We start from the raw sequence: 57,671 nt of genomic DNA, 5'->3' as shown, positions 1-57,671 counted from the left end.
TGTTCCAAACCCATCCTCAAACCTTTTTATAAATGAAATTTCCTACATTTCTACTCTTTGGCTTTTTATTGACAATGGCAGAATCCCGCGCGCAAAACCCTTACTTAGCAACAAAAAACGGGCAGTTGGAGCTTACCCCAGCGGGTGCGTCCTTTTTGGCAAAATTGCCGCTTCACTGCATCAACACTGAATATCCCAACAAAACGGGACACACACTGGAAGCTGAAAAGGATGCTCGGCTGAGTCCCAAAGAATTGCATCCTTCATTTTATGGGTGTCTGGATTGGCACTCGTCGGTGCATGGGCATTGGATGCTGGTGCGATTGCTGAAAACGTTTAAAAACCTGCCCGAAGAAGCGCAAATTCGTCATATTTTGAACGACAGCTTCGCTCCAGATAAGCTAAAGACAGAAGCGGATTATTTTACAAAATATCCCTTAGCCAAAACCTTTGAGCGCACCTACGGCTGGGCTTGGCTGTTGAAGTTGGACGAAGAACTTTCGACTTGGGATGACCCGCAAGCGCGGCAATGGCACCAACACCTGCGTCCTTTGACGCAACAGGTGGTGGGGCTTTGGACTGCTTTTTTGCCCAAACAAACCTACCCAAACCGGACGGGAGTGCATCCCAACACGGCGTTTGGGTTGGTGTTTGCGCTTGATTATGCCCGAACCGTAAAAAACACCGTTTTTGAAGCGCAAATCATTCAGAAAGCCAAGGAGTTTTACTTGAAAAACACTAATTCTCCCGCTTTTCAAGAACCAGATGGGTCTGACTTCTTGTCGCCGAGTTTAGAGGTGGCGGATTTGATGCGGCGTATTTTGCCCCAAGCGGCATTTTTGAAGTGGTTCAACGCCTTTTTGCCCGCCGCAGGGCTTCAAAATGTCATGAAAATGCCCATTGTGAGCGACCGAAATGACATGCAGATTGTGCATTTGGATGGTCTTTCTTTGAGCCGGGCGTGGTGTATGTTGGGTATTGCGCGGGCGTTGCCCAAAACTGACCCGCGTCGCGCGTTGTTGCTCAAAAGTGCCCATACTTTTATTAACACTACGTTGCCGCAAATTACCAATGGCAGCTATGGTGGCGAGCATTGGTTAGCGTCTTTTGCCGTGTATGCTTTGGGGCAAGAATGACTCAATACACCGCCGCGTAGTCGATGATGATGTCTATTTTTTTCCATTTTCCTTTTCTGACTTGCACGGGATTGATGTTCATCGCGTCGTCGAATAGGTTGGCATAAAGGCCTTTGTCTTCTTTGATGAAAAGTGAGTAATAGCCAGCAGGCAAGGTCACTTTAAACCGACCAGCCTTGTTGGTAGTTATCTTTTGGATGAATTTGGAATTGATTTTTCGGTAAAAACCCGCGTCGTCCGCTGGTTCGGTTTGATTGGAGGAAGTGAGCTCGTAAATCAGGATTTCACGCGCAATGGGCGAGCCTTTTGGGTTAGTTACCTTAACATCGGGCGTAGGCATCAGATTGCCCGAACGCCAAAGCACCGTTCCTGAGATGCCTTGACTCCCTTTTTTCGTTTGAGCCGTGCAACCCGATGAAGTGAAAAGTAAGCCAATAAAAGCGACGCTGAACACTTGCAACACATGACAAATCGTTGATTTTGGCATACAATTTGGGTTTTAATAATGGAAGTGCTTATCAATCAAGAATCGCTTAAGCGACCATTCATGGAATCTTTTGTTTTTGCAAAAAATTAGGCTAATTCTGGTACATAGGTCTCCGTGACTTCTTCCAAAATGTCGTTGATTTCTTGATAAGACATGGTTTCTACCAATCTCATCCGGAAAGGTTTGAAGTTGTCTAAGCCTTTGAAGTAAGAAGCATAGTGCCGACGCATTTCCACGATTCCCGTGCGGTCGCCTTTCCAACGGATAGAAAAATCTAGGTGTTTGCGACAGGCTCGTACGCGCTCGGCAGTAGTTGGGGGCGCCAGGTGCTCACCTGTACGCATGAAATGTTTGATTTCGTTGAAAATCCACGGATACCCAATGCTCGCCCGGCCAATCATGATGCCGTCTACGCCAAAACGATTGCGGTAGTCAAGGGCTTTTTCGGGGCTGTCGATGTCCCCGTTTCCGAAAATCGGAATATTTATGCGTGAATTTTCTTTGATTTGGCCAATCAGCGTCCAATCGGCATCGCCTTTGTACATCTGTACCCGCGTCCGTCCGTGAACCGTAAGTGCCTTGATACCAATGTCTTGCAGGCGCTCGGCTACTTCTTGTATATTTTTCGTAGACTCATCCCAGCCCAAACGCGTTTTAACCGTAACGGGCAGGTGCGTGGCTTTGACTACGGCTTCGGTCATTTTGACCATTTTAGGAATATCCTGCAATAATGCCGCACCAGCTCCTCGGCAAGCCACTTGTTTGACGGGACAACCGTAGTTGATGTCAATCAAATCGGGGTTTACTTTGGTAGCAATGCGGGCGCACTCGCCCATGGTTTCGATGTCGCTGCCGAACAACTGAATGCCGATGGGGCGTTCGTACTCAAAAATGTCCAATTTTTGTACACTTTTTGCCGCATCCCGAATCAACCCTTCCGATGACACAAATTCTGTGTACATCAAATCTGCTCCGCCTTCTTTGCAAACGGCCCGAAAGGGAGGATCAGAGACATCCTCCATCGGAGCCAATAACAGCGGGAACTCGCCTAATTCTATGTTTCCTATCTTTACCATCGTCTCAATTTTGGCATCTTTAAAATGCAAATTTCGCGTTTTTTTCTTTATCTCTGAAAATAACCTATTTTTGCGCCTTATAATTCAAAACGATGTGCAGTCTATCCACCTGAGCCTATTCGTTAAAAACGACAAATAAAGCTTCGAGGCCGTCATCGCTAGACATAAATTCAGTTTGTAAACTCATACTTTGTAAATCGTAACCAATCAATGTCTTATCTATTCACTTCAGAATCTGTGTCGGAAGGTCACCCCGATAAAGTAGCTGACCAAATTTCAGATGCGCTCATCGACCATTTCATGGCGTTTGATCCAAAATCAAAAGTAGCCTGTGAGACCCTCGTGACCACAGGACAGGTAGTATTGGCGGGAGAGGTAAATACCAAAACGTACCTTGACGTGCAGCAGATTGCCCGTGATGTGATTGCGAAAATTGGATATACCAAAGCGGAGTACATGTTTGAAGCACACTCGTGCGGGGTACTTTCGGCCATTCACGAGCAATCAGCGGATATTAATCAGGGCGTTGACCGTCAAACGGCCGACGATTTTGAAAGCAAAGCCAACGCGCAGGGAGCTGGTGACCAAGGAATGATGTTTGGCTACGCCACCCGCGAAACCGACAATTATATGCCATTGGCGCTTGATTTGTCACACAAGATTTTGGAAGAACTGGCGGCCGTACGACGCGAAAACAAACGCATCAAGTACCTCCGTCCCGATGCTAAGTCGCAGGTGACGATTGAATATTCTGATACCAATAAGCCCATTCGTATTGATACCATCGTGGTTTCTACGCAGCACGATGATTTTGGGGCCGACGAAGCGATGTTGGCGACGATTCGTAAAGACATCATTACATACGTGATTCCCCGCGTGAAAGCGAAGTTGAAGCCATCGTTGCGTAAATTATTTAACGACCAAATCACGTACCACATCAACCCCACGGGTAAGTTCGTGATTGGTGGTCCGCACGGCGATACGGGTTTGACGGGTCGTAAAATCATCGTCGATACCTACGGTGGTAAAGGTGCCCACGGTGGGGGAGCGTTTTCGGGTAAAGACCCCTCAAAAGTAGACCGTTCGGCGGCCTACGCCACGCGCCACATTGCCAAGAATTTGGTTGCCGCGGGTGTTTGCGACGAAGTGTTGGTGCAGGTTTCTTACGCTATTGGTGTAGCTAAACCTTGCGGTTTGTACGTAAATACGTACGGAACCGCCAAGGTAAAAGGCGAAAATGGCAAGAAATTGAGTGATGGTGAGATTGCAAAATTAGTAGAAAGTGTATTTGATTTGCGCCCTTATGCTATTGAGCAACGCCTCAAATTGCGTAATCCTATTTATTCTGAAACGGCAGCGTATGGTCACATGGGCCGTGAGCCCAAAACCGTGACGAAGGTGTTTGAAAACGCGGGTCAACGTGCCGAAGTAGAGGTAGAATTGTTTACTTGGGAAAAACTTGACTACGTAGACGCGGTAAAAGCGGCGTTTGGTTTGTAGTAGATATAATTTTATGATTTGAACGTCGGCGAAGTTACTTCGCCGACGTTTTTTTATATCAAGGTGGGCCAAAAAGAATCGCGGCGGCTTCGCGCAGCGACTTGGCCTGACTAACTTCTCTGATAATATCCCTCCATTCGTGAAAATTCAGGTAAATGACGTTCTGGGATTCAACAGGTTTCGTAATTCCGTACACGGGCGTTTCGGTCTCTTCTTGAAATGTACCAAACAGACGGTCCCACAGAATGAACGTTGTTCCAAAATTTTTATCCAGATACAGCGTATTCTTTCCGTGATGCACCCGGTGGTGGGAGGGAGTTACAAAAATATATTCAAACCAGCGAGGCAGTTTATGAATCACTTCGGTATGAATCCAGAATTGATACAGTAAATCAATCTGGTAGCAGGTAAACGTAATCACAGGGTGAATTCCCGAAAGCCACACGGGCAAGAAGAAAATGATTTTGATGTGTTGCGTCCATGAGTTTCGAAAGGAGGTTGCCAAATTAAAATGTTCTGATGAATGATGCGTGACGTGGGTTGCCCACCAAATGCGCTGTTTATGCGCAATGAAATGCGCAAAATAATTACAAAGGTCAATGCCCAAATAAGCCAGAATCCACGACCACCATGTATTGGGCAAACGCCACGGTACCATTTCGTAACAAAATAAACTTACGCCCACAATCGCGGCCTTAAAAAGACCATTGATGAGGAGGCTTCCAAGGCCAATACCCACCGATGCTTTTAAATCATCGTGGTCGTATCGGTGGTGTGGGTCGTGCCTCACTAGCCAATATTCAACGGTAATACAAATAAAAATCAAAGGGGTAGCATACAGCAACAGCGGCTGCAAGTCTTGTTCAAACTGCTGAGGAGTCATTCCGAAAAACGTTATAGTTTAATAATGGGAGCCTTGGCTGAAGATTATCGATTTACATAGATACGTTCAGAAACAGCGTGTTTGTTGGGGTGCATTGTTATGCCAAATAATTCTATGTAACGGACTTTAGGGATAAACCCGCCCGAAGGTTCTAACTGAACAAATATTTTTCTTAATAATGAAGCATGACCATCTATTTGGGTAATGGCTGCGGGCTTTCCTTCGTGCGATAATACCTGTAATGAGCGGTTTTGGAATGCATTAAGGCGTATCACAACCGACTCGTTTTCTTTCGAATTTATGTGCTGTTTGTACCCGTACGCCAATTGCCATTGTACGGCGGAAAGTTTTTCCCGCTGTCCTTTTTCTGCATAACGTATCCAATATACGTCAATAGGAAATTTGGGGTTTAAGCGTTTGTTAGGGAGCAGATTAGCATCGTACATTACTGTATTGGCGTCGTTGCTACGCTGAATGTAAAATAGATGATTGGCCGAAGTTGGCGGTTCTGGAAAAGAGATTTTTGGGGAGTCGTCAACGGCGTGGAACGAGCACAGCCCCATGGCCGCAAAAATTAATGTGTAGATTTTCATAGCTGTATGGAGGGATTGCTGATGCCCTCTGCCTTAATGACAATCTACTGAGTTTCCCCCCCTATTTGAATGGAAAAATAAATGAATAAATATTGCATTTAGATGCCATCATCTTGGCCTGCGTGATGCGATTTTGCACCGAAATTGGAAACAACGTGTTAAAGCCAAGTTCGAATTAAAGCAAGAAAGTGCTTTGCCCCGATGAAACGGTTAATATTTCAACGTCGCGGCGATAAATACATTACTTGGACAATGTTCACTGGATTGTGGGTTCCAGCTGCGCCATTCGGAAGCAAACACCCTCGAAAAAGTCTTGGTGCTACATATTTTCGAGGTGGTTTTTAAACAAGGCTTTAAAAAATCAATTTGTGTGTAAGACGAAGCTGACTGCGGTTGTTTTTTGATTCCTTTGGGCATTTCTATCCAATCAAAACCCACAAAGCACCCTTCGGCGGGAATGGCTATGTGATAAGGTTCGATGTCGAATAAAAATGTTTCTGAGGTGATAGGAACAATAATAGACTTGGTCAACAAATCATTAAGAGGCTCCCCAGTGACGGGACTAATTGAAAAAACCCTGATTCTTAATTTGGTTTGGGCAAGTGTTTTTTTGTCGAATTTGGCATGTATCTTACTTAAAAGAGCTTCCTTTTTCGCTGAGTTTTCAATTTTTAGGGCGACGCTCTGGCCGAGGGCGGCATTAAAAGTCGCTCTTGAAGGTTGGTCGAACACTCCCTCCATTGACGAGCGTTGAAAAAGGTTTGTATTTTCAATTGGGATTAATTGAAGGGGCTCTTTAGGGACAAGATAAATAAATAACGGAGATAGAACAACTACATTTTTTATACTAATGAGAGAGGGTTCAAAGCCTGGTGAAGAAACCATCAAAGTATCGTTTGGGCTTACATTTAACTGATAGTAGCCTTTTTCGTCGGTAATGTAACCTTGCGCTTTATTTTTCAATGAAATGGTTGCACAAGGAATACCAACTTTATTTTTATCTCGTACAATCCCCTTTATTTCAAGGGATTGCCCTAAAATAATCCCAGGTAAAGTCATGAGAAGGATGACGAGTGTGTTCAATGAAGGGTTCATAAAAATGTGGGTTTTCAATTTGGGGTATGAATGATGCAATACTTCCCCATGAATAATGGCTTGGTAATGGTTACTGTAAATCTTTACTGGTAAAGTAGACTTCTCTTAGACGAGCGCAATCATTACCAGTCACAATCTCCAGAGAGATTACCGATTTAATAAGAGATTAATAGTATTTAAAGCCTGTTGATGAGTAAACTCTATCTAACAATAATATACAATTCTGCCAAAGAATCAATGAGTTAACTTTAAAAGTTATCAAACGGTACTTTTGTATTTAGTGCTTTTTAACCTTTGGTAGTTATGATAAAAGATATACGTTAAATTCCATTTTTTCGACTTATCGAGGCAATATTTGGGCCAAAGAGGTAGGTATTTAAAAAGGTGAGGTGGGGACGGAAAATACATCGCTTCAAAAAATTGTGGGTAGAATGTGCATCTGTCGAAAACAGAAAATCTAAACAATTGTTATACGTTGGTAGGAATTAACGATTGAAAATCAGGACTAAATTTCTTTGAATTAGACACATTCCTAACTTAAGAAAGAGAATTGCTGGGTAGAATTTTAGAAAATACCCCATAGAAATGACTTGTTTTTTCGTTTTTTGGTGACACTTTTGGTTTAAAAAGTGTTGAGCATACAGAAACACAATCATGAACTAATGCGTCGAATAGTGGATTCGGAGTCACATATTACATCGCGAACAGTTTTGCCGCTGCACGGTTGGCAGTCGGCGTATGAACTTGGATATGCCGTTGCGCTGTGGCGTTTGCCACTGCAAAAAGATAAACACCTGATTATCAATTTTGGCACTGATATTCCCAAAACAAAAATGATGCTAGAAGACCTGCCTTCGGGCTTTGCGGTCAGTCCATTTTTGAATTTAGAAGGAGAGGATGCGCTCTTTATCAAGGCAGATTTGCACATTCGTTTTGATGAAACAGGGGAGCCCGTTTCCGAAAATTATCTACCAACGGAATCCAGTTCTGCCCAAGAAGCGTGGGAAAATGCGTGTCGTAGCGTGAATTTGGTTACAAAAAATGAGAGAAATGTAAGTGATTTTCCGACGAATTCTTCCGAAGAATTTCATTTGCAATCCGTCAAAGAAGCCATTAAAGCCATTGAAGCGGGTGAAATCCAAAAAGTGGTTCTTTCCCGAACCAAGCACGTAGCCTTGCCCGCGTCGTTTTCGGTGACGGGTATTTTTGAACGACTTTGTGACAAGTACCCCAACGCATTTGTTTCTTTGGTGTATTTGCCCCACTTAAATCAAATTTGGTTGGGTGCCACCCCCGAAACCCTCGTGAGTGTGGATCGACAAGGGATTTTCAGAACGGTAGCCCTGGCAGGCACACAGTCGGCTTTTGATGCGTCTGGGCAGATGATTCCCCCAAAGCAAGCGCCGTGGACCCAGAAAGAGATTGAAGAGCAAGCGCTCGTGAGCCGTTATATCATTTCGTGTTTTAAGAAAATACGGGTGCGGGAATACCTCGAAGAAGGCCCGAAAACGGCCGTTGCGGGCAATCTGATGCACTTGCGTAGCGATTATGCCGTCGATACAAAAGCCATTAATTTCCCCGAACTAGGCACCGTCATGCTGGGGCTGTTGCATCCCACTTCGGCGGTGTGCGGAATGCCCAAATTGCCCGCTTTACAGTTTATTCAGGAGCATGAAGGCTACGACCGCGAATTTTATAGTGGTTATTTGGGGCCAGTAAACATTGACACCGAAACCCATTTGTTTGTCAATCTGCGCTGTATGAAGATAAGCAATGGCATGGCTACCCTCTACGGCGGCGGCGGAATTACGGAAGATTCAGTTCCTGAAAAAGAATGGCAGGAAACCGAGCTGAAATGCCGGACCTTGCTGGCGGTCTTGGAGGAATCATAAAACAATAAGCTTTTGTTTAGGGTTTTATCTCTAAATTTACGGCATGAAAAAAGCCGAAATGCTGGTTTCTGTTCATCATTTTAAACTGCAATTAGATTCATGCTGACGCTCAACGACACGGTCTCGCTCCAAGACGCCATTACGTCGTATCATTATAGCCAATCGCTGACGGAATACATACGTCGTAAAACCATCACCGTCAAAATTGGTGACATCCCGCTGGGCTCTGAGCATCCGATTCGGGTGCAATCCATGACCACCGTAGACACCATGAATACCGAAGGCTCTATAGAACAGGTGATTCGGATGGTAGAGTCGGGTTGTGAATACGTGCGTATCACCGCACCTAGCGTGAAAGAAGCCCAGAATTTAGAAAATATTCGCAAAGGTTTGCGCGCGCGCGGCTACACCGTGCCGCTCATTGCCGATATTCATTTTACCCCCAATGCCGCCGAATTGGCCGCCCGTATTGTGGAAAAAGTGCGCATCAATCCGGGCAATTATGCCGATAAAAAACGCTTTGAACTGATTGATTATACCGAGGATGAATACCAACGTGAGTTGGAGCGGATTCGCGAAAAATTCATTCCTCTCCTAAAAATTTGTAAAGAATACGGTACCGCGATGCGGATTGGAACCAATCACGGTTCACTTTCTGACCGCATCATGAGCCGCTATGGTGACTCGCCGCTGGGCATGGTGGAGTCGGCGCTGGAGTTTTTGCGTATCTGCGAAGAATTTAATTATTACGACGTGGTGCTGTCAATGAAATCCAGCAATCCACTCGTGATGGTAGAAGCGTATCGACTGTTGGTCAATCGCTTAGATGCCGAAGGATTGAAGCCTTATCCGCTGCATTTAGGCGTAACCGAAGCAGGAGAAGGAGAGGACGGTCGCATTAAATCGGCGGTAGGAATCGGGACTTTATTGGAAGATGGACTAGGAGATACGGTGCGGGTTTCGTTGACCGAAGACCCTGAATTTGAAGCACCAGTAGCGGCGGCATTGATTGGCCGTTATACTAATCGCGCTGCTGAAACAACGCCCATTCGGCCCATAGTGGCAGCATCGCCCATTCATCCATTTCAGTACAGCCGTCGGAAAACGAAAGATGTTTTTAACTTTGGTGGGGGGAATGTGCCGCGCGTCATTGCCGACCTTTCGGCCATTGAAGTGACCCAATATGAAGATTTGCGCAGCGTAGGGCATTTTTACCTGCCCGTGCCCGACAAATGGAAAATGAATGACATCGGCGTGGATTTTATCTACACGGGAGCGCGACCTTCAACGTTTATGCTGCCCATGGGCCTGAAAGAAATCGTTGACTACGAAGTCTGGAAAATGGCAAGTAATCAGGAACACCAATTCCCGCTCTTTACATTGGCCGAGTTTGAACAAGCAACGGAAAGAAGTACAACGCTCAATTTTATCAAAATAGACGCGGCCACCCAACTGACCCAAGAACAAATCGCGGATGTACCGGTGGTGTTACTTCTTCAAACAGAAAATGCCCACGCCATGCCAGCCTTGCGCCGGTTTATGGTTGATTTGATAGACAAAAGAATAAATTGTCCAGTGGTGATTCAGCGAACCTATTCAACGGAAAATTCGGACGAACTTTCGCTTTTTGCGGCCACGGATTGCGGTGGACTGCTAGTAGATGGCCTTGGGGATGGTATCATGCTCTCGGCTCATTATGCGGCTGAAGTCGACAATGAAGAACGTTTGAAATACGCCAAACAACAAAATAGCATTGCATTTGGTATCTTGCAGGCGGGCCGCACCCGAATGTCAAAAACAGAGTATATATCCTGCCCGTCGTGCGGCCGAACCTTGTTTGATTTACAGGAAACTACCGCGCTCATTCGTAAGCGAACCGACCATTTGAAAGGCGTTAAAATCGGAATCATGGGCTGTATCGTCAACGGCCCCGGCGAGATGGCGGATGCCGATTATGGCTACGTGGGCATCGGAAAAGACAAAATTGCGCTGTACCGGGGTCAGCAGGTAGTGAAAAAATCGGTGGTCGCCAACAACGCCGTGGACGAACTCATCAATATCATCAAAGAAGATGGCAAATGGTTTGAGCCAGAGGCGATTGAGCTCTAACCAAAGTGAGTGAAAAAGTTTTCTTTTCATTAAAACTTCCCGCAATGGGATCATTGTAATTATGAAACGTTTCATCGAATTTTTTCAAATGAGTGAAGTGTTTGGGTACTTCATTCGGGTATTTAAGAAGCCAGACCCATCGCGGCCCAACACCTCATCGCTCCGCATGATGCACGGAATTAACCGTATTTCCATTATCATGTTTTTGTTTTGTATCGGTGTAATGCTTTATCGTTTTTTGAGCCGATGAATATAGAATCATTTCAGGCTTATTGCCTTACTAAAAAAGGAGTAACCGAAGAACTTCCCTTTGGACCAGAAACCATTGCGTACAAAGTAGCGGGGAAAGTATTTGCCCTGACCACGCTCGACCGTACTCCGTTCAGTATCAATCTGAAATGTGACCCCGAAAAAGCGACTCAATTGCGCGAAGAGCACGATTGCGTACTTCCGGGGTATCATATGAATAAAAAACATTGGAATACGGTTATCATTGATGGCTCTATCAAAGACGCGGTTCTTCGCGAATGGATTGACCATTCGTACGATTTGGTGGTACAATCATTGCCCGGTAAGGTAAGGGAGCAGTTGGTTTAACACAAGTGCCACCTTCACCCTCAACCATTATTTTATCATGGATGTTCTTGCCACTCGTCAGGATTTATTACAACAGCTTCAACAGATTAAACAAACGGTTACTCAGGAATTTGAATCCCTCTCCGAGGCAAAAATTCAGTGGAAACCTGCACCTGACCAATGGGGAATATTGGAATGCCTTGTTCATTTAAACATGGTGAGTCAGTACTACGTCAATCAACTCAATTATAAAGTAGAGCACACGCCCCCGATCGCTCAACCGCCTTTGACGTTTGAAATGAGTTTCAACGGTCGGATGATGCTGGGGTTTGTTGACCCAAAATCGACCCGCAAGATTCCTGCTCCCGGAATGTTTAAACCCAAGGCTTATCACCTTGATACTCAAAAAGTACTGGCCCGCTATAAGGCAATTGTCGAGGACTTGGAGAGGGTTTTACAGAAGGCAGATACCATCGACTGGAATACCAAAGTGGTTTCGCCTTTTACTTCATTGCTCAAATTTCGGTTGGGAGATGTCCTGCTTTTCACGATTGCTCATCACCAGCGTCATCTCAATCAGGCGCTGCGGGTTATGCAGCGGGAGGGCTTTCCTAAATCGTAGTGTAGCTTCAAAAATGCCCTTTTTGGGCTTGTATGGCCATTTTTTTGAAAAATCGGCCAAAAAAAGATGAAAAGTAACAAGTAGTTAATGCTTTGATTTACAGGTATTTAACTTTTTACTTGTACTTGTTTTATTAAAAATTGCATTTTTTTTATTGTTTTTTTTTTGCTACCACTTGTGTTTAATGGTTTAATCATTAAATTTCGCCCAAATCACGCGAATTTGAGCGTTTTTAAACTTTTTTATAACCATAAAACTTGTAATCACTATGGCCAAATTTGATGAAATCAAAAATCTAGTAATGAGCCTTGAAGGAGACTTTGATAAGTTTTACAACAAAGGTAATCAGGCTGCCGGTACACGTGTGCGCAAAGGAATGCAAGACCTTAAAAATATAGCTCAGGCTATTCGCGCTGAAGTGCAGAATTCCAAAAACACGAAGGAATAAGTAATTCCGAAAAAAGACTTTAAGAAGCGGACTCGGCAATTTGTCGGGTCCGCTTGTTTTTGAGGGTTATCCCCCAAAAGTTTGGGCTATTTTCATGGCTACTCCCATATCACCGTCGATTTTGAGTTTGCCATTCATGTAGGCCATCATCGGGTTGAGCGAGCCACTGAGCATGTCGAGGGCGTCGCTTGTTGAGATTTCCAGCGTACAGTCGGCGGGGGCATCTTCGTTGCTTACTACGTTGGGCACTTGCTTGGCGTCGATGACAATAACGCCTTCGTCGGTGACAAATTTGACGGATGCAGCTAGGCCACTGTCGGTTCCTACAATGGTTTTGATTTGTTCAGTGAGTGATTGAAGGCTCATGCTGAAAGTTGTTTTTAAGAGTGAAAAATACGAATTTGGGGGGCAAGTTAGGTTACTCATTTGTCAACAAACAATAACACTTCCAATTTTTATGAAAAAAAAATGTTTTACATTTCTGTTCCTCTTTATGGCTACGCTGACCTTTGCCCAAAAAACCGTTATCAAAACCGACGCCGCTCCCGCGCCAATCGGGCCATACAGCCAAGCTATTGAAGCCAACGGAATGGTTTTTGTGGCGGGTCAAATCGGTCTCAATCCCCAAACACGTCAATTGGTAGCAGGAGGATTTGAAGCGGAAGCCACGCAAATCATGGAGAATATAAAAGCGGTATTGGGAGCTGCCAAACTTTCCATGGACGACGTTGTGAACACTACTATTTACGTAAAAGACCTCGCCAACTTTGCCAAAATAAATGAAATTTATGGGAAATACTTCAACGGCAACTTCCCCGCCCGCGCAACGGTTGGTGTTGATAATCTTCCTGGAGGAGCAGCGCTCGAAATCGCGGTAATCGCCGTGCGTGGCCCACGCAAGAAGTAAATCCCCCTTTTTTGTACCCGTCTATACCCGTCTGACGGTTTCAAACCGTCGGACGGGTAGTTGATAAGTGTTTGGGCATAAATTTTAATGTGTTTGAACTGCATTGGGTTGTGAGTAACCCTTGTGCTTGGTTGTAAGCAACCAAGCGCACCTGCATTTCCATTTTGGAAAAACACACGATTTCTTTTGCTTGATTACTTAAACAACTATCAGAAGGATGAAAAACGGCTTTGGTAAAAGTATTACTAAAAAATTAGTTGATTAATTTGTAAAACTAAAATTTTAGTTGTTATTTTGTTTCACTTTACTCAATCAACCCGATTCGCCGTATTGAACTGTCGGTCGGGGAGTTAGTTACCTACTTTAATAATTATTTTAACCAACGATTTAACGAAATGAGAGAACTCACCAAAGCCGAACAGGAAATCATGCAAATCCTGTGGGATTTAGAAAAAGGGGTAGTCTGGGATGTGATTGAACACTTGCCCGAGCCCAAACCTGCCTACAATACTGTGTCTACGTTTATCCGTATTTTGGAGCAAAAGGGCTTCATCGACCACCGCGCCATCAGCGGAAAAACCTACGAATATTTCCCGATTGTCAGCAAGGAAGATTATCGTGCCTACGAAGCTAATAAGCTGGTAGATAATTACTTTGAAGGTTCATTGAAAGAGCTGGTGTCGTTTTTTGTGCAGGACAAAAACATCAGCCTTCAAGATGCCGACGAAATCATTAAGATGTTAAAACGCTAGGGAGATGTTTCGATAATTGTCCACTTCAAACGTTTCAAAAATCATGGAATCGTTCATTTATCTTTTCAAAGCAAGTGCAGGGATGGTAGCCTTGTATGGCCTGTATTGGCTTTTGCTGCGCAAACACACCTATTTTACCTTCAATCGTTTTTACCTATTAGCAGCCCTTTTGATTGCGTTGGCGGCTCCCTTTGTGGTGTTGACCGAGAAAGCCCCTGAGCCGTTGCCGATAACCCAAATCAGCCTTGAACCCACGACGGTGGTGTACCAACCCGTAGAAGACCCCTTTATGACTACCGAGCAAATGCTGTGGCTCGTATATGGGTTAGGGGTGTTGGTGATGCTCGGGCGTTTGGGCTTTCGTTTGTGGCAAGTGCTCAAAATTATCCGTGCTGGGGAGCGTCAACGCGCTGGAAAATACATTTTGGTGCGGGCAGTTGATGGGTCTATTTCGTCGTTTTCGTTTCTGAATTACTTGGTCGTGAGTCAAAAAGACGCTGAAACCTACGGCGATGTGGTACTGCGCCACGAACTGGTGCATATTCAGGAGCGGCACAGTTTGGATTTGTTGTGGCTGGAATTGGTTCACGTGTTTTGGTGGTTCAATCCCATTCTGATTTTTTTCAAACGCTCGCTCAAAGAAATCCACGAGTTCATTGCCGATGAGCGGGCTACCAACGGTGACCGAATGCAGTATGCGCACACCTTGGTAGGATATGCTTTTGGGGTTTCGCCCAATGTTTTAACCAATAACTTTTTTGATGCCACTCAACTTAAAAATAGAATCGCCATGTTGACAAAAAATCGTAGTTCACGCTGGGTATTGGGCCGCTATTTGTTGGCAGTGCCTATTATTATAGGGTTAGTAGTGCTCGTGGCTGCCCGCCGGGCAGAATCGGAAGTGCCCGATAATGAGCAGGTAATGACCGAAGAACTTACCGTAAAAGGCCGCATAACGACCCAAGATGGCAAAGGCTTGCCAGGGGTAGCGGTTATTGTGGCAAATACCCAACAAGGTACAATTACCGACTTTGATGGGAATTATATGATTAAAGTCCTCAAAGGAAAGCAGTTGGTGTTTTCGTTTGTTGGGTTTAAAACGCAGGTGCTAGACGTTACGCAAAGTGAGCAAAACGTAATAATGCAACTCGAACCAAAAGAGTTAAATGAAATAGTAGTGGTTGCGTACGGCAATGAACCATCAAAGGAGGCAGTAGCAGAACAGGATAAGTCAAAACTGACAAAGAATGGTGAGGTTTTTACGGTAGTAGAGCAAAATCCTGAGTTTCCGGGCGGAATGAGCGAATTGGGAAGGTATTTAGGGCGCAATATTAAGTATCCTGCGGCCGCTCAACGTGCCAATGTGCAGGGAAAAGTGTTTGTGCAGTTTGTGGTAGGCGAAGACGGAGACATTCGTGACCCCAGAATCTCGAAAGGTATCGGTTTTGGCTGTGACGAGGAAGCCCTCCGGGTAACGCTAAATATGCCCAAATGGAATCCTGGTAAACAAAATGGGAAAGCCGTAGCTGTACAGTACAACTTGCCTATTGCGTTTGTATTGGAGAAAAAATCCGTTACTTTATCCAATGGTGACAAAAATCCTGAATTTCCAGGGGGAACCCCAGCGTTGAGCCAATATTTCTCCACCAATCTAAAATACCCCACAGCTGCCGCTAGAGCGAACGTGGAAGGAATTGTGTTGGTGAGTTTTACGGTTACTAAAGAAGGAGTTATCAAAGACATTGTGATAGACAAAGGGATTGGTTTTGGTGCCGATGCCGAGGCCATAAGATTAATTTCAAAAATGCCCCGTTGGAATCCTGCTTTAAAAGATGGGCAGCTCGTGGATGCAAAGTGTAGTTTGCCTGTTTCGTTTGTGTTGGAGAAAAAAACGGAAAAGCAGGTTCATTTAATTGATGATACACCTAATTTAAAGATTACAAGTTTACCCAAGTCTGAGCCTATTTACATCCTCGATGGTAAGGAAATGACTCAGGAACAATTAAATAAAATAATTACTCCCGATGAAATTGACAATATCAGTATCTTGAAAAATGAGTCGGCAACAAGTATACACGGGGAGAAGGGAAAAAATGGAGTGGTATATATCACAACCAAGCAACATGCCAAAACGAAAGAGCAGGCGGGGACGAATATCAAAGATGCAATCTTAATTCTAGATGGCAAACCCATTACAAGAGAAGTATTTGAAACTATATCTCCCGAGCGTATAGACCAAGTACAAGTATTAAAAGATGAAGCTTCGATTAAAAAATACGGAGGTGACTCGACCAAGAAAGGCGTATTGATTATTACGTTAAAAAAGAAAAACTAGCCCACACAGCAAATTAGTACAGAAGCGGAGGCAGTGCCTTCGCTTTTTTGTTGTTATTTTGCGGTGATAATAGGCGCTTACAGCGTGACAATACGTGACAAATACACAAAAATGATTGAAACCCGTGCTTATGCCCGTGCAGGGCTTTTAGGAAACCCCTCTGATGGGTATTATGGCAAAACCATTTCTATTTCGGTTCGCAATTTTGGCGCTTCCATCACGCTGCACGAATCGCCCGAGTTGGAGATTGAGCCGCAAACGCAGGATTCCAATGTGTTTAAAAATATATACCATTTACGCGATACAATCAGCACTTTGGGATACCATGGGGGGATTCCGTTGGTGAAGGCGGCCATCAAGAAATTTGTGGAATATTGCGAAAGTGAAGCGATTCGGTTGCCCAATCAAAATTTTACCATTCGCTACCGAACCACTATTCCGCGTCAGGTGGGTTTGGCTGGGTCGAGTGCCATTGTGGTAGCTACCTTGCGGGCGTTGATGCAGTTTTATAAGGTAGAAATTCCGCTGCCCCTGTTGCCCACATTGGCGTTAAAAGCAGAAGTCGAGGAGTTGGGGATTACGGCGGGTTTGCAAGATCGCGTCATTCAATGCTACGAAGGCTGCGTGTACATGGATTTTTCGCGGGATTTGATTGAAAAACAAGGCTACGGCTACTACGAGCCCATTGACCCGCGCTTGCTGCCAAAACTATACATTGCCTACAAAACGGACCTGAGCAAGGTTTCGGGAAAAGTGTTGAACAATATTCGCCAGCGATGGGAGCAAGGTGAGCCTCACGTGGTGGGTACGCTGCAAAATATCGCAGGCGTAGCCGAAGAAGGCCGTGGGGTAATTAAAGCGCAAAACTACGACCGTTTGAACGAACTCGTCAATCAAAATCTGGACCACCGTGCCGAGATTATGACCATCACCGACCGCAACCGTGCCATGATTGAAACCGCCCGTAGTTGCGGTGCTTCGGCTTCTTTTACGGGTTCGGGAGGCTCGATTATCGGCATTTATCGCGACGAAGAAATGCTCAATCGGTTGTTTGTAGAACTTAAAAAACAAAACGCCCGCGTCATCAAACCTTTTATTGTTTGAGTCGTTAATTAGGCAGGAGTTGTTAGGTGGTGCTTTGCGTTGGGAGGTGATACCACAACGATATGGCTCGATAACTATTTCCTGACTATATTTTGACTCGCGATGCCGATACTTTCCACCCGAATTTTTGATAATAACTTACTGACTCCGTATCGTCAAGTGGGAGATGCTGACGCTGATGCCGTCGTAAAACAACTCGCCGCCGACGGTGGCAGAGCACGATTGGCTGAATTTATGCGTTTTTTAGGAAATCCCGAACTTCTCTCTATCGAAGAACAACCACCTTTTGTTCAGACTTTTTTTGCCTTACACAACCGCCTTCCTGCTTTTGCCGACTTGGCCAAAATGGACAAGGGAATGGCGTTTTTTTGGAAATACAACGAGCAAATTGCGTTGATATTAGGTTGCTATTCACTGCCTTACTGCTACGCCGCCGCCGACGGAGCGCAGGTACTTTGGCAGTCGCAACGCATCAAAAATGATACCTTCAAGCGTTTGGAAGAAACGGGCGAATTTGTGTACGGTGTCATGCAAGAACGCGATTGGCGCAACGGCCGCAACGGGGTGCGGATTCTTAAGATTCGCCTGATGCACGCCGTAATTCGGTATTTTACCAAACACGCCGAACAATGGAACCCCGCTTGGGGAGTGCCTATCAATCAGGAAGATATGGCGGGAACCAACCTAGCATTTTCTTACATCGTCATTCGGGGGCTTCGTAAGTTGGGAATCACCGCCGCCGAAGCGGATGAAGCCGATTTTCTTCACTTTTGGAGTGTAGTAGGGGCGTTGCTGGGGGTGGAAGAATCCATTTTGCCCCTTAATCTACGCGAAGCATTTCATTTAGACCGCGCTATTTTTCTCCGACAGTTTAAGGCCTCAGAGGCAGGCGTCGGCCTCACCAAAGCGCTGACCAAGGTACTCCAACAACAGGCTCCTCAGCCCGCGCTGCAAAATTTTCCGTTGGCTCAGATGCGATTTTTGTTGGGAAAAGAGGTGGCAGATTTGTTGGCTATCCCACAAGTGCCTTTGGAAGAGGGAATTATCAAGTTTACCGCACAGGTTCCCATTTTTCAGAAGTTGTTTCGTCAACCGCGCGCGTCTTCTCCCGTTTTTGAAAAATATGGGCGGTAAACAAGCCCTGACTTTTTATGAAATTTATATTACTTTAGTGGGGAAATTTGTTGTTTATACTGCTTTTTTTAGCGTAAGTAAACGTTTAAGGCTATGAAAATCTTCATCATTTGTCTAGGGTTTTGTTGGCTGCTGGCAGGAGAGGCCAACGCCTTTTTAGCGGATACCCTTGCGACTACCGTACAGCGTAAAAGCTTTTCTACCCACGACGAAGAAGTGACTTTTTACGATAAAAAAAAGCGCTTTGCTACGCTCCGGATTTTTGATAAAGCGGGGCGGCTGCTCACCGAAACCAATTTCAAGGATTATAAAGAGGGGATTCGTCAGGGGTTTGCCAAGGGTTTTTATCCCAATGGGGATTTGTATTGGATTTCCGATTACAAAAACAATGAGAAGTTTGGGGAGTTCAAGGTGTTTTATCCCGACGGCAGCATCAAGCGCCGCGAATGGTACCGCAACGGGATGCGAAAGGACAAGCACTGCTACGATTTGGACGGAAATGAGGTGGAGTTTTATGAGTTTTCGGGAGAGCCGATGTTTCGGGGAGGAGAGTATGCCTTGCAGGGGTATCTTCGAAAAAAACTGAAGGACATTTCGCCAACGGCCACGGAATTTTATTCGTTTGTGTTGCTGGTGCAAGCCGATAGCGTGGCCACGCTCCATACGTTCAAAAATAGTTCTTTTGTAACGCTTCAACAATTGGCGGACATCATCAAGGACATGCCTCGCTGGATTCCCGCCCATTTTGACGGAGTACCTTCAGATAGGCTGTATGCCGTCAACTTGATGTTTCGCTCGGGAAATGTGTACCTCACCAACTTAGCGACCAACATGGGAAGTATGGCACAAACCAAAAAGCAAATCCCAACGCCACCCACCACGCCACCGCCTTTCCCAACGACGCGGCGGAGGCAGTAATAAGGTACATTTGTTATTGAGAATTCAAACAGGGACGAAAAATTATTTTAGAGATTTAAGGGTCCGTCGAAGAACAGTTCTTTTCCTTCGGGAAATCTCTAGTATTTGACCGGAAGGTAAAACTAAGCGTTCAAAATGCAGGATTTGACATTGTGATAAATAATACAAATTCAGCAGATGGGATTTATGCAGTCTGATGAACCCCAGTTTCTCCAATAAAGCAGCATATCTACTCAACGAATACGAGGTAATTACCCGTTCACCGTCATCTAACTGAAACATGGTGTAATTGAGCTGCGCGTTTAAACACACAATGCGCCGCAGGTCAATAAAGTGTTCTCCGTCTTTGGTTTGAAAGCGAGGTAAATGTATTACGCTTTCCGTCGGTATAACTCCCAGAAAATTGTTCATACGCTCTTGGTGGATGTATTTGAAGTATTTTTTATCGCGCCTCTTCTGCATTTACAGCAGGCCATTTATGCTTGTTAAAAATCATTCTTCAAACGTAATATAGACGGTGTAGGTTTGGCCTCGCAAAGCCGGAGGTACTTGGGAAAAGAAAATATCAATATTTTGTGCATTACCCAAAAGGCGCAAAACGTAATGAAAATCGTTGTCTTCCTCATTTGGGTTAATTGCCAATTGTGGTATTGAGGACCTTAGAATATATCCGGTAAATGATACTATTTTTGAAAAGTCCGTAAATGCCGTTTCTATGCTTGTCGAAGCGTCATTATCAAGAATGCCCGTAAATTTCTTTACTTTTATTTTAGGGGCATCAGCTCCCAATTGGGTAAAGCCATTCAATTGCGTATTTCCATCACCGGTAAACTGGGCAATATTCCCAAAAGACGAATGATAAATATTAAGAACATTGTCACTTGGTATGGTAGAACTTGAATTTTTTCCATACAGCGTCCATGTGCGTTCAATCCCAAAGTTTTCAAAATTTATTCTTGCCCCGTCACTATTATTGTTTTCCTGCACTAACAAATGCGGAACTGTACCGGTACTGTTTGTTAAAATATGCAAACGTGCATCGGGGGCATTCACCCCAATCCCAACCCTTTGTGAAGTATTGTTCCAAATTAAACCTTGGGAATTGGAGGCGTTGGAAAGATTAATTACGTTTTGTTCATCATTGTAAAATAACCCTCCGCGCACTGATTGGTTTTGGAGAAAACGAAATCCCGCGAAGGTATTTGTGCCGGTCTTCTTCAAATCAATATAGTTGGTGCTATTGGAGGTTTGAATGGTATTTGTAGCGCCAGGAGTAATAGTAACCGACTGTGCAACAGCGTTTTCGAGTAATAGCAATGATACTAAAGCGGTGCTCAATCCTACTAACAATTTTGAAGAATTTTTCATAAACGATAGTGCGGTTATTTTCATTAGGTTTTTTTCTTACAAAATTCAGGATACTTTTCATGGAAAAACATCCTGTAAATGGGTAATTTTTCTGATGTTGACGGCAAAGGTCGAAAAGCAAAAAAGGGGCACTTCGCAGCGCCCCTTTTTTGCTTTTGTTAGCTAATCTAACCTTGCTGTTCTGCCAGTACTTCTGCTAACGGGCGAAAGCCAGCGGGGACTTTCTGCGCGTCGTCTTCGGGAGAGTAGGGGTATACTTCCAGAATCGGCGTCAGGTTTACGTCAGTGATTTCGTATGGAATGAGCATGGTGGCGAGGCTTTTTTCAATGCGCTCGATGGCTTGCTTGGGGCTGTCGGCATTGACGAGCATAAAACTCACAATTTTTTTCTCTTTAACGTTAGCCGCGCCTTTGCTGTCGTCGATAGAAACGTAAAACGTTTTGCACTTAAACCATTTTTCGCCGCCTTCATCTTCAAAGTGAAACACATCCGACAGCTTCATGCGGGTGAGGCTGCTGATTTGAAAGTCGGGGGTGTTGTCGGCCACGATGCCGTACAGGCGCGCCTCGGCGTCGGTGTACGAAACTGCATCCACCAAATACGCTTCTGAGATGGATTTGAGCGCTCCGTTCTCCTGTTCCTGTTGATATTTAATTTTTCCTAAGTACCAGCTTGGCATAATGTAATGAGTGATTTAGTGAATTTCTGATTTCTGATTTCTGATTTCTGATTTCTGATTTCCGATTTCTGATTTCCGATTTCTGATTTCTGATTTCTGATTTCCGATTTCCGATTTCCGATTTCCGATTTCCGATTTCCGATTTCCGATTTCCGATTTCCGATTTCCGATTAAATTGGGGCATCAAAGATAATGGAATTTCTATTTGAGGTCTTTCAAAATCTCTTCGATGGCTTTGTCGAGTTGGGGGTCTTTGTCGGTTAGGCGGTCGGTGAAGGTCTGCTTGACGTAAATGTCGGGCGTAGTGCCTTCTTTCTCAATGTTTTTGCCATCCAACGTGTAGCAGCCCCATGCGGGTAGGCGGTAAAAAGAGCCATCTACGAGTCCTTTGCCTGAAGTGAAAATAATCCAGCGGTAGGTTTCTGTGCCGATGATTTTTCCGAGTTTGAGCGCCTTAAAACCCGTCGCGGTCATTTCGGCGTCAGACAACGATTGTTCGTTGATTAACAGCACAATCGGTTTGGCCGCTACGCCAAAATTGGGCTGTGGCGTGAGCGCTCCTTCGCGGTATTTCCACTGTAAATAAGGCTTTTGGGCCAAGAAATTTAGGACCAAATCGTGCACATTGCCGCCTGTGTTGTAGCGTAAATCCAAAATCAAAGCGTCTTTTTTGTACCAATCGCGGGTCATATCCTGCACAAATTTGTCGTATTGTCCCAAGCCCATGTCTTTCATGTGGACGTACGCAATGCGGTTTTTTGATTTATCATCCACGTATTTTTGATTCCAATCCATCCATTCGTCGTACAGATTTCCCGAAAGCGACCCCTGCGGATGTACTCGCACGGTGTAAGCTGTATCGGCACCCTTGCGACGGAAACTCAGTTCCAACTCGGTGTCGGTGGAGGGTTTGGTAAAATAAAAATCGCGGTTTTGGAGCGTATCTACGGCCAGCCCGTTTACGTGCGTCAGCACATCGCCAGGCAAGATTTTTTTGCCGTGTTTGTCGGCGGCACTGCGTTTTACCACGCGCTCGACCACGTAAGGACGCTGCGTGTCAAAGAGTATACCTGACTCCATCGTTTGCGATTTGTAAAAAACGTCCTCTTCTTTTCCGTTTGAATAAAAGCCCAAATGCGATGCGTTGAGTTCGCCGAGCATGTCATTAAACAACGTCCTGAAATCTTCGCGTCGGTTAAGAAACGGCAGGAATTTAGCGTAGCGGTCCCGCAAAACTTTCCAGTCGGCGCCGTGGAAGGTTTCGTTGTAAAAATTCTCTTCAACACCCGCCCATGCCTCGTAGTACATCTGCCTAAACTCCTCCTCTAAGCTACGACGGAAGGTATGGTTGATTTCGACTTCGTCGGCTTTGTTGGTTTCGTAGTTGAATTTCTTGATTTTTCCGTCGGTTAAGATGTAGTATTTGTCGCCCGTCTGAACCAGCTCATACTCATCGGCATCGTCGGCTTTTTCGGTTTTGGTTTTCTGAAAAGGCTCATAGATGCTGCGCCAAAGTTTGTCGTTTCCTTCCTGATGGTCAGATATGTAGTACACGTAGGTTTTGGCGTCTTTCTGAATCACCGCCGGTGTGCCTTGTTGTCCATACGACGGCCCCACCTGTTCCATGCGTTCCCATATATCCGTCAAATCAATCTCGATAGGTTTCTCCTCTTTTTTAGGTTTTTCCGCTTTGGGCTTGTCGTCTTTTTGGCCTTTTTTCTTTTTCTTATCGTCAACTTTCTTTTCTGGTTCGGCGTCTTTCTTTTTTTCTTCGGGCTTAAACAACTCCTCAAATTTTTCCAAACGGTACGGGTCTTCCAGTTTGGTCAGCGCGAGTCGGTACACCTTTTGCTTACGTGGCCCGAAAGGATAACTCGGATTGAGCCGGTCTGACGAAAAATAGATGTATTTGCTATCTGGCGACCACACCGGTTCGCCTTCAGAAATGCCCGTATTGGTCAAATTGATGGTTTCGTTTTTCTTCAAATGATGCAGAAAAATATCCTTTTCAAAATTGCGATAAGTCGTAAACATCACATACTCGCTGTTGGGCGAAAAGCGGGGCGAATCATTGTAAAAACCCCATAATTCATCTTTGACGATGGTAGTGCTTTCTTTCGTTTTGAGGTCAATCGTGCGGACTTCATTGCGGCCGCTGAGGTAGACGCCCAGCGTGCGGTCTTTGTTGAACGAAATTTGGCGATTACTTTGGGCTTCCTTGGTGATTGGAGTAAGCACACCTTTGCCGTCGGCACGCATCGTGAACCAATTTTGATAGCCCCCTACCGTTTGGCCAATCAACAGGGTCATGGTGTCGGCGAGCCATTTTACTTCCAGCACCCGCTCGTTGGGGGTGGTTTTGAGTTGTTTGACAAACTTGCCTTCTAGGTCGGAAACAAACAGTTCTCCGCGTGCGACGAAGGCCAGTTTCTTGTTGTCGGGGGCAACGTCAAACGCTGAAATATTGCCGTTCACTTTAAAGTCTTGGCCTTTGGAAAGCGTAAAATTGCGGACAATGTTGAGCTTAACGGGGGCGCTGGTTTTGGTGGCTACGTCGTAAATCCACGGCTGATAATCTTTTTCAAACACCACTTTACGGCCGTCGGCGCTCACCTGCGGGCGTTTGATGGATTCTTTAAAGGACGTCAAAGCCGTTTTTTGACCGTTGAGAAAGGTGTAAAGATTGTACTCACCGTTGGCCTCATCGGAGACAAAAAACACGTTGGCATTGCGGTCAACGGTAGCCCACATATCCTTGCCTCGGTACTCCGTGTATTTTTTGTAAGCGTTGGTTTTGGGGTTGTACGATTGAATATCAGGGTTAAAATCGCCCTTGTAACCTTTGCGCATGGCCTGCTGGTCGCTTTCCCAAGTGTCGTTGAAAAAAAACTCTCCCGTTGGGCTTTCGACGATGTTGTGGGTGCGATTGAAATAATGTTTGAACAGGCGGCGGGGCGTACCCCCTTTGATTGAAACCGCAAACGTAGTTCCTCCGTTTTGTGGGCCAGACTCAAAATAAATGGTTTGCGAATCCCATGACCACGCTTCCACCAAATCGTAGGTACTGTGATGGGTGAGCTGTTGGATGCTACCGCCTTCTATGGGCATAAGGTAGACGTCGCTGTTGCCGTTTTCGGTGCCGCTAAACGCCAGCCATTTGCCGTCGGGCGAAATACGCGGGTGTGATTCACTGCCCTGCATGGCCGTAATTCGGGTAGTGAGGCCTGTCCCTAAGTCTGTTTTCCAGAGGTCAGATTCGTACGCGAAGACTATCGCGCTGGCGTCAGGGCTGAGGGTAGGGTGGGTAGCAAAATGAACTTCCGATTGTGCGACAGAAAGTAGGGGGATGAAAGCGTAAATGGCTGTAAAAATGGGGACGCTAAAAAAGGGTTTTAACATGGCTTAGTAAGTGATTGTTACGTAAAAGGGTTGTTTTGCCAAAAATAGGAAATTAATGCGTAACCGCTTCCCAGTTTTGGAATTCAATTTATGCCAGTTCGTCGCATCTTGGTGCTTCTGTGCCTTTAAATTTGGTCAATGATTTTACTTTTGATGAACGACGAGCTAAATAGTACAAAACAAAGCAGTGGTTGAGGCGTATTCTTGGCTAAAAAAAGATGAGAAATAGCCCAAATATGCAGGAAATAACGCTTTTATTAGAATTGAAAAATGGTATTATTTGAATAATTTATTCTGTTATGTTGGGCGTAAATAAACATACATAAAATTAAATTTTGTCGAAACTTGATATAAGAACTATATAATGCAATCTTTAAAAATTGTTTACTTCCTCGTTTCTCAAGTTGTCTTAACCTAACCTACTATGCACTTCAAACACTTCCTAAAACCATTTATTGCTTCCTGTCTTACGTTTTCAATGGCTGCCGTGCAAGCGCAGCAGATTGACGAAACCTACAATCAAAAAATCAGGGAGTATACCACTGATACGCGGTTTTTGCCTTCTTCGGTCCTTAATTTAATCGATGACCCTAAGGTGCCTTCGCCGCGTAAACATTTTGGGCAAATCATTGGCGCGCCCGGCGTATTGCACCACACGACCGAGATTTATGGGTATTTTCAAAAACTGGCCCAAACGTCGCCTTTTATTACGGTTCAACAACAGGGAATCAGTGAAGAAGGACGCCCCATTCAGCTGATTGCCATCGGTAATCAGGATGCCATGAAGCGGGTGGCCCATTACCAAAAGCAATTGGCGTTGTTGGCCGACCCTCGCAAGGTAACCCCGCAAGAAATGGAGAAAATGCTGGGTGATACCAAACCCGTTTATTACCTCAACGGGGGGCTTCACTCGCCCGAAATGGGTTCTCCCGAAATGCTCATGGAGCTGGCTTATCGCCTGATTACAGGGCAAACAGAAGACATTAAAACGATTCGTGATAATATCATTGTTATCATCAATCCCGTATCTGAACCCGACGGTTGGGACAAGCAGGTGGATTGGTACAATCGTTACACCAAAAACCGCAAAGACTACGACGATGGTTTTCCTCGGGTGCCGTATTGGGGTAAATACACCTACCACGACAACAACCGCGACGGCTTACAAATGTCGCAGGCGCTGACCAAGGCCATGTACAAAATTTACTACGATTGGCACCCCACGGTTATGCTGGATTTGCACGAGTCAGTGCCGTTGTTGTACATCTCGACGGGAACGGGGCCTTACAACGATGCCATCGACCCGATTACCATCGGCGAGTGGCAAACCATGGCCAACCACGAAATGACCGCCTTGGCTTCACAAGGATTGCCGGGGGTGTTTACGTGGGCGTTTTATGACGGTTGGAATCCCGGGTATGCGTTCTGGATTGCCAACAACCACAATTCTGTCGGTCGTTTTTACGAAACCTTCGGTAATGCAGGTGCCACTACCTACGTGCGCGATTTGTCCAACCAAAAATATTCGGGCGACCCTGTTACGAGCAAAGAATGGTATCGCCCCAATCCAGCTACTGCAAAAGTAAACTGGTCGTACCGCAACAACATCAACTACATGCAGGCAGGTGTGTTGGCTGGCTTGACCTATGCGGCCAATAATCGGCGCTTGTTGTTGACCAATTTTTACCAAAAAGGCGTGAACGCCATCAAAAAAGGCAAAGAAGAAACACCGCGCGCGTTTGTCATTCCCAAAAAACAAAGCGACCCTGTGATGGCGGCGTATTTGGTAAATCAACTACGTGGCCAGGGTATTGAAGTACATAAGTCAACTTCGGATGATTATGTAGTTTTATTGGAACAACCTTATCGCAATTTGGCCGTGTCGTTGTTGACCAAACAGAATTATCCCAAAGAAGCCAAATTCCCGTCATACGATGATGTTGCGTGGACATTAGGGTACTTAGATGGGGTAGATGTAAAAGCGCTTGACAATGTTAGCTACGCCGCGAGCGACCTTAAATTACTGACTGAAGATGCCAAATACACGGGTAAAGTAGACGGTGAGGGGACAAATTACGTCATTAATTACAAAGCCCAAAACACGGTATTGTCGGCATTGTACTGGTTGAAAAATCAGAATAAAACGAGCAAAGCAACGGTTTTGGAGGCTAAAACGACCTTGGGTGGAATAAAAGATACGTTGGCAGCAGGTTCGGTGGTGTTGCAGGGCATCACGGCCGACCAAGCCAAAAGCATTACGTCGCAGTTTGGACTTGATTTGGCGGCTACTACCGCCACACCTACCGTCAAACAGCACGAAGTGACGTTGCCACGGGCCGCCATTTACCACAGTTGGTTCAATACCCAAGATGAAGGATGGGTGCGGTTTACTTTCGACCAGCGCGGTATTCCGTACACATCTATCGAAAAAGATGACCTGATAGCGGGAGATTTGCGCAAAAAATACGACGTCATTGTCATTCCTAAAATGCGCGGAACGGCGAGCGATTTTATTCATGAAATCGACAAAAAATTTGGCCCACTGCCTTATACCAAAACGCCCGAATTTCCGTCGCATGGTTTTCCTGATGCTACCACCGACATGACAGGCGGGCCGGGCTTTGAGGGGATTAATCAATTGAAAATGTTTGTAGAAGCCGGTGGTATATTGGTGACCTTGGACAACACTTCAACGATGATTGCCGAAACGGGCATTTCCCGAGATTTGGATAAAGTAGAAACAACGGGGCTTTATCATCCGGGTTCGATTGTAAACGTCAAAATACGCAAATCTGACAGCCCCATTGTGTACGGTTATCCCGAGGTGTTCCCGATTTTTAAAGGCATTTCGCCGTTGTTGCAAACTAAAAAATACAATCGTGACATGATGGTATTGCAATACGGTACTAAGCCGTTGAAAGAAGAAGAAGAATATACTGGTCCGATTATGGGTTTACCTGAGCAGAAACCAACGAAAGCTGAAGCCAAACCGAAGAAAGAAGAACCCTACGTGCTTTCGGGAATTGTCAGAAATGAGCAGACCATCATTGGCCACGGCGGTATTTTCAATGTACCCGTTGGGGCAGGGAGATTGGTGGCGTTTACGTTCAATCCGTTGCACCGTTTCATCAACCACCACGATGCCCCGATGGTTTGGAACGTGCTCATCAACTGGAATCAGTTGGGATTGGGAACCGCAATGCCTGCTGGAACCGAAGGCAATAAATAACCTATAATAGATTGAACAGTCACGCAAAGGCGCAGTGAGCCTTTGCGTGACTGTTTTAATTCCCTAATTAGCTTTTCTTAACCCTTGCTCTATGAAGCCTTTTTATGTTTACGCATGTCTTTTTCTGGGGACTTGCCTTTCCATCTCGACTGTGTCAGCGCAGCAGATTGATGAAACCTACAACCAAAAAATCAAAGAAGCCACCACCGACCCGCGCTTTCTGCCTTCGTCGGTGCTAGACTTGGTCAATGACCCTAAGATCCCGTCGCCTCTGAAACAGTTTGGACAAATTATCGGAGCAGCGGGTACATTACACCAAACGTCGGAGATTTACGGGTATTTTCAAAAATTAGCGCAAACGTCGCCCAACATTGTGACCGAGCGAATCGGGACGACCGAAGAAAATCGTCCTATTCAAATGGCCGTTATCGCCAATGCCGCCACCATCAAGCGGCTCGACCACTACAAAAAACAGTTGGCTCTCCTTGCCGACCCGCGCAAAGTGAATCCCGCCGACGTACAAAAAATCGTGGGCGATAGCAAAGTGGTTTATTTTCTCAACGGCGGAATGCACGCCTCCGAGACAGGCTCGCCCGAAATGTTGATGGAATTAGCTTATCGTTTGGTAACGGGGCAATCCGAAGAAATCAAGGCCATTCGGGACAACATCATCGTGATTATCAATCCCGTTTCGGAACCCGACGGATGGGATAAAATGGTGGATTGGTACAACCGCTACACCAAAAAACGCACCAATTTTGAAGACGGAATGCCCGCCTCACCGCCGTATTGGGGCAAATATGTTTTTCACGACAACAACCGCGACGGCCTCCAAGTGTCGCAGGCCATCACAAAGAGTATTTTTAAGGCGTATTTTGACTGGCATCCTACCGTGATGCTCGACTTACACGAGTCGGTGCCGTTGTTGTATATTTCTACAGGAACGGGGCCGTACAGCGAAGCGGTAGACCCCGTGGCCATCGGCGAATGGCAAATCATGGCCGATCACGACATGACGACGTTGGCAGGGCAGGGTTTGCCCGGCGTGTTCAATTGGGCGTTTTACGACGGTTGGTATCCAGGCTACGGAATTTGGGTTGCCAACAACCACAACTCTGTGGGACGTTTTTACGAAACCTACGGCAACGCAGGGGCCAATACCTTTATGCGTGACTTGGCCAATGCCAAATTCGCGGGTGATAACGTAACGAGTCGGGAGTGGTACCGTCCGTATCCTGCCACGGAAAAAGTGTATTGGTCGTTCCGAAACAACATTAACTATATGCAGGCGGGTGTGTTGGCGTCGCTGGGGTATGCAGCAACCAACGGAAAGTTGTTGCTGAAGAATTTTTACACAAAGAGCTTCAATAACCTCAACAAAGCCGCTAAAGAAACACCCAAGGCGTTTGTGATTGGCAAAGACCAACGCGACCCTGCTATGGCGGCGTATTTGGTCAATCAGTTACGGATGCAGGGAATTGAAGTCCACAAGGCAGAGTCGGGCAAAAATCAGGGGGATTATGTGGTGGTGTTGAACCAACCTTATCGTAATTTGGCGGTGTCGTTGTTGACCAAACAAAACTATCCCAAAGAAGCCAAGTTTCCACCTTATGATGCTATCGCGTGGACTTTGCAGTATCTCAATGGTGTGACCGTAACGCAGCAGGATACACTCAAATACGACCTCACCGACCTCAAAATGCTCACCGCCGATGCCAAATTTGAGGGCAAAGCCGAGGGGGAAGGCAGCCATTATGTGCTGAATTATAAAGCCCAAAATACGGTTTTGTCGGCGGCTTATTGGATAAAATCTCAAAATGCAAGCGCTAAAACCATCGTGCTTGATGCTAAAACTACCCTCGAAGGCCGCAAAGATACGTTGGCGCAGGGGGCCGTGGTGTTTACGGGCATCACCCCCGACCAAGCCAAGCAGGCAGCGGCCAAATTTGGCTTTGATTTAATACCCACCAAAACGCTTCCTGCCGTGAAGCAGCACGAAGTAAGCCTGCCGCGCGTGGCGATTTACCATACGTGGTACCAAACGCAGGACGAGGGTTGGTCGCGCTATACGTTTGAGCAGCGGGGCATTCCTTACACATCCATTCACAAAGACCACCTCAAAAAAGGCAATCTGCGGGCGCAGTTTGACGTGATTTTGGTGCCGCGCGTGGGTGGTACGGGCGCTAATTTTCTCCACGAAGTTGATACCAAGTTTGGCCCGATGCCTTACACCAAAACCGCCGAATTTCCCTCACACGGCACACCTAGCAGCACTGACGACATGACGGGAGGCCCGGGCTTTGAAGGTGTGGCGGAATTGAAGAAATTTGTGGACGCGGGTGGTGTGTTAATTACGTTGGACAATTCATCAAGCATCATGTCCGACCTCGGCATTGTGCGCGAATTGAAGCGGTACGAATCGCCCACGTTGTTCCATCCGGGTTCCATCGTGCAGGTGAAAGCCCGCAACCGCAACCACCCCATTATGTACGGTTATCCCGAAGTTTTCCACGTGTTCAAAGGGCAGGGCGCACTGCTCCAAACCGAAAAACGCGACCGCGACATGATGCTGATGCAGTACGGCACCAAACCACTCAAAGAAGAGGAGGAATACAAGGGCCTTGTGATGGGAATGCCGGATAAAAAAGAAGTAAAAGACCCCAAGCCAGCAACGCCCAAACCCGAGCCGCCTTACGTGCTGTCGGGCATGGTGCGCAACGAGCAGACCATCATCGGTCACGGCGGTATTTTCAACGTACCTGTGGGCAAAGGTCAGGTAGTCGCCTTTACTTTTGACCCGCTTCACCGCTACCTCAACCACCACGATGCGCCCATGCTCTGGAACGCAATTTTGAATTGGAACGCGCTGCGGTAAAAAAAGCAGAACGTCGGCGAGGGCTGGGCACCCCCGTTCTAAACCTCGCCGACGTTAGCTCAACCACCACGACGCGCCTATGCTTTGGAATGCGATTTTGAACTGGAACGCGTTGCGGTGACCCTTAAACTTAGAATGTTTTTAAAATCTTATAGGCTTACCAACTGATTGTTCTGACCAAACAAATAAATCAAATGACTCATTCTGCTAAAAGTGTGCTAGTATTTGGTATTTACCTTACGCTTGTAGGCGCAACGCTCTTGATGATACCTAATCTTTTTCTTACCGTAATTGATGTGGCTAATACGAGTGAAGTTTGGATACGATTATCTGGAATTTTACTAATGGCGTTATCAGTGTATTACATCGTTGCGGCAAAACACAATTTGCCCGTTATTTTCAAAGTGACGGTGTGCATTCGTTGCAGTATTATTTTTTTCTTTTCTGGATTTGTTTATTTACAAATGATGGAACCTGTAATGCTCACCTTTGCGGTCTTTGATTTTGCTGGTGGGGTATGGACTTACTTGGCGATGAAGAAAGAAGGCAGTTGGTAGAATCTATTTCTCATAAATACTGTAAACAACTCCCCAATTTTATCGCAAAATAACCGCTTTTTATCATCAAAACCCCTCCAAACGCCCTTGTTAGCATTCGCTTTTCCCCATTTTCTTTTTACTTTGTGCTGTAAATTAGATAATACGTCAACTACTGTCACAACAAACTGAAACCTGAATGAGAAAACTACTCCCACTTTTTATCATCTTACTTTTGTGCAACATCGCATGGGCACAAATCCCTTCCCCCAAGGAGCATTTTGGGTTTAATGTCGGCGATGATTATATGCTCGCCAATTTTACCCAAACTGAAGAGTATTTCAAGAAATTGGCGACCTCTGACCGGGTGAAACTTCTCTCCATCGGCAAGACCGAAGAAGGCCGTGACCAGCCGATGATGATTATTACCTCGCCCGAAAACCACAAAAAACTGGCTCGCTTTCAGGAGATTTCGACCAAACTCGCCCGCGCTGAGGGACTCACCGACGCTCAGGCCAAAGCCATGGCCGAAGAAGGCAAGGCGGTTGTGTGGATCGACGGCGGTATTCACTCCAACGAAACAGTGGCGTGGATGCAACTCATCGAAACCGCGTATCAGCTTGTGAGCCGCAAAGACGCCGAAGTAACGCGTATTTTGGACAATGTGGTCATCCTCCTAACACACATCAACCCCGATGGGCAGGAGTTGGTGGCCAACTGGTACATGCGCAATCCTACGGCTGACCAACGTAAGTTGGATTATCTACCAAAGCTGTACCAGAAATACGCGGGTCACGACAACAACCGCGATTTCTTCATGCTGCAATTAAAGGAAACCCAGAACGTAGGTCGTCAGTTGTTTGTAGACTGGATTCCGCAGATTATGTACAACCACCACCAACGCGGCCCGGCAGGGTCGGTTTTGGCGGGACCTCCGTACCGTGACCCGTTCAACTACGTATTCCACCCGTTGATGATTACGGGCATTGACGCCCTCGGAGCGGCCATGATTAACCGCCTCATTGCCGAAGAAAAACCCGGGTTTACGCGTTTGGGCGGCTCGGTATTCTCGACTTGGTACAACGGCGGTTTGCGTACCACTACGCACTTTCACAACCAAATTGGATTGTTGACCGAAATCATCGGTGGGCCTACGCCCGAAACCGTTCCTTTGGTGCCCAATCGTTTGATTCCCAACGGAAATACGCCTTTTCCTGTTACCCCTCAAAAATGGTATTTTAAGCAATCAATCGACTATTCGGTATCGTGTAATTACGCCGTGCTAGACTACGCCGCTCGTCACCACGATGAGTTGTTGTATAACATTTACGTCATGGGCAAAAACTCCATTGAGCGCGGAAGCAAAGATTATTGGACGCTTTCTCCCAAACGCTCAGATGCGATTGTTGCGGCGCAAAAAAATGACAAAAGTGCTCAGCCGGAATCGGGTACTCCAGCCCCTGACCCATTTGGCATGAGAGGCGGGATTCCGACAAAATACTACGATATGGTGTTGAAAGATACCACTGGGCGTGACGCTCGCGGCTATATTATCACAGCCAACCAGCCAGATTTTGCCACCGCTACGAAGTTTGTGAATGCGCTGATTCGTACGGGAATTTTGGTCCACAAAGCCACGGCTGAATTTACGGTTGCTGGCAAAAAATACCCCGCAGGTTCGTTTATCGTCAAAACGGCGCAGTCGTTCCGTCCGCACGTATTGGATATGTTTGAGCCCCAAGACCACCCCAACGACTTCCCATATCCGGGTGGCCCTCCAACGCGGCCTTATGATGCGGCCGGCTGGACGTTGGCTTACCAAATGGGCGTGCAGTTTGACCGCTTGCTGAATGCTTTCGATGGTCCGTTTGAGCGTATCCCTTACGGCGAATTACAAACTCCATCGGGTAAAATCGACGCTGCGGCTCCCGCAGGATATACGCTGAGCAGCCGCGCCAATAATTCTTTTATCGCGGTCAATGATTTATTGGGTGCGGGTATTCCAGTGTTTAGAATGCCACAAGGCATCGGTGCCGCAGAGGCGGGTGCTTTTTACGTACCAGCCTCGGCAAAAGCCAAATCGCTCTTAGAAAAAGCCGCCAAAGACTTGGGCATTATAGCCACGGGCGTGGCCAAAAAGCCCGCAGGGGCCATGGTGAAAGTAGCGCCGATGCGCATTGCACTTTGGGATACCTACGGTGGCTCGATGCCTTCGGGTTGGGTGCGGATGTTGATGGAGCAGTACCATTTTCCAATTGACGTTATCTACTCTCAAGCCATTGATGCGGGCGACTTGAAGAAAAAATACGATGTGATTATCTTCGTAACCCGGGCAATTCCTGCCGCAACTACGGGTCGTGCTGAGGGTGAGTTTGGTGGCAGAGAGCCTAAAGTAGAAGAAATTCCTGATTCTTTTCGCCCGTGGTTGGGTCGCATTACGGCCGACAAATCTATTCCCCAGATTAAGAAGTTTTTGGAAGAAGGTGGCAAGGTAGTAACCATCGGGAGCAGTGCCAACTTGGCGTACCACTTGGGGCTCCCCGTTCGGAATGCCCTCGTTGAAATGACCAATGCTGGAACGGAGCGCCCGTTGCCTGCTGAAAAATATTATATTCCGGGCAGTATTTTGCGCGTAACGCTTGACTCAACCCAGACCGCTACTTGGGGAATGGCCTCACAAAGCGACGTGTATTTTGATTCGAGTCCAGTATTCAAATTAGCCCCCGATGCCATCGCCAAAGGACAAGTTAAGCCGTTGCTTTGGTTCTCAACCAACAAGCCGCTTCGCAGCGGATGGGCGTGGGGACAGCCGTACTTACAGGACGGAATTACGGCTTTTGAAGCGCCAGTGGGAGCGGGGAAATTGACCGTGTTTGGCCCCGAAATTACCTTCCGGGCGCAGGCGCAAGGAACGTTTAAGTTGCTCTTTAATCAGCTGTATTCAACGACTCCATAGCCGCAACTAGACATTATCTAATTTTTTTTTGGGCGCTAAGCAGGTATAAACTGCTTAGCGCTTTTTTTTTACACTTGTGTGCCCGGTTGCTCACAACCGCGTGTACAAGCAATATCTTTTTGGTAAAGCACTTAAAGTTTTGTACGAATACTTAATGCATTGATATTCAGCCAATGGAACATAATAGTAAATGTTTGGAACATGAGAGTAAATGTTTTTTTGGGTGGTGAAACAAACGAGTAAAAGAAAAGAACATTTGTGCTAACACCCGTCTGATGCGTGTGCTGACCTTTGAAGATTCTTAAACTCATCGGTTCTCGCATATGAAAACTTTCATTTTTGCAATTATTGCAGGGATTAGCTCCTGCCTGTCCGTCTATTCTCAAGAAGTAAAATCAATTAAATACACTTCCCTCCCTCCCGACGGTATCATCGCTTTTATGGCGTATGAGACGCCGCCCGAATCCCGCACCAATCCCGACGCTACTGTTGCCGACGTTTCTCCCGATAAGGCCTGGCTACGGCAATTTTCGCAAGCACTGCTGGGGCGTATTGCGTACCCTGCCCGGGGAAAAGCCTACAACATTGCGGGAAAAATGTTTGTAAATCTCGGCATTGATTCAAAAGGCAGGGTAAACGTTCTTTCGTTTGGCCAATCTTTGGGGCGCGATTTTGAGCAATCCATCATCGACGCGGTAGGGCGCGTTTCGGGTTCAAAACTTAAACCCCTTGCGCTGCCTGTGGCGGGTCAGCTTCATTTTTCACTTCCCATACTTTTTACTCCTTAAGTATTTATTCCTCCTTGGTTTTGCGGGTAAAGACAAGCTAAAAGGCTTTGTAATGGCTTGACAATCAGTTGATGAAACAATGGAGGAAAGCATAAGCACTTAAACACTTCTGACACATGATAATAGGGGCCGTTTTGCTCGGTGTGGTGATGGGTTTATTCTTTGGCTTAAAAAAGATAAAGAGACAAAAAAAAGACCTGTACGCCCCCGCCGAATACCTGAAACACTTACGAAACGCTTCAAAAAAAAGATGAAGAAAAATTACTCAACAATGGATTCATTTGCCCAAACGCAACTTGGGCGTCTGGGTGCCAAATCAGCCCTTTTTCGGATTCAGTGGCCCACGCGGCTCTTTGCCTTTGTGGGTTGGATTGGGCTTTTAGTTGTCGGAATTTATTACCCACTTAGCGTAGGATTAGCCCTTTTCGGGGTAGGTTTTCTAAATTATGTGCTATTGTTGAGCTTTCGTATCAGCAATAATTTTTTTAAGAAAACACCAACAACGGATAATTCCTTCATTGGTCAATTGCCCTCGTGGCCGAGTTTTTCCATTTTGGTGCCGCTCAAAAACGAGGACGAAGTCATTCACGCCACGTTGCGCTCGATTGAAGCGCTCGACTACCCCCAATACTTGATGCAAGTCATCATTGTGGTGGAAGAAACCGACCAACTGACCCGTCGGAGCCTTCGCAGCGTTACATTGCCCAGTTTTTTTAAAGTGTTGTTGATTCCGGCGCTGCCGCCTTACACCAAAGGTCGGGCGCTTTTGCACGCCTTACCGATTGCGACTGGAGAATATATCACGGTGTACGATGCTGAAAGCCGCCCCGAACCTAGTCAGCTCAGAAAAGCGGCTTTGGCCTTGGCTGAGGCGAAAGAAACGACTTGTTTTCAGGCCAAAATCAGTATTTCCAACCGTTCGTCAAGTTGGATAAGTCGTCATTTTGCGGGCGAATATTACGAATGGTACGAGCGCCACATGCGCGCGTTGTCGGCGCAGGGATTGCCTTTTGGCTTGGGCGGTAATTCCTTCTTTTTGTCCAAAATTGCGTTAGAAAATGCGGGTGCGTGGGACCCCTTCAACGTGACGGAAGATGCCGATTTGAGCGTACGGCTCGTAGAGCAGGGCGTAAAACTCCAGCTTTTGGAAAGCCTAACGACCGAAAGTTGCCCTGATTCGGCCACCAATTGGATTAACCAGCGGACGCGTTGGAACAAGGGACTGTTCATCACCCAACTGGTACATTTACGACGTACGCTCTTCAGTCGGGGTTTTGGTCTTGAAGGTTGGTCAAGTTTTTGGTTGCCAATGATTAGTTCGGCCCTTACTCCATTTTTCAATATTTACATTCCCATCTACATGATAATGAGCGATTTGTCGTATACCACAATAACGGCAATGAGCCTCAGCTTATGGTTGTTGTTGGCCTTTAATTTGAGCTGTTCGTGGGTGATTAACTTCAAAACCTACCGTCAACTTGGTATAAAACAATCGACTTTAGGTATTCTTTGGGATACTTTTCGCTATTTGTTTTTGCACCTCGGTGCGGGTTTTAAAGCCTATGGCGAATATTTTTTGGCCCCCATGCACTGGCACAAAACCGACCACACCGAGCCAGAACAATCCAATCACCCTGCTCCTTTACCCGAAGCTCAATTTTCCTTATCCTAGTTTTATTTCCTTTTCTTAAACCTTGCAATTATGGTACTTTATAGACATTTACTAAACGTTATGGGGCTGATGTACTTAGGGATTTTATCGGTCATCGCCACACCCACCCTAATCCCAAACACCCACCTTCCAGTAGCCGTAGCTACCGTTACGTGGGTGGGCGGAACGGCGGGTTTTGCCCACGATTGGAACACGCCTTCCAACTGGTCTACCAATGTGGTACCTACCAATACCGATAATGTCATTATTCCAGGAAGTTTGGCGGATTATCCGGTGCTGAACACCAACGTCTCCATTCAAACCTTGAACGTAGAAGCAGGGGCAACGCTTACCGTCAATGCCAGTAAGGAGCTGACCATCGCGGGCATTGGGGATGATGTTAGGCTGATTGTTTTGGGGACGGTCGAAAACAACGGAACCATTACCGTTAACCAGATCACTTCCAATACCGCCAATGCGATGCAGTTGTCAGGGGACGGGCAGTTTAAGAATAATACTGGGGCTACCCTGTCAGCAGCCACTATAGGTTTTTATGGTATTCGAGTAGAGGGCAATTCAGTATTGCTAAACCAAGTCGGTGGTACAATTAGCTTTGCAGGGTTCTCGGGTTCAATGTTTTTGTCAGGTAGTGCTTCTCCCGAAAGTGTACAAAATCACGGAAAGCTAACCTTGACAGGACAGATAGAAAAGTACGCGGGAACGTTCCACAATTACCCTTGTGGGGTGGTAAGCCTTCTCGCAGGAGAAGTGTATAACAACGGCGGCCAAATCATCAACGAAGGTTTTTTCAGCGCCCCCGCTAACCTCAACGGCACTGCGGCCGATTTTATCAATGATGGCATCGTGTACGTAAGTGGTTCGGCTTCTTATACCAACAACAAAATCAGAATCTTCAACAATGCTCTGTCAACCGGTATTTTTGAATTTGGAGCCTCCAACGACCTGACCGTTGCGGGGATTTATAAAGATGATGCCGCTACGGCTTTGGCAGGAGATTACAATCAGGTGACCAATACCTTCACGCACTTTGGCTTGTCGGTTGGTTCGCAAACGCTCTATGCCAAAGTTACCCGCCCAGGTGGTACTTGCCCCCAAATTGTACCCTTTACGTTTGACGTTACTACGGCTTCTACCTTCACCACGCAGCCCAGTAGCCAAGTCGTTTGTGCAGGTGGGTCTGCGGCATTTACAGTAGCCATCGCCAATGCGGTGAGTTATCAGTGGCAAATTAATACGGGCGGTGGCTGGATCAATCTATCTGCCACGAGTCCTTACTCGAACGTAACCTCGGCCACGCTCAACATCAGCAATGTGGATGGCTTGAATGGCTACCAATACCGCTGCATAGCAACTGGCCCAGGCGGGGCAAGCGCTACGTCCAATGCCGCCACGCTCACCATCGGTGCGGGAGGAGGCTCAAATCCCACGGGCACGCTCACATGGACGGGAGGAGTGGATACCGATTGGAATACGGCCTGTAACTGGTCACCTGCGAGCGTACCCACGGCTACCAACGACGTGGTGATACCTGCCACCACGAATGAACCCATCATTGGTTCAGGAACGAGTGTGGCTCAAAATATAACGATAACTGGTTCAGGGGCGAGTTTAACCGTAAATGTGGGTGCTACATTAACAATTTCATCTACCACATTTTCAATTCAGGTGAATAATGCAGCAGAATTGGCCAATAGAGGCACGATAAACTTAACCATAAGCGGCTCCAGCGCCCAGTCTGGATTAGAAGTAAATGATGGAAGCATTGTAAACTACGGCGTTTTGAATGTGACGAATCTTCTCAATGAAGGTATTGGATTGAACAGTGGTACTATTAACAATAAGACGGGAGGAATCATTAATGCGAATGGGAGAGTTGGTACTTATGTGGTTTCTGGTACGCTTACCAACGAAAGTGGCGCTTCTTTTTTCAGTACTGGTTCTAATTCATCCATGATTTTGAATGGAGGGAGTGGCAGTGTCAATAATTCAGGTTTGATAGATCTAAGTGGTCAGGTTGAAATTTGGGGAACTGAACAAATCGTTAATAATGCTTGCGGTAGGCTGAAAGTGCGAGGTAGTTATTATAATCAGAATAACTCCGCAACAACCAACCAAGGGTTGATTCAAATAAGCGGTTTATTAGAGAAAGCGTCTAGTGCTACCTTCACCAATAACGGCGTATTGAAATACGGCTCTCTGACGGGTACAGTAACCAACGCGACAAACTCATCCCTCATCGTCAACAATACCCCTACGCCTATTTTTACCTACGGAGGTACCTACGATGGCGTTATCAACGGTATTTTTAAAGATTCACTAACGACCCTCTCGGCGGGTACGTTTACCGCACCCAATACCTTTGCGCCTTTGGGCTTGCCAACAGGTACTCAAACGCTGTATGCCAAAATCACGCCCCAGGGCGGTGCGTGCAGTTATGTAGTGCCGTTTAGTTTTGCGATTGCCCCAGGGGATTATACCTGGACGGGTGCATTGTCTAAAGACTGGAATACGCCTGACAACTGGCTGGTAGAAGGCAATATCCCCACCGTTGCTCCAACGTTTGGCTCACAAACGGGAAATCGTACGCTTATCCCCGTCGTTGCCAATGGTAATTATCCCGAGGTAACCGCCGCTTCGGGCGCTCGTTCGGTAACCATTGCAGCCAATGCAAGTTTGACCATTAAAAGCACGGGCAATTTGAAAATTGTGGGGAGCGATACCGACGGCGTGACCAACGCAGGAACGTTTACCAACAACGGAACGGTACTGATTGACTCGTCTTATAACGATGGATTTGTGAACCAAGCGGGCGCTTCGCTCATCAATACCAGTGCCTTCACGGTTCAGAGGGGAACGGGCAACCGCCTCGAAAACTACGGCAGCCTCAACAACAGCGGTACATTTACCGTAGGCGGCGGCCTTGGTACGGCCATACTCAACCACCCTGCGGCTACCATTACCAATACTTTAACTTTTGGGGTGAGTGGAGGGTTGACGGGTGGTATTGTCAACCAAGGTACGGTGGATAATTCGGGGCAATTGACTTTTAATGGGGGTGTTTCTGAGACCTTGTTTGTCAATCAGGAAACCGTTAAAAACCGCTCTGGGGCTACAATGACCATAAGTAGCCACAAAACTCTTCTTTTCGACAATCAGAAATTGGTGGAAAATGAGGGGACTTTTAATATAGGTGGTGGAGACAGGGGGGCTATTAACCGAGAAGGAGCGACGATACGCAACAAGACAGGAGGAACATTGTATGTGAGTGGGACTGACAAGACACTATTTAGAAATGGCGGCCTCCTTGAAAACTACCATATAGCCATCTTTTCTGGTACTCGTGATACTTGTTTTTATAACTTACCCACGGGTGAAATTAAAAATGAGGCTAGTTTTAGCATTACTAGTGTTGGTACTAATGGAGGAATTGTCAACTTGGGTAAATTTACCCACGGCTCGGCAGGAACTTTAAATCTCAGTGGGATGGGTGGTATAGCATTTAAAAACGGCGGCACATTTTTGAGTACTTCAGGCTGTGTAATCAATTCAGGGTCTATGAATGACCTACTTCTAAACCTACCCAATGCCGTATTTGAAAATAAGTGTGCTACTACTTTCGGGAGTTCTCGCAATGCCATCGTCAACCAAGGGCGATATACGCATACGGCGGGTAGCTTTACTGTAGGGAATTTGAACACTGTATTGGAAAATTCAGGTTATGCGGAGATTAACGTGCCTTTTACCTCAACTGGGCAGTTGGGCCAATACTTTGTCAATAGTGATACCTTGCTGTTAGGGCCTCAAACTGTGGTTACTACGAGTCCTATGTCAAACCATGGCATACCACTCACTAATACAAGCACAGGTTATGTACATTCAGAGGCTGATTTTGTGATAAGTTCTACCACTACCATCATAGATAACGCGGGTAAAATGGTACTGGGCAGTCAGTCCTCTATCAGTGGGGTGAATATCGGTACGCCCATCGTCAATACGGGTAATCTCACCAACGAGGGCACTGTCAACTTTACCCGCTTCGGAGGCTATGGCATTGATAACTCAGGCACGTTTGTCAACAAAGGGCGTTTTGAAACTGGCAACAGCGACAAAAGCATTCGCAACAACGGCGGCACCATCGAAAACGCGGGCGTGATGGAAATCGACTCCGTGTTTCGGGATGCGGTCTTGCAGGAGGGCAGCGGCAGTAGTTTCACCAACACCGCTACCGGCCAAATCAACATTGATTTTGTGTTTGGCAACGGTATCAACAACACCGCAGGAAGTTTTGTCAACAACGGGGAAATGATGATTGCCCAAACGGACACCGTCGCGCTGTCGGGTATCAACAATGCGGGTACGTTCCAAAACAACAAACTCATGCGCATTGGCGGCGTGGGCAAAATCAAACAGCACGGAATCTACAATACGGGTACGCTGACCAATACCACCGATAGCCGGATAGTTCTCCAAAGTGCCGAAGGCTCGGGTATCACCAATCAGGGAGGAACGGTGACCAACCAATCCTGCTCCTACATCGAGTCAACGCCTGTGATTCTAAATGCCGCTGGGACGTTCAGCAACGCGGGTGTCATTACCAAGCGTTCTGATAACCTCATGGCAGTCAGCAATATAAGCGCTAATTCGGGTACCATCGTCAATGAAGATGCCGACGATTTTACCGTGACGGGCACCAACAGCGGCGCGGTCGTGGGTTCGGCTTCGATTGCCTATGTCGGTTCTCCTTTTACCAATTCTGGCACAGCTACCGTCACGCTCACGGGAGCCACGGGCGGAAGCTTTAGCGCAACCCCGTCGGGGCTGTCGCTCAATCCAGCCACGGGAGAAATAAATCTGGCCGCTTCTACGCCTCAAAGTTACGTTGTTACGTATATGATAGCGGCGGCGGGTGGCAGTTGTCCAGCCGTGACCGACACGGCTTTGGTATCTATCAAGGCACTCAATGTGAGCCAAGTTATTTATGTCAATGGTTCAAACACGTCGCTGGGTCAGGATGGCAGCAGTTGGGCCAACGCTTTTGCAAGTTTACAGGCGGGTTTGAGCGCCGCGTCGGCATTGACGGGGGAAGATATTCAGGTGTGGGTGGCCGCAGGAACCTATAAGCCGGGCACGTTGCGCCGAGATGTGTTTGAGATTCCTTCGGGGGTACGGGTATACGGCGGTTTTGCGGGCAGTGAAAGTGAGTTGAATCAAAGGAATTGGCGCACGCAAAAGACGATATTGAGCGGAGAAATTGGCACGTCGGTTTTGAGCGACAATGTCAACCACGTGGTGGTGTTGAGCAATACTAATGAGCAGACCCGTTTGGATGGTTTTGTGGTTGAGAAAGGCTACGCCGATTATTTTGTGCCTACGCAAGGGGCAGACTTAACCAACCCGACCTTACTTTCTTCGGGGGGCGGAATACTGGTGCTTAATCGGAGCCGAGGTTTGATTACAAATTGTGTGATTACCAACAATCGAGCAATTGGCGGTGGCGGTATTTTGCTCAGAGATAGCAGTGAGGTAAGTATTACAAACAGCATTATCGTAGGCAACGAAGCTACCTTCGGGGGGGGCATCTACATGGAAAGAGCAAGACAGCCGCATTTGGAAAACCTTCTGATTGTGTCCAACAAGGGAGTAGGGGGAGGCCTGTACCTCAACTACAGCGCACCGATACTGACGCATTGTACGATTGCATCCAATCAAAGTGCTAATAGTACCCCGGGCGGAATTTTTAACGCCAATTCATCGGCGACTTTGCAAAACAGTATCTTATGGGACAATAGCGGCCCTCAAACGACGTCAGGCATCAGCATCCGATACAGCATTGTGCAAGGCGGGTTTGCGGGCACTGGCAATATAAATCGGGATCCGTTGTTTGTGAAGGCCACCCCGCTGGGATTGTCACCGACGGTCAATTTGGGGGATTATCGTTTGCAGGTATGCTCGCCCGCAATCAACGCGGGCGACAATGCGGCGACTACGCTGAATCTGGATTTGGACGGCAACGTGCGCCCTTTTGCTACTGGCTTGGCAATTGTTGATTTGGGGTGTTATGAAAGCCAAAGTACGGGTGGTGGCGGCCCTGCGGTATTGAATGTGAGTGAGCCAATAACGGGCGGCACCGTGCTGAAAACAGGTGGCCGAATCACGGCAACGAATCAGGTATCGGGCGCTACGGTGGAGTATAGAGGGAGTCAGTCAGTAGCGCTGTTGCCTGGTTTTGGCGTTGCTGGTAGCGTGTTTGAGGCCGTAATTGGCGGGTGTGATACGGTTGTTCCTACGGCTGTTGAGAATAATTCACAGAAATAACTCGAAGAAAAATGACGGCTACGGTAGGTTTAGCGGTAGGAGAAAGCGTGGTGCATTTGCCACGCTTTCAGACCAAGAGAGGAGAGCGAGCAATCGACTTGAAGCAGATTGTGTACTTGAGTGCGCAGAGCAATTATACCATTTTCCATTTAATCACGGGAGAGGAGGTTCTGACTACGCTGTCGTTGAGCAGCTATGCTTCGCTGTTAGAAACTCGGGGTTTTATTCGGATTCATAAATCCAGCCTCTTGAACCGACATTATTTGGGTAAGTGTCGACTAATACGGAGTGGCGAGTTGATGCTGCCCAATGGAAAAGTTATTGAGGTAGCCCGTCGGAAGCGAAGTTCGTTAAAGAAGATAGCAAACGAGAATGACGCCAAATGATTTAGTTTTATTCTGGTTTAATGATTGCTAAAAGTGCCTAATTAAAAGATATAGAAGAAGCTTATTTGTGGTCATCGGCAAACACAATTAAAAACAATAAACCCGCGATACAGTAGACCTATTTGTTGTTTTTGTTGTAATCATCATATATTTGGCGTTAAACTCAACTTGTGAAAGAATAAAATACGCGCAAGCTTGAGGCAAGTACAAGTATATGAAAAACTTCGCCTTTCTTGTTTTTTTGCTACCGTTATGGGGAAGCGCTCAGGTGCTTGATCTGGTTCCCAATACCGACACCTACCCGATTACTCCTGCGGCGGGTTTGTACAAGGATACTACTGGACAACTTCCATTTGAGCAAATCCAAAAGCAAAAGTTTAAAATATCGCGTAAATACGGACTTCTGTTTCCTTTCAGCGATGCTGCTTCGTGGCTTAAAATAGTATTGACCAATCGCAACCCGGCGCGTAAACAATGGGTGTTGGAGTGGAACAACCCCATGGGCGAGTCCGTGGATTTTTACATTTCCTCTCCCAACGGCATCTATCAGGTAAAAAAAATGGGAATGGTCAACACCGAAAATCGGATTTTAATGGCCGAAAACCGACCTTTTGCCGAGTTTGATTTGGGCTTTCTGGAAACCAAAACCATTTACATCCGCATAAAAGGGCAACGGGCGCATTTTGCCTCGGTCAATCTCTACTCCACACAGGCCTACAATCGCCACGATTTGATTCAAACCAATGTTTACGGCTTCATGTCGGGGGCCATTGCGGTTCGTTTATTCTACGTGTTTTTATTGGCGTTGTTTGCCGTCAAAGACAAGGATTTTAGGCAATATTCGGTGCTTTTGGTGGTTCGTTCGATTGCATTTTGGGGGTTGCATGGTATTTTGAGCAATTTTTTTACTACCCCTTCGACGGCTCTGATGGTTAGTTTTCTTTCGTCTCACATCCTGCCGCTGGGGTTGATTGTTGCGTTTAGGGTTATATTTCCGGGTAAGAGGTTTCCTAGATGGGTCGAAAATATCCTAAAACTCATTATTGCAGTGAACATTCTTTTGGCGGTCATCATCTTATTTGGGTATCGTTGGGAGTGGATTTTGGCAAGTACCTACTTAATGATTGCCACGCAGGTATTTATTTTGGCCATGTACGTTTTTGCCATTATCAAAAAATACCCCATCAACTGGAACTACTCGGTGGCGTATCTGCTCGGCATTGGCAGCTATATTTTTGTCCAAATGCGGTTGGTTGGGTGGGTGAGTTTCCCGTGGATATCTCCAGTAGCACTGCTATTTTTTATTCTTGAATTTCTGGTCTTTGGGTATTTTTTGGGAAGAATTATCATTGATTATGAACGCAACCGGGCGCTGTCGGTGCAAGAATTGGCTTTTACCAAAGAACAAGCGTTAAGGGTACAAGAATTGGACCGTTTGAAAACACGTTTTTTTACCAATATCTCCCACGAGTTTCGTACACCGCTGAGCCTTTTGACGGGGCCACTGGAAGAAATCCGGCAAAAGTACCCAAAAGAAGGGATGGTGCCGATGATGCAACGCAACGTAAATCGACTGCAATCGCTTATCAATCAGCTACTTGATTTGTCTAAATTAGAGGCGGGAGAGTTTAAGATTGAAGCGCGCTACGGCGATATTGCGGCGTTTTTTGGGTATATTTTCTCCTCTTTTGAGTCGTTGGCACAACACCAAAATATTCATTTCAATGTGACCCAAAATCGCCGTTCTTTTGAGACGTATTTTGATGCCGATAAACTGGAAAAAATCACGACTAATCTCCTTTCAAACGCCTTTAAATTCACTCCTGTCAACGGCCGGATTGAGATAAGGGTGTTTTATCAGACCATTGACGCCGAAGATTGGGTTTTGTTGGAAGTGGAAGACAACGGTATCGGGATTGATGCCGAGCGACTGCCCCGAATATTTGACCGTTTCTACCAAGTTGATGATACCGCCCAACGCAACTACGAGGGAACGGGCATCGGATTGGCTTTGGTTAAAGAACTGGTGGATTTGTTCAAAGGTAAAATTACGGTCAAAAGCGAGGTGAATCAAAGTACGGTCTTTCGGGTGGAGCTACCGTTGCCAAAACCCAAAAATGGCCTAGACAAGGAGTTTACGATTCCTACCGCCCCTGCCTATCCAACCACCTCCATGGAGCCGTGGCCGTCTGAGCGCCCAGCGGTAGTTGGTTTGCCTCTGGATGCTACCAAGCCTATGTTGCTGATTGTCGAAGATAATCCCGATTTAAGGCAGTATCTGTACGGTTTATTTGAGCCGCATTATCAAATTGTAGAAGCCATAAACGGCCAAAATGGCTTAGACTTGGCTTTTGAGCTGGTACCCGACGTGGTAGTCACCGACCTGATGATGCCGCTGCTCGATGGCTTTGGTTTATGCCAACGACTAAAATCCGACCAACGCACCAGCCATATCCCCGTGGTGTTGCTGACGGCCAAGGCCACCTTGTCTGACCGCTTGGAAGGCTTTGAACTAGGGGCGGATGACTACTTGCAAAAACCGTTTAACAAAGAAGAACTGTTGGTACGGGTCAGGAATTTGATTCAACAGCGGGCTATTCTTCGGCAGAAGTTCAGCCTCATGGCGCCGCTCGCCCCGAGTCAAACCGTTGGGATACCCGAAAGTCTGGACAATCAATTCATTAAGAAAGCCCGAGAAATTGTAGAGGCGCATTTGGGTGATAGTAGCTTTGATGTCGAAGAGTTTTGCAAGGAAATAGGCATGAGCAGGACCAATTTGCACCGTAAATTGAAGGCGCTGACCGATACCTCTACGACTGAATTTATCCGGACAATACGCCTGCAACGGGCGGCACAACTGCTGCTCCAACGTACCCATACCGTGTCGGAGATTGCCTATCGGGTCGGTTTTGAGAGTTTACCTTATTTTTCCAAATCGTTTCAGGATAAATACGGCAAACCGCCTTCGGAGTGGCAAGGGCGTTAGAAGTCTTTTAAGTAGCTCTTTTCTCGCGTGCTTTTTGGGATAGGTTTATTGTGTGTTATGGCTTTATAGGCTATTTTTGACCAATTCGTTGACGGTACCTGAATGATGCGCCGATATGTCCTAAAAAAGGCCATTTTTTTGCTCTGACGAATCATCGAGAGTAGCTTTCAGGTAGATTTTAAAAGTCTTTTTTGTATTCCTAAAAGTGTTTTTAGATAAGTTTTGGGTATTGCAGTGTGGGTATATTTTTATGTGGTCTTTTGACGGAGCAACGACCCCAAAATAGTTAAGATTAGATCATTATGCGTTTATTTTCTATCACACTACACACGAATAAATCTACCACTGACAGTCATGGGGGCATTGCGTTTTTGGTAGCTAATTTTCTTCGCCTTCTTTGGTTTTTCGTTTTATTCGTGCTCACCATCGGGTTATCTTCAAGGGCGGCGCTTGGTCAAAAAAAGGTTGAGAGGTTTTTAACCCTTAAAGGGCAGCCCCGTTTGGATAGCCTAGAGCTATATTACGTGTCGGTGTGGGAAGATATGGACAGCACTACGGCCTTTAAAGAAATAAATTCTGTCAGAACTTACGCTGATAAAACCAGAGATGAATTGCTGGCGGTCTATTCAGAATATTTAAAAGCGCGGTACCATCTCAGGGGGGTAGAACGAAACTTGAAAATCGTTTACCCTTATTTCAAGGCTATTCAGGCAAGGTTGAACAAACAAAAACCAAGCGCGCTTACGGAGCGCTTGAATGCAGACATTGAGCATTTTTTGGGGGCGATTTTATACCTCGAACGTACCAATACGGTTAAAGGAATTACGCACCTTCTTTCGGCAGATTTGACCTATCGAAAAATAGGGTACGAAAACATCCAGTTTGCCGACCGACTACTTGCGCATCTGGGCCTTTATTATCAGGTAGAAGTGGGTGATTATAAAACAGCCATGGGATATTTTAAAGAGGCTGAATCGTATATTTATAAAGACCCTATCGACAAGTACCGGATTGCTTTTTACAAAGATTACGCCAATTGTTTTGCCAGACTGAAGCAGTACGACAAGGCCATTAAGTACAATAAATTGGCGATGGCGCAGATTCGGCTGAAAAGAGACAGCCTTAAAGTCGGTACCATCAGCGGTAATATCGGTGAAATTATCCTCAATGAATTTTCCAACCCCATTGAATCGGAGCCTTACTTTCACAAAGAATTGCTGTATCGACAGCGCTATAAACCCCATGGAATAGACGACATCGCCAAGGTGTACGGGAATCTGTGTCAGGTGGCTGGGATAAAGAAAAACCCAGAAGAAGTGTTAAGCTATTTTAATAAAGCCCTCAAAACCATTGAAATGTACGAAGACACGGTTGACCGGCATAGTATCCTGATGTCTATCTACCGAAATCGCATGGCGGCCGATACGCTTTTGGGGGACTATAAGAGTGCCTTTCGTTACGAAAAATTATACTATGAAGAGTTGATGGCTAGCTTGCGTCATAACTTGCGAGTGGCTACTTCGGAAGCCTCCATTAAGTTTGACGTTGAAAAAAGCAGGCTCCGGGCCGAGCTTGCCAACCAGCAAGCCCAAAATTCTCGCTTCTGGGTGTTTGTCATTTCCTTGTTACTGTTGGTGGCGCTGATTGGGGGGTATTTCTTGTATTTTCGACAACGCGCCAAGAAAGAGGAACTTGCCCAACGCTTGTCTTTTGAACAAAAAGAAGCCGAACGTTTGGCAGAGTTGGACTTGCTTAAAACCCGTTTTTTTGCCAATATTTCCCACGAATTTCGAACCCCGCTGACGCTCTTGGTGGGGCCATTGGCAGATTTTCAGAAAAAATATCCTACCGAAGCCATGATTCCGGTCATGCAGCGAAATTTGGGCCGGTTGCAAGCGCTGATTAATCAACTGCTCGATTTGTCGAAACTCGAAGCGGGCAAGATGGAGCCGCAGATTCAATACGGCGATTTACCGCATTTTTTTCAGTATCTGTTTGCCTCTTTTGAGTCACTGGCCCAGAGCAGAAAGATTATGTTTCAACGTTCACAGAGCCATGAATATCAAATGGCTTATTTTGACGAGGATAAATTGGAAAAAATTGTCACGAATCTGCTTTCCAACGCCTTTAAATTTACGCCTGAAAACGGCCGCGTAACCGCCGAAATCGCTTATGAGTCATCTACCGAAGCTTTTGGTGGGGCATTGATTACCATCACCGTGGCCGACAGTGGCATCGGTATTGACCCCCAACGGCTACCGCGCATCTTTGACCGTTTTTATCAGGTTGACGATAGCCAACGACGGGATTATGAGGGCACGGGTATCGGGCTAGCGTTGGTGAAAGAGCTAGTGAATGCCCTTCATGGGACGATTGAGGTAAAAAGTACTTTGGGGAAAGGGACGGTCTTTGTCGTCAACTTGCCCTGCGACCAAGCCCATTGGGGAGACCGAGTGCTCAATGCCGAGCCCAATCAAGTGCGTCAAAAAAGCTCCGTTGTGCCTTTGATGGAAGAAACCAAAATATTGCCTCTCGCCGCTGCTACGGCCGATTTGCCCATTTTGTTGATTGTGGAAGATAACCCAGACTTACGCCAATACGTACGCGGGGTTTTTGGGGGACGCTATCAGATAGAAGAGGCGCAGGATGGAGAAGACGGTTTGAGAAAGGCCATTGAATTGGTGCCTGATATTGTGATTTGTGATTTGATGATGCCACGCCTCGACGGTTTCGGTTTTTGTAAAGCACTGAAAACCGATCTTCGCACCAACCACATTCCGGTGGTGATGCTGACCGCCAAAGCAACGCTCGAAGACCGTTTGGAAGGATTGGCGCTCGGCGCGGACGATTATTTGGCGAAGCCATTTAGCACGGAAGAACTCCAAATACGGGTGGAGAATCTACTGCAACAGCGAGTGATTTTACAACAAAAATACCGCCAAACGGTCGTGCTTGCTGAGCCACTCCCAATGGCTGAAACGGTGCCTTCAATGGATGAACTGTTTTTGGAAAAAGCACTAGGAGTCGTAGAACATAATAGCGCCGACAGTAGTTTTGATGTAGAGGCTTTTGCCGAAGCCATGAGTATGACGTCGGTGCAGCTTAGGCGTAAGCTAAAAGCCCTGACTGGTCAAACTGTGACGGTGTTTGTGCGAAATTATCGTTTAGAAAAAGCGGCGGAATTGCTGCGAAGCCGGGCAGGAACCGTATCAGACATCGCGTACCGAGTAGGGTTTGAAAGCCTGCCGTATTTCTCCAAAGTATTTCAGGAAAGGTTTGGAAAAGCGCCGTCGGAGTGGCATTAGAGAAGGCGATTGAAAACTAAATGATATGAATAAGTACAAGTGGTCTAGAATAATTCTTTTTACACTCTTTTGTGTTATAAACTACGAAGGCTACCCGCAGGAGATTATCTTATCATCTGACCGGAAACTGCCTATCAATATTACAACTTCCATAGAAATTTTCAGAGACTCTTCTTCACAACTGAGTTTAGCGCAGGCAATCACCAAAAACTATCAAAAGTCTACAAAAGACCACTTTGTTTTTCCTTATACCAATGATACCTTTTGGGTACGATTTAACCTAAAAAACACCAATTCACAAAACAAAAAGTGGTTTTTGATTTGGGGCAATCCATTGGTTGAGCAGCTTGATTTTTATATCTCAGATAGTACCAATTGGCGTTTCTTGCACAAGCAACAAAAAATTCTGACCCACGAAAAGGAAAGAAAAATGATTGACCAAGAACCCAAATTCGCTTTTGAGCTAGGTCCGCAACAAACCAAAACGGTCTATATCAAGCTCACTAGCAAGCGCGGGCATTATGGTAATTTGAGAATACACTCTGCGGAGTCTTATTACAAATCCAGATTGGATGATTACGCGAGCCAAAGTTTTTTTAATGGCTTGGTTTTTTTTCGCCTTTTTTTGGTGGTTACGTTGAGTCTATTTGTAATCAAAGACTTGCCTTTCAGGCTTTACTCTCTGCATACGGTCATCAAAACTTTCGCATTTTGGGGCTATTTGAACATCGCAGGGCCGTGGTTTACGGATGACCCCGACTTGGCAAAGAAAATAGATTTTGTCTTCTACAACTCTGTTACCATTGGTGCGGGCATCTTTGTTTATTTTACACAAATTCGAGGAAGGCTACCTAAAATTCACAGTATTGTTGCCCTCACTATCATCCTTGTTACAATTTTTGAAAGTGTCATCATTTTTGTTGATTACCAATGGTATTGGCTTAAGATAGGCGTTTACAGTATCATCGTGTCGGCGGTCTATTTTTCGGTCTTATATATATACTGTATAGCCAAGAAAATTACGGTCGAAAAATACTATGCTATCCCTTTTATTTTGGGTTTATTAAGCTATGCTTTGCTCTATATCAGGCTCTTAGGATGGATTGAATACGGGCCGCTTTATTCCATTGCCTACCTTTTGTTTTTGAGTGAAATTTTTGTTTTTGTGATTTTCTTGGGAAGAATCTTTAGAAATACCGAACAAAATAAACGCCTTGCCGAACAAAAATTAACGTTCAACATCGAACAGTCGACCCGCCTCAAAGAGCTTGATACGCTCAAAACCACTTTTTTTGCCAATATTTCTCATGAATTTCGTACTCCGCTGACGCTCATTTTGTCGCCGCTGAATGACCTGCAAAGGGAGTTTCCTAAGCGTGAGATATTTCGCATCATGCAGCAAAATGCCGAGCGACTGTTGGCCTTGATTAACCAATTGCTTGATTTGAGCAAATTAGAAGCGGGGAAAATGACGGTAGAGATTCAGCGGGCTGATTTGTCGCAGTTTTTGCGGCAGTTGCTCGCTTCGTTTGAATCGTTGGCGCAAAGTAAAAGCATCGTTTTTCAGTACGAACAGAGTCATCCTACCCGAATCGACTACTTTGATGCCGACAAACTCGAAAAAATCGTCACCAATCTGCTTTCAAACGCCTTTAAGTTTACTCCCGAAAAGGGCCGAATCGAAGTGCGGGTAGATTATACCGAACGCGACTGTATCATCAAAATCAAGGACAGCGGCATCGGGATTGCGGCCGAACGTCTTCCCGTTATTTTTGACCGGTTTTATCAGGCCGACCAAGGAACGAATCGAAATTTTGAAGGAACAGGCATTGGTTTGGCGCTGGTGAAAGAATTGGTGGATGTTTTGCGTGGCCGTATTGAAGTGCAAAGTGAATTGGGAAAAGGGAGCACTTTTGTGGTAACATTGCCCTGCGATGCCGCCACTTGGAGGCAATATTTGAACAAAAATGAACCCGTGAGGGTAGTTGGAAAAACAGTAATCTTTGAACAACCTGTTGAATATCAAGTCGATTTCTCCGTATTGGAGGAGGTGGTTGCGGCGGAGGTTGGGCTTGATTTGCCCATTTTGTTGATTGTGGAAGATAACCCTGACTTACGCCAATATGTACGCGGTATTTTTGGCGAGCGCTATCAGGTAGAGGAGGCCCAGGATGGAGAAGAGGGATTACGAAAGGCCTTTGAGGTGGTGCCCGATATTGTGATTTGTGATTTGATGATGCCGCGCCTCAATGGTTTCGGGTTTTGCCAAGCGCTGAAAACAGACCCGCGCACCAACCATATTCCGGTGGTAATGCTCACCGCCAAAGCAACGCTCGAAGACCGTTTGGAAGGATTAACGCTCGGTGCGGATGACTATCTGGCCAAACCGTTTAGCTCTGCTGAACTCCAAATACGGGTGCAAAACTTGCTGCAACAGCGTCGGGTTTTGCAACAGAAATACGGCCAAAATGGAGTGTTGACTACCCCGCCGCTCGTTGCGGTAAAAGAGCCTTCGATGGATGATGTGTTTTTGGGAAAAGCCCTGAAGGTGGTAGAGCGGTATATTTCTGACAGCAGTTTTGATGTAGAGACCTTTGCCGGAGCCATGAGCATGACGTCGGTGCAGCTCAGGCGTAAGCTGAAAGCCCTGACTGACCAAACGGTAACGGTGTTTGTGCGAAATTATCGTCTGGAAAAAGCCGCTGATTTGCTGCGTAGTCGGGCCGGAACCGTATCCGACATTGCGTATCAAGTAGGTTTTGAAAGCCTGCCGTATTTCTCCAAAGTATTTCAAGAGAGGTTTGGGAAAGCGCCTTCGGAGTGGCATTAAAAGGCCGTTTTGTAGTGAAAAGTGGTACTCTGTCCAAAATGAGGAAGCGAAAAAAGGGTTGTCTCAGACTTTTGAGGCAACCCTTTTTGTTGAAAATGGGCCTTTAAATCTTTTTTTAGACCTACTTAAACGCTCAAACCAAGTACTTAAATGTTGCCCTTCCAGTACTGAAAAAAGCCTTATTTCTTCAAAAAAAAGGCTTTTTGTTCAAAATGAGGAAAAGAAAGTTCAAAATGAGGAAGAGAAATCGGCTTCTGTTTTGAGAGCCTCTGTCTCTTTTTTTGTGGGGTTCAGAATGAGGAAGAAAAAGTCCAGTTTGTGCTAACACTTGGCGGGCAAAATCGGCCACTTTTGTCCCACTCACTCACCCAAAGAGTGGGGTGTTTTCCTAGACCATTTTCAGAACCATACTCAATTTATGAAAAACTACGTATTGAGTCGCTCTTCATTATGGCGAGTCGAAATCGCCTGATGAAGCAGTAGACAATGCGTTTTATTACAACAAAACATGAAAAAAATTGTAACTCTACTGCTCAAAGCGGTGGGCGTTTTAGTGGCCGTTGTTGGCCTTGTCCTGCTGTTTGTCAACTTCCGAGGTGTACCTTCTTACGAAGTAAATATACCCGAAAACATCAAAAATGTAAACGTAGAAGTAACCCCCGAGCGGGTGGCACGTGGCGAGAAAATAGCCCTAGTGATGTGCAATGCCTGCCACGCCAACCAAGACAACCGACTGGTAGGTAAGCACATCGCTGATTTGCCAGCGGAGTTTGGCAAGGCTTATTCGCTCAATATCACCCAAGATGGCGAAGATGGTATCGGGAGCTGGACCGATGGCGAAATCATGTATTTTCTCAAGACGGGAATCAAACGCAACGGGCAGTACGCACCCATTATGCCCAAGTTTCCGCGCATGGCCGACGAAGACTTGAAGTCAATCATTGCCTACTTACATTCAGACCGCTTTCCAGTGCAAGCTACCAAAGGGGAGGGGCATGAGCAGGAGCCCAGCCTTTTGCTCAAAGTGCTGACCCATACCGTAATGAAACCCATCGAGCCAGTGACAGAGCCGATTTTGGTGCCTGATTCTACCGACAAGGTGGCCTTTGGAAAGTATATCGCCAACGACCTCATTGCGTGTTACGCCTGCCATTCGGGCGATTTGGCCAAGGCAGACCCGCTTCATCCCGAAAAATCGTTTGGCTTCTACGGAGGCGGCATCAAAATGCCCGATTTGGAAGGTCAAATTGTTCCTACGGCCAACTTAACCTTTGATGAAGAGACGGGTATCGCCAAAAAATACAACGAAGAACAGTTTGTGCACGCCGTTAGATTTTGTAAAAAGCCTGACGGAAGTATCTTACGCTACCCCATGCAGCCCCACATCACCCTGACCGACTATGAAGTCAAGGCCATTTTTGCCTACCTCAAAACAGTCCCCCAAATCAAAAATAATGTCAATGCGCTCTAAGTGCGCCTTTTGGGAGCCTATTAACAGCCTTTCGTGGTAGAAAGAGGGAAAGTCGGGGGGCGATATTATGACCTAATCTCAATCCCCGCTTTTCAGTTTTCTCCCGAAGTTAATTTCCCTATACCACCCCCTTCCCCCAGGATTGGCGGGAGCACATGAAATAGTCAAAAATATGAGTGTACAATCATTTATTCCAACGAGTGAAAGTGCGGTGTATTTGCCGCGCTTTCAAACCAAAGAAGGCGAGCGGGCCATCGACCCGCGCCGGATTGTGTATCTGAGTGCGCAGTTGAATTATACGCTGTTTTACTTAGACGACGGCGAGCAGGTTCTGACCACGCTGTCGCTGAGTAGCTACGCTTTGCTGCTGGAAGACTACGGTTTTATCAGGGTACATAAATCCTATTTAATCAACGGGTATCACCTCGGTAAGTGCCGCCTGAACCCCAATCGGGAGCTGCGCTTACCCAACGGTAGGATAATAGAAGTGGCGCGACGGCGTCATGTAGGGCTCAAAAAAAGGATACGCAGCCAAGTGGGGAGTTTCGCCAAAAAATCGCTTTCTCCTACCCATGATTCCAACGTATTCTGACAATCTTAAACTTTTCTACCAATGCAAAAACTCTTCTATCTCTTCTTGAATTTTTTACTGATTCTCTTTTTCGGGATAACAACAGCCACCAGCCTTAAGAACCCTTTCAATCATCCATCGAAGAAGGCATTTTCTTTTCGCAGGGCGATTTTCTTCGGTTCGCTCATTTCGGGTCTATTTCGCTCAAAACCCATTCTGCGACAAATCCTGTTGTTGTTTATTTTTTGCGGAGGACTCACCTCTGCCTTTGCAGCCACCCTTACCGTTACCAATGGCAATGACAGCGGCTCCGGTTCATTGCGCAACCAAATTGCGGCAGCGACATCGGGTGATGTCATTGTTTTTGCCTCTGGTGTCACCACGGTAAACTTAACCAGCGGTGAAATTGCTTTCGGCAAAACCCTTACCATTGACGGGGGAGCTTCGGGCGTAACGATTAACCGCCTCAGCGGTAATTTTCGTTTGTTTAACATTTCGTCGGGAACGGTAACATTTACCCGAATTAACCTCACCAACGGTAACACCACCGACGCTAATGGTGGTGGTGCGATTGCGGCTTCTTCAAGTGTGACCTTGAACATGACCAACTGTAATATCACTGGCAATAACACAACCGGCGGCGGAGCAGCGATGGTACTGAGTGGTCCAACTACGCTAACCAACTGTAACATCAGCAACAACACAACTACGAATACTGTTGGGCACGCTATTTTGTTTTATCCACCTGGTAATTTGACCATGACCGGATGTACTATTTCAAATAATACGGGTAATGTGGGTGGTGCAGCGGTGGATTTGCGCGGCGGCGGCGGCGGAAATATGACTGTTATCCTTAATAACTGTACGATTAGTGGTAATAATCGCAGTGGTCTTATTACCCCCAATAATGAATGTACGATTACAATTACAAACGTGACTATTACTGATAACGGTATCGGCTTTGAAAATTACACGAACAAGTGTACCATGAAAAACACAATTGTGTTTGGTAACGCTGGTAATAACCTGACTTTCGTAGGCCCTGCATTTTTGGCAGGCAGTACACACAATATTGTAGGAGATGCGGGTAATAGTGGTTTCATTAATGGTACAAATAATAACCAGGTAGGGGTTGACCCGAACTTACTGGGTTTGGCAAGTAACGGCGGTTTTACCCAAACCCACGCACTGGCGCCTTGTAGCCCTGCCATCAATGCCGGTACCAGCTCTGGCGCGCCCACTACCGACCAGCGCGGCAGCAGCCGGGTAAGTACAGTAGACATAGGCGCATTTGAATATCAATCTGCACCTTCTACGATCAGTGTTACCTCTACGGTCACTAACGCGTGTAATGGTAACAATGGTAGTATTGATCTGACTGTAAGTGGGGGAACTTCTCCTTACACCTATGAGTGGAGCGGTTCTGGCAGCGGCAACGACCCGCGCACGAACCTTGCAGCTGGCACCTATGACGTGACCGTCACGGATAACGCGGGCTGCATCCGCACCCACAGTGCTACGGTGACAAACCTAACACCCACCACGGCCAATGCTGGCTCGGACCAAACTGGAGCAGCTACCTGCGGTCTTACTCAGGTGACTTTGGCAGCCAATAGCCCCTCGGTGGGCACTGGCGCATGGAGCGTGGTGAACGGTACGGGCGGCTCTTTCGGCAACGCTTCCAGCCGGACTTCTACCTTCAGTGGCACAGCTGGCAGCACTTACACCCTGCGCTGGACCATCTCCAACGGTAGTTGTACTTCTACCGATGATGTGGTCATTACTTTCAACCGCAGTCCAACCACGGCCAATGCTGGCTCCGACCAAACTGGCGCAGCTACCTGCGGTCTTACTCAGGTGACCTTGGCAGGTAATACGGCCACGGTCGGCACTGGCTCATGGAGCGTGGTGAACGGCACTGGTGGCTCATTCGGCAATGCTTCCAGCCCGACCTCTACTTTTACGGGCACAGCAGGCAGCACCTATACCCTTCGCTGGACGATTTCTAACAGTCCTTGTACTGCTTCTACCGATGATGTGGTTGTCACTTTCAACCGCAGTCCAACCACGGCCAATGCTGGCTCGGACCAAACTGGAGCAGCTACCTGCGGTCTTACTCAGGTGACTTTGGCAGCCAATACGCCCACCGTAGGCACTGGTGCATGGAGCGTGGTGAACGGCACGGGCGGCTCATTCGGCAATGCTTCCAGCCCGACCTCTACCTTTACGGGCACGGCAGGTAGCACTTACACCCTTCGCTGGACGATTTCCAACAGCCCTTGTACTGCTTCTACCGATGATGTGGTCATCACTTTTAACCGCAACCCGACCACGGCCAATGCTGGTTCGGACCAAACTGGAGCGAGCACCTGCGGTCTTACTCAGGTGACTTTGGCAGGTAATACGGCCACCGTCGGCACTGGCGCATGGAGCGTGGTGAACGGCACTGGTGGCTCATTCGGCAATGCTTTCAGCCCGACCTCTACTTTTACGGGCACAGCAGGCAGCACCTATACCCTTCGTTGGACGATTTCTAACAGCCCTTGTACTGCTTCTACCGATGATGTGGTCATCACTTTTAACCGCAGTCCAACAACAGCCAATGCTGGTTCGGACCAAACTGGCGCAGCTACCTGCGGTCTTACTCAGGTGACTTTGGCAGGCAATACGGCCACGGTCGGCACTGGCTCATGGAGCGTGGTGAACGGCACTGGCGGCTCATTCGGCAATGCTTCCA

38 protein-coding genes are annotated in these 57,671 nt (G+C 46.5%); 28 read left to right on the top strand and 10 right to left on the bottom strand.

All coding sequences use genetic code 11. From position 1 onward, the window contains the following. Nucleotides 1-32 precede the first annotated feature (32 nt). Nucleotides 33-1,136, top strand: coding sequence for a DUF2891 domain-containing protein (locus DVG78_RS19070; protein ID WP_199563275.1), 1,104 nt, complete (start codon nucleotides 33-35; stop codon nucleotides 1,134-1,136). Between the two features lies 1 nt (nucleotide 1,137). On the opposite strand, the gene DVG78_RS19065 is transcribed toward DVG78_RS19070, so the two are convergent. Next, complete coding sequence (locus DVG78_RS19065; RefSeq protein WP_147277120.1) at nucleotides 1,138-1,623, bottom strand: carboxypeptidase regulatory-like domain-containing protein; 486 nt, start codon at nucleotides 1,621-1,623, stop codon at nucleotides 1,138-1,140. Between the two features lie 86 nt (nucleotides 1,624-1,709). Beyond that, nucleotides 1,710-2,699 carry a tRNA dihydrouridine synthase DusB gene (gene dusB, locus DVG78_RS19060; RefSeq protein ID WP_114462713.1) on the bottom strand — a complete coding sequence of 330 codons (990 nt, stop codon included), beginning with the start codon at nucleotides 2,697-2,699 and terminating at the stop codon, nucleotides 1,710-1,712. Nucleotides 2,700-2,909: 210 nt separating this feature from the next. Here dusB and metK point away from each other — a divergent pair, with 210 nt between their 5' ends. Then, entirely contained in the window at nucleotides 2,910-4,199 is a 1,290-nt protein-coding gene (gene metK, locus DVG78_RS19055) for a methionine adenosyltransferase (protein ID WP_114069304.1), read from the top strand. Nucleotides 4,200-4,257: 58 nt separating this feature from the next. On the opposite strand, the gene DVG78_RS19050 is transcribed toward metK, so the two are convergent. The 3 genes from DVG78_RS19050 to DVG78_RS19040 form a co-directional block, all read right to left on the bottom strand. Beyond that, nucleotides 4,258-5,082 (bottom strand): sterol desaturase family protein, encoded by an 825-nt coding sequence (locus DVG78_RS19050; RefSeq protein WP_114462635.1) that lies wholly within the window; start codon nucleotides 5,080-5,082, stop codon nucleotides 4,258-4,260. Nucleotides 5,083-5,126: 44 nt separating this feature from the next. Continuing rightward, nucleotides 5,127-5,675, bottom strand: coding sequence for a DUF4833 domain-containing protein (locus DVG78_RS19045; RefSeq protein WP_114462634.1), 549 nt, complete (start codon nucleotides 5,673-5,675; stop codon nucleotides 5,127-5,129). 210 nt (nucleotides 5,676-5,885) lie between these two features. Beyond that, complete coding sequence (locus tag DVG78_RS19040) at nucleotides 5,886-6,770, bottom strand: carboxypeptidase-like regulatory domain-containing protein (protein ID WP_114462633.1); 885 nt, start codon at nucleotides 6,768-6,770, stop codon at nucleotides 5,886-5,888. A 662-nt stretch (nucleotides 6,771-7,432) separates the two neighbouring features. Between DVG78_RS19040 and DVG78_RS19035 the strand changes: the two genes are divergently transcribed. From DVG78_RS19035 to DVG78_RS19010, 6 genes are all read left to right on the top strand, one after another. Continuing rightward, nucleotides 7,433-8,662 carry a chorismate-binding protein gene (locus DVG78_RS19035; protein WP_114462712.1) on the top strand — a complete coding sequence of 410 codons (1,230 nt, stop codon included), beginning with the start codon at nucleotides 7,433-7,435 and terminating at the stop codon, nucleotides 8,660-8,662. Between the two features lie 99 nt (nucleotides 8,663-8,761). After that, nucleotides 8,762-10,771: a (E)-4-hydroxy-3-methylbut-2-enyl-diphosphate synthase gene (gene ispG / locus DVG78_RS19030; protein ID WP_114462632.1), complete on the top strand. Its 2,010-nt coding sequence runs from the start codon at nucleotides 8,762-8,764 to the stop codon at nucleotides 10,769-10,771. A gap of 61 nt (nucleotides 10,772-10,832) precedes the next feature. Then, nucleotides 10,833-11,021, top strand: coding sequence for a DUF6728 family protein (locus DVG78_RS19025; RefSeq protein ID WP_114069309.1), 189 nt, complete (start codon nucleotides 10,833-10,835; stop codon nucleotides 11,019-11,021). Further along, nucleotides 11,018-11,368, top strand: coding sequence for an MmcQ/YjbR family DNA-binding protein (locus DVG78_RS19020; RefSeq protein ID WP_114462631.1), 351 nt, complete (start codon nucleotides 11,018-11,020; stop codon nucleotides 11,366-11,368). Before DVG78_RS19025 ends, DVG78_RS19020 begins: the two co-directional genes overlap by 4 nt. A 37-nt stretch (nucleotides 11,369-11,405) precedes the next feature. Further along, nucleotides 11,406-11,969 carry a DinB family protein gene (locus tag DVG78_RS19015; protein WP_114462630.1) on the top strand — a complete coding sequence of 188 codons (564 nt, stop codon included), beginning with the start codon at nucleotides 11,406-11,408 and terminating at the stop codon, nucleotides 11,967-11,969. 268 nt (nucleotides 11,970-12,237) lie between these two features. Then, the gene (locus DVG78_RS19010; protein ID WP_114070455.1) at nucleotides 12,238-12,417 is read left to right on the top strand and encodes a BF3379 family histone-like protein; all 180 of its coding nucleotides are present in this window, start codon (nucleotides 12,238-12,240) and stop codon (nucleotides 12,415-12,417) included. Between the two features lie 66 nt (nucleotides 12,418-12,483). On the opposite strand, the gene DVG78_RS19005 is transcribed toward DVG78_RS19010, so the two are convergent. Continuing rightward, entirely contained in the window at nucleotides 12,484-12,783 is a 300-nt protein-coding gene (locus tag DVG78_RS19005) for an SCP2 sterol-binding domain-containing protein (RefSeq protein WP_114462629.1), read from the bottom strand. 91 nt (nucleotides 12,784-12,874) lie between these two features. Here DVG78_RS19005 and DVG78_RS19000 point away from each other — a divergent pair, with 91 nt between their 5' ends. The 6 genes from DVG78_RS19000 (at nucleotide 12,875) to DVG78_RS18975 (ending at nucleotide 19,567) form a co-directional block, all read left to right on the top strand. Further along, on the top strand, nucleotides 12,875-13,324 hold the full coding sequence (locus DVG78_RS19000) for a RidA family protein (RefSeq protein ID WP_114462711.1): 450 nt from the start codon (nucleotides 12,875-12,877) through the stop codon (nucleotides 13,322-13,324). Between the two features lie 395 nt (nucleotides 13,325-13,719). Continuing rightward, the gene (locus DVG78_RS18995; RefSeq protein WP_114069313.1) at nucleotides 13,720-14,076 is read left to right on the top strand and encodes a BlaI/MecI/CopY family transcriptional regulator; all 357 of its coding nucleotides are present in this window, start codon (nucleotides 13,720-13,722) and stop codon (nucleotides 14,074-14,076) included. Between the two features lie 43 nt (nucleotides 14,077-14,119). Beyond that, nucleotides 14,120-16,411 carry a TonB family protein gene (locus DVG78_RS18990; protein WP_114462628.1) on the top strand — a complete coding sequence of 764 codons (2,292 nt, stop codon included), beginning with the start codon at nucleotides 14,120-14,122 and terminating at the stop codon, nucleotides 16,409-16,411. 111 nt (nucleotides 16,412-16,522) lie between these two features. Then, nucleotides 16,523-17,515 carry a mevalonate kinase family protein gene (locus tag DVG78_RS18985; protein ID WP_114462710.1) on the top strand — a complete coding sequence of 331 codons (993 nt, stop codon included), beginning with the start codon at nucleotides 16,523-16,525 and terminating at the stop codon, nucleotides 17,513-17,515. A gap of 102 nt (nucleotides 17,516-17,617) precedes the next feature. After that, nucleotides 17,618-18,649, top strand: a complete 1,032-nt coding sequence (locus DVG78_RS18980) for an oxygenase MpaB family protein (RefSeq protein ID WP_114462627.1) — start codon at nucleotides 17,618-17,620, stop codon at nucleotides 18,647-18,649. A 93-nt stretch (nucleotides 18,650-18,742) separates the two neighbouring features. Then, complete coding sequence (locus DVG78_RS18975) at nucleotides 18,743-19,567, top strand: toxin-antitoxin system YwqK family antitoxin (RefSeq protein ID WP_114462626.1); 825 nt, start codon at nucleotides 18,743-18,745, stop codon at nucleotides 19,565-19,567. Nucleotides 19,568-19,609: 42 nt separating this feature from the next. On the opposite strand, the gene DVG78_RS18970 is transcribed toward DVG78_RS18975, so the two are convergent. From DVG78_RS18970 to DVG78_RS18945, 4 genes are all read right to left on the bottom strand, one after another. Continuing rightward, nucleotides 19,610-19,978: a LytTR family DNA-binding domain-containing protein gene (locus DVG78_RS18970; protein ID WP_114462709.1), complete on the bottom strand. Its 369-nt coding sequence runs from the start codon at nucleotides 19,976-19,978 to the stop codon at nucleotides 19,610-19,612. A gap of 81 nt (nucleotides 19,979-20,059) precedes the next feature. Then, on the bottom strand, nucleotides 20,060-20,935 hold the full coding sequence (locus DVG78_RS18965; RefSeq protein WP_147277119.1) for a hypothetical protein: 876 nt from the start codon (nucleotides 20,933-20,935) through the stop codon (nucleotides 20,060-20,062). Between the two features lie 167 nt (nucleotides 20,936-21,102). Next, nucleotides 21,103-21,615: a DUF4494 domain-containing protein gene (locus DVG78_RS18955; protein ID WP_114069317.1), complete on the bottom strand. Its 513-nt coding sequence runs from the start codon at nucleotides 21,613-21,615 to the stop codon at nucleotides 21,103-21,105. A 201-nt stretch (nucleotides 21,616-21,816) separates the two neighbouring features. Then, the gene (locus DVG78_RS18945; RefSeq protein ID WP_114462622.1) at nucleotides 21,817-25,014 is read right to left on the bottom strand and encodes a S41 family peptidase; all 3,198 of its coding nucleotides are present in this window, start codon (nucleotides 25,012-25,014) and stop codon (nucleotides 21,817-21,819) included. Nucleotides 25,015-25,438: 424 nt separating this feature from the next. Between DVG78_RS18945 and DVG78_RS18940 the strand changes: the two genes are divergently transcribed. From DVG78_RS18940 to DVG78_RS18870, 14 genes are all read left to right on the top strand, one after another. Next, entirely contained in the window at nucleotides 25,439-28,243 is a 2,805-nt protein-coding gene (locus DVG78_RS18940; RefSeq protein WP_114462621.1) for a M14 family zinc carboxypeptidase, read from the top strand. A gap of 91 nt (nucleotides 28,244-28,334) precedes the next feature. Further along, the gene (locus DVG78_RS18935) at nucleotides 28,335-31,118 is read left to right on the top strand and encodes a M14 family zinc carboxypeptidase (protein ID WP_114462620.1); all 2,784 of its coding nucleotides are present in this window, start codon (nucleotides 28,335-28,337) and stop codon (nucleotides 31,116-31,118) included. Nucleotides 31,119-31,312: 194 nt separating this feature from the next. After that, nucleotides 31,313-31,675 (top strand): hypothetical protein, encoded by a 363-nt coding sequence (locus tag DVG78_RS29920; protein ID WP_147277118.1) that lies wholly within the window; start codon nucleotides 31,313-31,315, stop codon nucleotides 31,673-31,675. Nucleotides 31,676-31,853: 178 nt separating this feature from the next. After that, on the top strand, nucleotides 31,854-34,610 hold the full coding sequence (locus DVG78_RS18925) for a M14 family metallopeptidase (protein ID WP_114462618.1): 2,757 nt from the start codon (nucleotides 31,854-31,856) through the stop codon (nucleotides 34,608-34,610). Nucleotides 34,611-34,933: 323 nt separating this feature from the next. Beyond that, nucleotides 34,934-35,398: a hypothetical protein gene (locus DVG78_RS18920; RefSeq protein ID WP_114462617.1), complete on the top strand. Its 465-nt coding sequence runs from the start codon at nucleotides 34,934-34,936 to the stop codon at nucleotides 35,396-35,398. A gap of 250 nt (nucleotides 35,399-35,648) precedes the next feature. Continuing rightward, nucleotides 35,649-37,070 carry a glycosyltransferase gene (locus tag DVG78_RS18915; protein ID WP_114462616.1) on the top strand — a complete coding sequence of 474 codons (1,422 nt, stop codon included), beginning with the start codon at nucleotides 35,649-35,651 and terminating at the stop codon, nucleotides 37,068-37,070. Between the two features lie 30 nt (nucleotides 37,071-37,100). After that, nucleotides 37,101-43,385, top strand: coding sequence for a right-handed parallel beta-helix repeat-containing protein (locus DVG78_RS18910; protein WP_147277117.1), 6,285 nt, complete (start codon nucleotides 37,101-37,103; stop codon nucleotides 43,383-43,385). Between the two features lie 11 nt (nucleotides 43,386-43,396). After that, nucleotides 43,397-43,771: a LytTR family transcriptional regulator DNA-binding domain-containing protein gene (locus DVG78_RS18905; protein ID WP_114462614.1), complete on the top strand. Its 375-nt coding sequence runs from the start codon at nucleotides 43,397-43,399 to the stop codon at nucleotides 43,769-43,771. 214 nt (nucleotides 43,772-43,985) lie between these two features. Beyond that, entirely contained in the window at nucleotides 43,986-46,757 is a 2,772-nt protein-coding gene (locus DVG78_RS18900) for an ATP-binding protein (protein WP_114462613.1), read from the top strand. Between the two features lie 302 nt (nucleotides 46,758-47,059). Beyond that, entirely contained in the window at nucleotides 47,060-50,062 is a 3,003-nt protein-coding gene (locus DVG78_RS18895) for an ATP-binding protein (RefSeq protein WP_114462612.1), read from the top strand. A gap of 25 nt (nucleotides 50,063-50,087) precedes the next feature. Then, nucleotides 50,088-52,892 carry an ATP-binding protein gene (locus DVG78_RS18890; protein ID WP_114462611.1) on the top strand — a complete coding sequence of 935 codons (2,805 nt, stop codon included), beginning with the start codon at nucleotides 50,088-50,090 and terminating at the stop codon, nucleotides 52,890-52,892. A 508-nt stretch (nucleotides 52,893-53,400) separates the two neighbouring features. Further along, nucleotides 53,401-54,363 (top strand): c-type cytochrome, encoded by a 963-nt coding sequence (locus DVG78_RS18880; protein ID WP_114462609.1) that lies wholly within the window; start codon nucleotides 53,401-53,403, stop codon nucleotides 54,361-54,363. Nucleotides 54,364-54,535: 172 nt separating this feature from the next. Then, complete coding sequence (locus DVG78_RS18875; RefSeq protein ID WP_114462708.1) at nucleotides 54,536-54,955, top strand: LytTR family transcriptional regulator DNA-binding domain-containing protein; 420 nt, start codon at nucleotides 54,536-54,538, stop codon at nucleotides 54,953-54,955. 21 nt (nucleotides 54,956-54,976) lie between these two features. Further along, nucleotides 54,977-57,671: choice-of-anchor Q domain-containing protein (locus tag DVG78_RS18870; RefSeq protein WP_147277116.1), on the top strand; the 2,695-nt coding region annotated here is incomplete at its 3' end.

The sequence above is a fragment of the Runella aurantiaca genome, assembly GCF_003339505.1.
In the GTDB taxonomy this organism is placed as follows: domain Bacteria; phylum Bacteroidota; class Bacteroidia; order Cytophagales; family Spirosomataceae; genus Runella; species Runella aurantiaca.
The sequence above is the reverse complement of the archived record's forward strand: the minus strand, read 5'-3'. Positions and strand labels throughout refer to the sequence as shown.

Bases quoted from the DNA above. Each gene is read 5' to 3' on its own strand.
- DVG78_RS19070 (WP_199563275.1), top strand. From the start codon at position 33: ATGAAATTTCCTACATTTCTACTCTTTGGCTTTTTATTGACAATGGCA.
- DVG78_RS19065 (WP_147277120.1), bottom strand. From the start codon at position 1,623: ATGCCAAAATCAACGATTTGTCATGTGTTGCAAGTGTTCAGCGTCGCT.
- dusB (WP_114462713.1), bottom strand. From the start codon at position 2,699: ATGGTAAAGATAGGAAACATAGAATTAGGCGAGTTCCCGCTGTTATTG.
- metK (WP_114069304.1), top strand. From the start codon at position 2,910: ATGTCTTATCTATTCACTTCAGAATCTGTGTCGGAAGGTCACCCCGAT.
- DVG78_RS19050 (WP_114462635.1), bottom strand. From the start codon at position 5,082: ATGACTCCTCAGCAGTTTGAACAAGACTTGCAGCCGCTGTTGCTGTAT.
- DVG78_RS19045 (WP_114462634.1), bottom strand. From the start codon at position 5,675: ATGAAAATCTACACATTAATTTTTGCGGCCATGGGGCTGTGCTCGTTC.
- DVG78_RS19040 (WP_114462633.1), bottom strand. From the start codon at position 6,770: ATGAACCCTTCATTGAACACACTCGTCATCCTTCTCATGACTTTACCT.
- DVG78_RS19035 (WP_114462712.1), top strand. From the start codon at position 7,433: ATGCGTCGAATAGTGGATTCGGAGTCACATATTACATCGCGAACAGTT.
- ispG (WP_114462632.1), top strand. From the start codon at position 8,762: ATGCTGACGCTCAACGACACGGTCTCGCTCCAAGACGCCATTACGTCG.
- DVG78_RS19025 (WP_114069309.1), top strand. From the start codon at position 10,833: ATGAAACGTTTCATCGAATTTTTTCAAATGAGTGAAGTGTTTGGGTAC.
- DVG78_RS19020 (WP_114462631.1), top strand. From the start codon at position 11,018: ATGAATATAGAATCATTTCAGGCTTATTGCCTTACTAAAAAAGGAGTA.
- DVG78_RS19015 (WP_114462630.1), top strand. From the start codon at position 11,406: ATGGATGTTCTTGCCACTCGTCAGGATTTATTACAACAGCTTCAACAG.
- DVG78_RS19010 (WP_114070455.1), top strand. From the start codon at position 12,238: ATGGCCAAATTTGATGAAATCAAAAATCTAGTAATGAGCCTTGAAGGA.
- DVG78_RS19005 (WP_114462629.1), bottom strand. From the start codon at position 12,783: ATGAGCCTTCAATCACTCACTGAACAAATCAAAACCATTGTAGGAACC.
- DVG78_RS19000 (WP_114462711.1), top strand. From the start codon at position 12,875: ATGAAAAAAAAATGTTTTACATTTCTGTTCCTCTTTATGGCTACGCTG.
- DVG78_RS18995 (WP_114069313.1), top strand. From the start codon at position 13,720: ATGAGAGAACTCACCAAAGCCGAACAGGAAATCATGCAAATCCTGTGG.
- DVG78_RS18990 (WP_114462628.1), top strand. From the start codon at position 14,120: ATGGAATCGTTCATTTATCTTTTCAAAGCAAGTGCAGGGATGGTAGCC.
- DVG78_RS18985 (WP_114462710.1), top strand. From the start codon at position 16,523: ATGATTGAAACCCGTGCTTATGCCCGTGCAGGGCTTTTAGGAAACCCC.
- DVG78_RS18980 (WP_114462627.1), top strand. From the start codon at position 17,618: ATGCCGATACTTTCCACCCGAATTTTTGATAATAACTTACTGACTCCG.
- DVG78_RS18975 (WP_114462626.1), top strand. From the start codon at position 18,743: ATGAAAATCTTCATCATTTGTCTAGGGTTTTGTTGGCTGCTGGCAGGA.
- DVG78_RS18970 (WP_114462709.1), bottom strand. From the start codon at position 19,978: ATGAACAATTTTCTGGGAGTTATACCGACGGAAAGCGTAATACATTTA.
- DVG78_RS18965 (WP_147277119.1), bottom strand. From the start codon at position 20,935: ATGAAAAATTCTTCAAAATTGTTAGTAGGATTGAGCACCGCTTTAGTA.
- DVG78_RS18955 (WP_114069317.1), bottom strand. From the start codon at position 21,615: ATGCCAAGCTGGTACTTAGGAAAAATTAAATATCAACAGGAACAGGAG.
- DVG78_RS18945 (WP_114462622.1), bottom strand. From the start codon at position 25,014: ATGTTAAAACCCTTTTTTAGCGTCCCCATTTTTACAGCCATTTACGCT.
- DVG78_RS18940 (WP_114462621.1), top strand. From the start codon at position 25,439: ATGCACTTCAAACACTTCCTAAAACCATTTATTGCTTCCTGTCTTACG.
- DVG78_RS18935 (WP_114462620.1), top strand. From the start codon at position 28,335: ATGAAGCCTTTTTATGTTTACGCATGTCTTTTTCTGGGGACTTGCCTT.
- DVG78_RS29920 (WP_147277118.1), top strand. From the start codon at position 31,313: ATGACTCATTCTGCTAAAAGTGTGCTAGTATTTGGTATTTACCTTACG.
- DVG78_RS18925 (WP_114462618.1), top strand. From the start codon at position 31,854: ATGAGAAAACTACTCCCACTTTTTATCATCTTACTTTTGTGCAACATC.
- DVG78_RS18920 (WP_114462617.1), top strand. From the start codon at position 34,934: ATGAAAACTTTCATTTTTGCAATTATTGCAGGGATTAGCTCCTGCCTG.
- DVG78_RS18915 (WP_114462616.1), top strand. From the start codon at position 35,649: ATGAAGAAAAATTACTCAACAATGGATTCATTTGCCCAAACGCAACTT.
- DVG78_RS18910 (WP_147277117.1), top strand. From the start codon at position 37,101: ATGGTACTTTATAGACATTTACTAAACGTTATGGGGCTGATGTACTTA.
- DVG78_RS18905 (WP_114462614.1), top strand. From the start codon at position 43,397: ATGACGGCTACGGTAGGTTTAGCGGTAGGAGAAAGCGTGGTGCATTTG.
- DVG78_RS18900 (WP_114462613.1), top strand. From the start codon at position 43,986: ATGAAAAACTTCGCCTTTCTTGTTTTTTTGCTACCGTTATGGGGAAGC.
- DVG78_RS18895 (WP_114462612.1), top strand. From the start codon at position 47,060: ATGCGTTTATTTTCTATCACACTACACACGAATAAATCTACCACTGAC.
- DVG78_RS18890 (WP_114462611.1), top strand. From the start codon at position 50,088: ATGAATAAGTACAAGTGGTCTAGAATAATTCTTTTTACACTCTTTTGT.
- DVG78_RS18880 (WP_114462609.1), top strand. From the start codon at position 53,401: ATGAAAAAAATTGTAACTCTACTGCTCAAAGCGGTGGGCGTTTTAGTG.
- DVG78_RS18875 (WP_114462708.1), top strand. From the start codon at position 54,536: ATGAGTGTACAATCATTTATTCCAACGAGTGAAAGTGCGGTGTATTTG.